At 65.3% G+C, this 55,798-nt stretch carries 53 protein-coding genes and 1 pseudogene (2 of these 54 only partly in view); 22 read left to right on the forward strand and 32 right to left on the reverse strand.

The annotated features are described in order from the left end of the window. The 3 genes from ACTXG5_RS13070 to ACTXG5_RS13080 all read right to left on the reverse strand — a co-directional run. A protein-coding gene (locus ACTXG5_RS13070) for a diguanylate cyclase domain-containing protein (RefSeq protein ID WP_445164038.1) crosses the window boundary here: on the reverse strand, positions 1–2,418 show its 5' portion. The gene continues 1,575 nt to the left of window position 1, outside the view; the window shows 2,418 of its 3,993 coding nt (coding positions 1–2,418); its start codon is at positions 2,416–2,418; the stop codon falls past the left edge of the window. 109 nt (positions 2,419–2,527) lie between these two features. Beyond that, complete coding sequence (locus tag ACTXG5_RS13075; RefSeq protein ID WP_445164039.1) at positions 2,528–2,977, reverse strand: nitroreductase family deazaflavin-dependent oxidoreductase; 450 nt, start codon at positions 2,975–2,977, stop codon at positions 2,528–2,530. A gap of 10 nt (positions 2,978–2,987) precedes the next feature. After that, positions 2,988–3,416, reverse strand: a complete 429-nt coding sequence (locus ACTXG5_RS13080) for an HIT family protein (RefSeq protein WP_445164040.1) — start codon at positions 3,414–3,416, stop codon at positions 2,988–2,990. Positions 3,417–3,548: 132 nt separating this feature from the next. On the opposite strand from ACTXG5_RS13080, the gene ACTXG5_RS13085 reads away from it, so the two are divergent. After that, complete coding sequence (locus ACTXG5_RS13085) at positions 3,549–4,937, forward strand: amidase (RefSeq protein WP_445164041.1); 1,389 nt, start codon at positions 3,549–3,551, stop codon at positions 4,935–4,937. Here ACTXG5_RS13085 and ACTXG5_RS13090 read toward each other — a convergent pair. Next, a complete protein-coding gene (locus tag ACTXG5_RS13090) occupies positions 4,932–5,426 on the reverse strand; it encodes a DNA-deoxyinosine glycosylase (protein WP_445164042.1) in 495 nt (164 codons plus the stop codon). The genes ACTXG5_RS13085 and ACTXG5_RS13090 overlap by 6 nt on opposite strands. Positions 5,427–5,451: 25 nt before the next feature. Here ACTXG5_RS13090 and ACTXG5_RS13095 point away from each other — a divergent pair, with 25 nt between their 5' ends. After that, positions 5,452–6,600 carry an adenylate/guanylate cyclase domain-containing protein gene (locus tag ACTXG5_RS13095; RefSeq protein WP_445164043.1) on the forward strand — a complete coding sequence of 383 codons (1,149 nt, stop codon included), beginning with the start codon at positions 5,452–5,454 and terminating at the stop codon, positions 6,598–6,600. 286 nt (positions 6,601–6,886) lie between these two features. Beyond that, entirely contained in the window at positions 6,887–7,462 is a 576-nt protein-coding gene (locus ACTXG5_RS13100) for a hypothetical protein (protein WP_445164044.1), read from the forward strand. A gap of 57 nt (positions 7,463–7,519) precedes the next feature. Here the strand turns inward: ACTXG5_RS13100 and ACTXG5_RS13105 are convergent, their stop codons facing one another. Next, positions 7,520–9,424, reverse strand: a complete 1,905-nt coding sequence (locus ACTXG5_RS13105) for a serine/threonine-protein kinase PknH/PknJ (RefSeq protein ID WP_445164045.1) — start codon at positions 9,422–9,424, stop codon at positions 7,520–7,522. A gap of 224 nt (positions 9,425–9,648) precedes the next feature. Here ACTXG5_RS13105 and ACTXG5_RS13110 point away from each other — a divergent pair, with 224 nt between their 5' ends. Next, positions 9,649–9,858, forward strand: a complete 210-nt coding sequence (locus ACTXG5_RS13110) for a hypothetical protein (RefSeq protein WP_445164046.1) — start codon at positions 9,649–9,651, stop codon at positions 9,856–9,858. 6 nt (positions 9,859–9,864) lie between these two features. Here the strand turns inward: ACTXG5_RS13110 and ACTXG5_RS13115 are convergent, their stop codons facing one another. The 9 genes from ACTXG5_RS13115 to ACTXG5_RS13155 all read right to left on the reverse strand — a co-directional run bounded on the left by ACTXG5_RS13115 (position 9,865) and on the right by ACTXG5_RS13155 (position 22,390). Continuing rightward, positions 9,865–12,234, reverse strand: coding sequence for an FHA domain-containing protein (locus ACTXG5_RS13115; RefSeq protein WP_445164047.1), 2,370 nt, complete (start codon positions 12,232–12,234; stop codon positions 9,865–9,867). Between the two features lie 89 nt (positions 12,235–12,323). Continuing rightward, positions 12,324–14,135: a serine/threonine-protein kinase gene (locus ACTXG5_RS13120; RefSeq protein WP_445164048.1), complete on the reverse strand. Its 1,812-nt coding sequence runs from the start codon at positions 14,133–14,135 to the stop codon at positions 12,324–12,326. A gap of 295 nt (positions 14,136–14,430) precedes the next feature. Further along, positions 14,431–15,582 carry an ATPase/transcriptional regulator EmbR gene (gene embR / locus ACTXG5_RS13125; protein ID WP_445164049.1) on the reverse strand — a complete coding sequence of 384 codons (1,152 nt, stop codon included), beginning with the start codon at positions 15,580–15,582 and terminating at the stop codon, positions 14,431–14,433. 293 nt (positions 15,583–15,875) lie between these two features. Further along, positions 15,876–16,574 (reverse strand): C39 family peptidase, encoded by a 699-nt coding sequence (locus ACTXG5_RS13130; protein WP_445164050.1) that lies wholly within the window; start codon positions 16,572–16,574, stop codon positions 15,876–15,878. Positions 16,575–16,698: 124 nt separating this feature from the next. Continuing rightward, on the reverse strand, positions 16,699–17,067 hold the full coding sequence (locus tag ACTXG5_RS13135; RefSeq protein ID WP_445164051.1) for a DUF4189 domain-containing protein: 369 nt from the start codon (positions 17,065–17,067) through the stop codon (positions 16,699–16,701). Between the two features lie 80 nt (positions 17,068–17,147). After that, positions 17,148–17,882 carry an LppX_LprAFG lipoprotein gene (locus tag ACTXG5_RS13140; RefSeq protein WP_445164052.1) on the reverse strand — a complete coding sequence of 245 codons (735 nt, stop codon included), beginning with the start codon at positions 17,880–17,882 and terminating at the stop codon, positions 17,148–17,150. A 357-nt stretch (positions 17,883–18,239) separates the two neighbouring features. Further along, positions 18,240–18,575 carry a DUF732 domain-containing protein gene (locus ACTXG5_RS13145; RefSeq protein WP_445164053.1) on the reverse strand — a complete coding sequence of 112 codons (336 nt, stop codon included), beginning with the start codon at positions 18,573–18,575 and terminating at the stop codon, positions 18,240–18,242. Between the two features lie 156 nt (positions 18,576–18,731). Further along, positions 18,732–20,636 (reverse strand): ABC transporter ATP-binding protein, encoded by a 1,905-nt coding sequence (locus ACTXG5_RS13150; protein ID WP_445164054.1) that lies wholly within the window; start codon positions 20,634–20,636, stop codon positions 18,732–18,734. Continuing rightward, entirely contained in the window at positions 20,633–22,390 is a 1,758-nt protein-coding gene (locus ACTXG5_RS13155; RefSeq protein WP_445164055.1) for an ABC transporter ATP-binding protein, read from the reverse strand. The genes ACTXG5_RS13150 and ACTXG5_RS13155 overlap by 4 nt, the downstream gene beginning before the upstream one ends. Before the next feature lie 185 nt (positions 22,391–22,575). On the opposite strand from ACTXG5_RS13155, the gene ACTXG5_RS13160 reads away from it, so the two are divergent. Together ACTXG5_RS13160 and ACTXG5_RS13165 are read left to right on the forward strand one after the other, a co-directional pair. Next, positions 22,576–23,127: a DUF3558 domain-containing protein gene (locus ACTXG5_RS13160; protein ID WP_445164056.1), complete on the forward strand. Its 552-nt coding sequence runs from the start codon at positions 22,576–22,578 to the stop codon at positions 23,125–23,127. Next, positions 23,124–23,699, forward strand: coding sequence for a DUF3558 domain-containing protein (locus tag ACTXG5_RS13165; protein ID WP_445164057.1), 576 nt, complete (start codon positions 23,124–23,126; stop codon positions 23,697–23,699). Before ACTXG5_RS13160 ends, ACTXG5_RS13165 begins: the two co-directional genes overlap by 4 nt. Before the next feature lie 6 nt (positions 23,700–23,705). On the opposite strand, the gene ACTXG5_RS13170 is transcribed toward ACTXG5_RS13165, so the two are convergent. Beyond that, positions 23,706–24,182 (reverse strand): SixA phosphatase family protein, encoded by a 477-nt coding sequence (locus ACTXG5_RS13170; RefSeq protein WP_445164402.1) that lies wholly within the window; start codon positions 24,180–24,182, stop codon positions 23,706–23,708. A gap of 64 nt (positions 24,183–24,246) precedes the next feature. After that, on the reverse strand, positions 24,247–25,620 hold the full coding sequence (locus ACTXG5_RS13175; RefSeq protein ID WP_445164058.1) for an HNH endonuclease signature motif containing protein: 1,374 nt from the start codon (positions 25,618–25,620) through the stop codon (positions 24,247–24,249). A 239-nt stretch (positions 25,621–25,859) separates the two neighbouring features. Here ACTXG5_RS13175 and ACTXG5_RS13180 point away from each other — a divergent pair, with 239 nt between their 5' ends. The 4 genes from ACTXG5_RS13180 to ACTXG5_RS13195 all read left to right on the forward strand — a co-directional run bounded on the left by ACTXG5_RS13180 (position 25,860) and on the right by ACTXG5_RS13195 (position 32,581). Next, positions 25,860–27,002, forward strand: coding sequence for a metallophosphoesterase family protein (locus ACTXG5_RS13180; protein WP_445164059.1), 1,143 nt, complete (start codon positions 25,860–25,862; stop codon positions 27,000–27,002). After that, positions 26,999–29,620 (forward strand): AAA family ATPase, encoded by a 2,622-nt coding sequence (locus tag ACTXG5_RS13185; protein WP_445164060.1) that lies wholly within the window; start codon positions 26,999–27,001, stop codon positions 29,618–29,620. Before ACTXG5_RS13180 ends, ACTXG5_RS13185 begins: the two co-directional genes overlap by 4 nt. A gap of 45 nt (positions 29,621–29,665) precedes the next feature. After that, entirely contained in the window at positions 29,666–31,252 is a 1,587-nt protein-coding gene (locus ACTXG5_RS13190) for a GMC family oxidoreductase (RefSeq protein WP_445164061.1), read from the forward strand. A 78-nt stretch (positions 31,253–31,330) separates the two neighbouring features. Further along, positions 31,331–32,581: an alpha/beta fold hydrolase gene (locus ACTXG5_RS13195; protein WP_445164403.1), complete on the forward strand. Its 1,251-nt coding sequence runs from the start codon at positions 31,331–31,333 to the stop codon at positions 32,579–32,581. On the opposite strand, the gene ACTXG5_RS13200 is transcribed toward ACTXG5_RS13195, so the two are convergent. Genes ACTXG5_RS13200 through ACTXG5_RS13215 form a run of 4 tightly spaced genes read right to left on the reverse strand, consistent with a single transcriptional unit; the run spans position 32,568 to position 38,011 of the window. Continuing rightward, positions 32,568–34,268, reverse strand: coding sequence for an ABC transporter family substrate-binding protein (locus tag ACTXG5_RS13200; protein WP_445164062.1), 1,701 nt, complete (start codon positions 34,266–34,268; stop codon positions 32,568–32,570). The two genes, ACTXG5_RS13195 and ACTXG5_RS13200, sit on opposite strands and share 14 nt — an antisense overlap. Further along, positions 34,252–36,102, reverse strand: a complete 1,851-nt coding sequence (locus ACTXG5_RS13205) for a dipeptide ABC transporter ATP-binding protein (RefSeq protein WP_445164063.1) — start codon at positions 36,100–36,102, stop codon at positions 34,252–34,254. Before ACTXG5_RS13205 ends, ACTXG5_RS13200 begins: the two co-directional genes overlap by 17 nt. Continuing rightward, a complete protein-coding gene (locus ACTXG5_RS13210; RefSeq protein ID WP_445164064.1) occupies positions 36,099–37,037 on the reverse strand; it encodes an ABC transporter permease in 939 nt (312 codons plus the stop codon). Before ACTXG5_RS13210 ends, ACTXG5_RS13205 begins: the two co-directional genes overlap by 4 nt. Next, positions 37,034–38,011, reverse strand: a complete 978-nt coding sequence (locus ACTXG5_RS13215) for an ABC transporter permease (protein ID WP_445164404.1) — start codon at positions 38,009–38,011, stop codon at positions 37,034–37,036. Before ACTXG5_RS13215 ends, ACTXG5_RS13210 begins: the two co-directional genes overlap by 4 nt. 168 nt (positions 38,012–38,179) lie before the next feature. Between ACTXG5_RS13215 and ACTXG5_RS13220 the strand changes: the two genes are divergently transcribed. Next, positions 38,180–38,671 (forward strand): beta-class carbonic anhydrase, encoded by a 492-nt coding sequence (locus ACTXG5_RS13220; protein WP_445164065.1) that lies wholly within the window; start codon positions 38,180–38,182, stop codon positions 38,669–38,671. A 21-nt stretch (positions 38,672–38,692) separates the two neighbouring features. On the opposite strand, the gene ACTXG5_RS13225 is transcribed toward ACTXG5_RS13220, so the two are convergent. Continuing rightward, positions 38,693–39,082, reverse strand: coding sequence for a PaaI family thioesterase (locus ACTXG5_RS13225; RefSeq protein ID WP_445164405.1), 390 nt, complete (start codon positions 39,080–39,082; stop codon positions 38,693–38,695). An 86-nt stretch (positions 39,083–39,168) separates the two neighbouring features. Here ACTXG5_RS13225 and cysD point away from each other — a divergent pair. From cysD to ACTXG5_RS13240, 3 genes and pseudogenes are all read left to right on the forward strand, one after another. Then, positions 39,169–40,168 (forward strand): annotated as a pseudogene (gene cysD / locus ACTXG5_RS13230) (sulfate adenylyltransferase subunit CysD). Continuing rightward, positions 40,168–42,012, forward strand: coding sequence for an adenylyl-sulfate kinase (gene cysC / locus ACTXG5_RS13235; protein WP_445164066.1), 1,845 nt, complete (start codon positions 40,168–40,170; stop codon positions 42,010–42,012). Before cysD ends, cysC begins: the two are co-directional and overlap by 1 nt. A gap of 56 nt (positions 42,013–42,068) precedes the next feature. Then, positions 42,069–42,551, forward strand: coding sequence for an Rrf2 family transcriptional regulator (locus tag ACTXG5_RS13240; RefSeq protein ID WP_445164067.1), 483 nt, complete (start codon positions 42,069–42,071; stop codon positions 42,549–42,551). Positions 42,552–42,560: 9 nt separating this feature from the next. Here ACTXG5_RS13240 and ACTXG5_RS13245 read toward each other — a convergent pair whose 3' ends face one another. After that, positions 42,561–42,950 (reverse strand): VOC family protein, encoded by a 390-nt coding sequence (locus ACTXG5_RS13245; protein ID WP_445164068.1) that lies wholly within the window; start codon positions 42,948–42,950, stop codon positions 42,561–42,563. Between the two features lie 51 nt (positions 42,951–43,001). After that, entirely contained in the window at positions 43,002–43,415 is a 414-nt protein-coding gene (locus tag ACTXG5_RS13250) for a VOC family protein (RefSeq protein WP_445164069.1), read from the reverse strand. A gap of 69 nt (positions 43,416–43,484) precedes the next feature. Here ACTXG5_RS13250 and ACTXG5_RS13255 point away from each other — a divergent pair, with 69 nt between their 5' ends. Next, on the forward strand, positions 43,485–44,363 hold the full coding sequence (locus ACTXG5_RS13255; protein ID WP_445164406.1) for an LLM class flavin-dependent oxidoreductase: 879 nt from the start codon (positions 43,485–43,487) through the stop codon (positions 44,361–44,363). On the opposite strand, the gene ACTXG5_RS13260 is transcribed toward ACTXG5_RS13255, so the two are convergent. After that, on the reverse strand, positions 44,360–46,093 hold the full coding sequence (locus ACTXG5_RS13260; RefSeq protein WP_445164070.1) for an NAD-binding protein: 1,734 nt from the start codon (positions 46,091–46,093) through the stop codon (positions 44,360–44,362). The two genes, ACTXG5_RS13255 and ACTXG5_RS13260, sit on opposite strands and share 4 nt — an antisense overlap. Before the next feature lie 53 nt (positions 46,094–46,146). Next, positions 46,147–46,518, reverse strand: coding sequence for a nuclear transport factor 2 family protein (locus ACTXG5_RS13265; protein WP_445164071.1), 372 nt, complete (start codon positions 46,516–46,518; stop codon positions 46,147–46,149). 56 nt (positions 46,519–46,574) lie between these two features. Between ACTXG5_RS13265 and ACTXG5_RS13270 the strand changes: the two genes are divergently transcribed. The 3 genes from ACTXG5_RS13270 (at position 46,575) to ACTXG5_RS13280 (ending at position 48,278) form a co-directional block, all read left to right on the forward strand. Then, entirely contained in the window at positions 46,575–47,120 is a 546-nt protein-coding gene (locus ACTXG5_RS13270; RefSeq protein WP_445164072.1) for an NUDIX domain-containing protein, read from the forward strand. Between the two features lie 30 nt (positions 47,121–47,150). Beyond that, a complete protein-coding gene (locus ACTXG5_RS13275) occupies positions 47,151–47,681 on the forward strand; it encodes a pyridoxamine 5'-phosphate oxidase family protein (RefSeq protein ID WP_445164073.1) in 531 nt (176 codons plus the stop codon). Between the two features lie 63 nt (positions 47,682–47,744). After that, positions 47,745–48,278: a hypothetical protein gene (locus ACTXG5_RS13280; RefSeq protein WP_445164074.1), complete on the forward strand. Its 534-nt coding sequence runs from the start codon at positions 47,745–47,747 to the stop codon at positions 48,276–48,278. A gap of 112 nt (positions 48,279–48,390) precedes the next feature. Here the strand turns inward: ACTXG5_RS13280 and ACTXG5_RS13285 are convergent, their stop codons facing one another. After that, positions 48,391–48,597, reverse strand: a complete 207-nt coding sequence (locus tag ACTXG5_RS13285) for a DUF732 domain-containing protein (RefSeq protein WP_445164075.1) — start codon at positions 48,595–48,597, stop codon at positions 48,391–48,393. Between the two features lie 266 nt (positions 48,598–48,863). On the opposite strand from ACTXG5_RS13285, the gene ACTXG5_RS13290 reads away from it, so the two are divergent. Continuing rightward, positions 48,864–49,505: a DUF1345 domain-containing protein gene (locus tag ACTXG5_RS13290; RefSeq protein WP_445164407.1), complete on the forward strand. Its 642-nt coding sequence runs from the start codon at positions 48,864–48,866 to the stop codon at positions 49,503–49,505. 110 nt (positions 49,506–49,615) lie between these two features. On the opposite strand, the gene ACTXG5_RS13295 is transcribed toward ACTXG5_RS13290, so the two are convergent. Together ACTXG5_RS13295 and ACTXG5_RS13300 are read right to left on the reverse strand one after the other, a co-directional pair. After that, entirely contained in the window at positions 49,616–50,047 is a 432-nt protein-coding gene (locus ACTXG5_RS13295; protein ID WP_445164076.1) for a hypothetical protein, read from the reverse strand. A gap of 342 nt (positions 50,048–50,389) precedes the next feature. After that, positions 50,390–50,761, reverse strand: a complete 372-nt coding sequence (locus tag ACTXG5_RS13300; RefSeq protein WP_445164077.1) for a hypothetical protein — start codon at positions 50,759–50,761, stop codon at positions 50,390–50,392. Between the two features lie 320 nt (positions 50,762–51,081). Here ACTXG5_RS13300 and ACTXG5_RS13305 point away from each other — a divergent pair, with 320 nt between their 5' ends. Next, positions 51,082–51,855, forward strand: a complete 774-nt coding sequence (locus tag ACTXG5_RS13305; RefSeq protein ID WP_445164078.1) for a class I SAM-dependent methyltransferase — start codon at positions 51,082–51,084, stop codon at positions 51,853–51,855. A gap of 134 nt (positions 51,856–51,989) precedes the next feature. After that, complete coding sequence (locus ACTXG5_RS13310; RefSeq protein WP_445164079.1) at positions 51,990–52,583, forward strand: helix-turn-helix domain-containing protein; 594 nt, start codon at positions 51,990–51,992, stop codon at positions 52,581–52,583. A gap of 7 nt (positions 52,584–52,590) precedes the next feature. Here the strand turns inward: ACTXG5_RS13310 and ACTXG5_RS13315 are convergent, their stop codons facing one another. The 3 genes from ACTXG5_RS13315 to ACTXG5_RS13325 all read right to left on the reverse strand — a co-directional run bounded on the left by ACTXG5_RS13315 (position 52,591) and on the right by ACTXG5_RS13325 (position 54,597). Beyond that, the gene (locus ACTXG5_RS13315) at positions 52,591–52,911 is read right to left on the reverse strand and encodes a DUF732 domain-containing protein (protein ID WP_445164080.1); all 321 of its coding nucleotides are present in this window, start codon (positions 52,909–52,911) and stop codon (positions 52,591–52,593) included. A 115-nt stretch (positions 52,912–53,026) separates the two neighbouring features. Further along, positions 53,027–53,596, reverse strand: a complete 570-nt coding sequence (locus tag ACTXG5_RS13320; RefSeq protein WP_445164081.1) for a TetR/AcrR family transcriptional regulator — start codon at positions 53,594–53,596, stop codon at positions 53,027–53,029. An 11-nt stretch (positions 53,597–53,607) separates the two neighbouring features. Further along, positions 53,608–54,597 carry an NAD-dependent epimerase/dehydratase family protein gene (locus ACTXG5_RS13325; RefSeq protein WP_445164082.1) on the reverse strand — a complete coding sequence of 330 codons (990 nt, stop codon included), beginning with the start codon at positions 54,595–54,597 and terminating at the stop codon, positions 53,608–53,610. Positions 54,598–54,690: 93 nt separating this feature from the next. Between ACTXG5_RS13325 and ACTXG5_RS13330 the strand changes: the two genes are divergently transcribed. Next, the gene (locus ACTXG5_RS13330) at positions 54,691–55,503 is read left to right on the forward strand and encodes an SDR family NAD(P)-dependent oxidoreductase (protein ID WP_445164083.1); all 813 of its coding nucleotides are present in this window, start codon (positions 54,691–54,693) and stop codon (positions 55,501–55,503) included. 71 nt (positions 55,504–55,574) lie between these two features. Here the strand turns inward: ACTXG5_RS13330 and ACTXG5_RS13335 are convergent, their stop codons facing one another. Then, positions 55,575–55,798 carry the 3' end of an SDR family NAD(P)-dependent oxidoreductase gene (locus tag ACTXG5_RS13335; RefSeq protein ID WP_445164084.1) on the reverse strand. It continues 565 nt past the right edge of the window, so only the last 224 of its 789 coding nucleotides appear in the window; its start codon lies beyond the right edge, outside the window — the gene reads right to left on this strand; the stop codon is at positions 55,575–55,577.

Here is a 55,798-nt window from a genome sequence, read left to right on the forward strand (position 1 = left end):
CAGTAGCGACGACGCGGGCCAGAAGGCGTCGAGTGTGGTGCCAACCCGGTACGAGTCCGCAGCGGTCTCGAAAAGGTACACGGTGTCCGCGACCGCAAACCCCATCAACCCCGCAGCAAGCAGGGCCCACTGGAATTCGTTGCGCCAGAGAATTGTTGGCAACATTCCTGCAGCCATGGCCAACAAGACCAGATCGCCCCACGGGTAGAGCAGGCCGACCAGAACGGTTTGTGGTGCGCGATCCGCGGCCGCGTGGAGGGGTCCCGCCTGCAGCGCCACGGCCAGCCCGGCCATGGCCAGACCGCATACCAGGGGGTCGAGGCGGATCGGAATCGGTACCGATGCCAGGCGTGCCCGCATCAGCAACAGCAGCCCGAGATAGACGAACGGATAGAAAGCGAGGTACTCCGGGTCGGCGGCCGACGGGGACTGTCCGTCGGGTACCCATCCCTGGTAGACGACGTCACCTATCGCCGAGAACGTCATGCCGACCGCGATCAGAAGCCAGGCCCAACGGTCGGTCGCCACACGGTAAGCGCGCAGGGCAATCAGCGCGGCTGCCAACAGATTCAACGCTGAGTACAACGTTTCGCTGAAAAATGCATCGCGGTTGGCATGTGGACCCAAAACGCTTGTCGCGGTGAAGACGATCACGCCGATCGCCAACAGCGCCAAGGCAATCCGGATTGGCTTCGGCGGCCATCGTACGCCGTCGGGCGAACCCCGCGGTTTGTCATGTGTCGGCGCCGCAATTTTCGTCTTCGTCCGCACAGTGCGTGCCGAGCCAGATCGCCCCGCAGCGGCTGGGTGGACCGACGCAGCTGCCGAAATGGGCGCCCAGCCCGCCAGTCTGTCCGGAAAGGTCGATGCCAACGAGTCGGTCGACCGCGGGAATGTGTAGGAGAACGGAATATCCGGCACAAAGCTGCGGACACATTGGCCGCCTTCGCGTTTGGCGGTATACATGGCCAGGTCGGCGTGCCGGAGGAGCTGATCGACGGTGCATGCCGTGCCGGCGGTGGCCACTGTGAAGCCGATGCTCGGTCGAATCGCGACCGGAACGCCGTCGATCACGATCGGGGCGCTGAACGCCTCGAGGACATCCTGCGCCGCCGCTTGGGATTCTTCGACGGAACTCTCGAGCAGTACCGCGAATTCGTCACCCCCGAGGCGGGCAATGAGGCCGTTTTCGTGTAGCGCAGCGGTGAGCCGTCCGGCGACCCGGATAAGAAGTTCGTCGCCCGCGGGGTGCCCCAACCCGTCGTTGACCGCTTTGAAGTTGTCCAGATCAAGGCACAACACCGCAATCGGCGCGCTGTCGTGACTTCGGCGAGCCACGGCTTCGTCCAATCGATGGAGGAAGTGGGCGCGATTGGGCAGCCCGGTCAGGCTGTCCCGAAATGCTTCCCAGGCCACCTCAGTCAACAACTTCTGATTTTCGACGAGCACCAGGAATTGCCGGGCGAGCACCGCGCCGGCGAGAATCCCGAGCGCGATGAGCATCGGCCCGTGTGCCATCAGGTTGACTGCGTGGCCCAGTCCGACCGCCGCGGCCAGCAGCAACGGTACGTAGGGCAACGTCAGCAGGGCGCGCGATAGCGCCACATTCCGCGCCGCCGCCGTCGCGGTGGGGGGCTCGTTCACGCTGGACACGGCGCCCAGCGCGATCATTCCCAGTCCGACCACTCGGCCCAGGCTGCCGAGATCGGTGACCTGGTAGCTGCCTATCCCGGTATCGAACACCGTCGCGATGTCGGCAACACTGATCGTCGCGGTTCCGCAGGCCACCAGGCTCCTGGAAGGCCGCTCACCGGGCTGGCCCCGCGACAGCATCAAGATCGCCGTCGTCAAGAGCGCGACATCGTTGAAAATCTCAGCGACCGTCGCGAGCTGCGAGCCCCTGCCTTCGCGCAGCTGTTGACCCAGGACGAATACCCAGGAGACCACGAACAGAGACGTGGCCAGGATGAGACCGTCAAGCATCAGTCGCCGTTGGCTGTGCCGATTCAGGTGGGATAACAGCAGCAACGACGCCATGGCTCCGACCGGCCAGACGAGCAGGACGAACTCCGCCGCGGCCGGGTGGGTGGCGTGATCGAGGTCCGGACGCACGTCATAGACCGCCCAGATGACCTCGCCTGCCGCCCAGCCCAGCAGGGCGGCCACCATCGCCAGCCATGCGATTCTGCGGCGGGCGACGGCGAAGCGGGCGGCGTAGCCGGCAGCTGCCGCCGCGAGCAGCAGACATGCCAGCGTCGCACCTTCGTCGACCGGCCGAGTCCCGTCGGCGCCCTTCCATCCCCGGAGCCACGAGAGTGCGACCAGCGCCGTCGCCACCGCGTATGCGCCGACGACGATCCACCCCACCCGAGGCGACAGCCCGAGCCGCTGCCACGGATTTCCCGCCCAGCGATTCATAGCTGCTCCACCCGATCGGCGCGTGGTGAACGCGTCAAGGCTTCACCACTGCTAGGGCAGGATAAACGTCTATTTGTGCAAGTTGGTGCTTTTGTGCGGCTTGGTGCGATTAGGCAGGCGTCAACGCGACGATCGGGATGGGGCGCGACGTCCGGGTCTGGTAGCCGTCGTACCGGTTGCTGTTGTTCTTGTTGACGAGCTCCCACAGCCGCGCATAGTCGGCATCGTCGGGGGTGATGCTGCGTGCGGTGACCGGAAATCGTTTGGGGCCGACGTTGATTTCGCACTCCGGACGCTTGCGCAGGTTGTGATACCACCCGGGGGCTTTATCGCTACCGCCGTAGGACGCCACGATCAGGTACGAGTTGCCGTCCTTGACGTAGGTCAATGTTGAGGAGCGCTGCTGGCCGGTCTTCGCCCCGATCGTGTGCAACAGCAAACTATCCGGCATCCCGGGTACGTGGTGCCCGATCCGCCCGTCGGTTTTCCGGTAGAGCGTGTCGTGGATTTGCAGCAGGGGGGCGAGGAACAGCCGCTCCAGCAGGGTGAGATTGCTCATGCGTCCAGTCTTACTGACTGGCGTCGATGCGTGCCAGCGCGTCGCGCAAGATTTGCCCGGTGGCTTCCCGATCCGGGTCCCGGCGCAGCAACATTCCCTTGGCCACCGAAAGCTTGTCGCCGTTGCGGCGGGGCAGCACGTGCAGGTGGATGTGGAACACCGTCTGGAAAGCCGCGCTGCCGTCGTTGATGCCGATGTTTGTTGCGTCGGCCAATTCCGTCGCCCGGGCAGCACGGGCGATCCGCTGGCCGATGGTGATCATCTCGGCCAGCGTCTGCGCCGGGGTATCGGTCAAATCCACGCTGTGCTGTTTCGGGATCACCAGGGTGTGGCCGCGCGTGAACGGGCGGACGTCAAGGATCGCCAGGTAGTCGTCGTCTTCGCAGATCCGGATTGCCGGAGCTTCCCCGGCGACGATCGCACAGAACACGCAGGACATGTCGCCACCGTACTGGTTTGCTCGACACGGCCATCTGGCGACCGAGCCGGCATGCGCACCGCTGGAGCCGGTCTGCGCACATGATCAACCGACCCAGACGGCGACCGGCGTCGCGCGGGCTACGCTGCGGCAATGGACGCTCGTGAACTCGCCTTCGCCGGTGCGGGCGCACTGGCGAAGATGCTTGCCGACGGTGAAATCAGCGCGCCGGACCTCCTCGAGGTCTACCTAGACCGGATCGCTCGCCTGGAGAGCGAGCTGCGCTGCTACCGCGTGGTGCTGTCCGACAGCGCGCGCGAAGAGGCGTATGCGGCCCAGGAGCGCCTGGACGCCGGCGAGCGGCTGCCGCTGCTCGGCGTGCCGATCGCGATCAAGGATGACGTCGACGTCGCCGGCGAGGTGACGGCGTGCGGCAGCGGCGGCCACGGTCCGCCGGTGACCTCCGACGCGGAGGCGGTCCGCCGGTTGCGGGCGGCCGGCGCGGTGATCATCGGCAAGACCAATGTGCCCGAGCTGATGATCTTCCCGTTCACCGAGTCACTGACGTTCGGCGCGACCCGCAACCCGTGGAACCCGCAGCGCAGTCCGGGCGGAAGCAGCGGCGGGAGCGGTGCTGCGGTCGCCGCCGGACTGGCCCCGCTGGCGCTGGGATCCGACGGCGGCGGCTCGATTCGCATTCCGTCCAGCTGGTGTGGCCTGTTCGGCCTGAAACCACAGCGCGATCGCGTCTCCCTGGAACCGCACGACGACGCGTGGTACGGGCTGAGCGTCAACGGTCCGATCGCACGATCGGTGCGGGACGCAGCGCTGTTTCTCGATGCCACCAACACGATCGCCGGCCCCGAGGGCGAGTTCGTTGGCGCGGCCACCCGCGATCCCGGCAAACTGCGAATTGCGTTGAGCACCAAGCTCCCCACGCTCCCGCAGCGAGTCGGTCGCGAAGAGTTGGCGGCCGTCGACCAGGCCGGTGCGTTGCTCCGCGATCTGGGGCATGAGGTCATCACGGCCGACCCTTCGTATCCGTTGGTCTCGCTCTATGCCAACTTCCTGCCCCGCTATCTGCGCGGCATCAACGACGATGCCGAATCGCAGGCTCACCCGGAACGGCTCGAAGCACGCACCCGCAACATCGCACGCATGGGCTCGTTCTTCTCGGACCGAAGGATGACAGCCGTGCGGGCCGTCGAGGAGCGCGTGAGCGCCAAGATCCAGTCGATCTTCGATGAGGTCGACGTCGTCATCACGCCGGGTACCGCGGACGGCCCGTCGCGCATCGGTGCCTACCGGCGCCGCGGGGCCGTGTCGACGCTGCTGCTGGTCGCCCAGAAGGTTCCCTACTTCACGCCCTGGAACGTGACGGGTCAGCCCGCCGCGGTGGTGCCGTGGGACTTCGACGGCGACGGCCTGCCGTTGTCGGTACAACTGGTCGGCCGGCCGTACGACGAAGCGACGCTGTTGTCGCTGTCTGCGCAGATCGAGGCGGCCCGACCGTGGGCCCACCGCCGACCGCCGGTGTCATAGCTGCAAAGTCTCCCGCCAGGCCGCCAGCTTGACGCCCGGCCGCGTGGCATGGGCGGGACTGGTCGACGGTAGCCGGTGGAAGTGGAGTCGCTGATCCGCCCGTGCCAGCCTGCGATACAGCTCGGCGGCTTTGGCGCCGTTGAAGTAAACCCGCGTGATGGTGGGGTAGTTGGCGAACAACTCGGCAAAGTCGTTGACCACCAAGCTTTTCGGGTCGATCGCGGAATCCGCGCTGCCGGCCCGGCGGCAGGTGCGTAGCACGTCCCATAGGGCGACTCCGTGCGATCGCAGCGCCGCCAGCCGGGACTCGTATGGCGCGTTCTCGTCGAAACCGAAGAGCTCAGCGGTGATGGGCCAGAACGCATTTCGTGGATTGGCGTAATACTGTCGTGCCACCAGCGACTGGGCGCTCGGAAACGAGCCCAGGATCAGTATCCCGGCGCGGTCGTCGACGACGGGCGGGAACCCATGCAGAAGCGGCGCGGTCATCACAACACATCATGGCCCGTCGGCGTTGTACGTTGACCACGTGGACGACGGGGTCGACCAGAACATCGACGATCTGCTCGACGGAGTCGAGGGCACCGCGCGTGCGGAACGCGCCGAGCTCGTGCAGTGGCTGCTGGAACAGGGCATCACCACCGACGAGATCCGCGCCACCAACCCGCCGCTGCTGCTGGCCAGCCGCCGCCTGATCGGCGACGACGGTACCTACGTGTCGGCGCGCGAGATCAGCGAGCGGTACGGCATTGACCTGATGCTGCTGCAGCGCGTGCAGCGCGCCATCGGGCTGGCCCGCGTGGACGATCCCGACGCGGTGGTCCACATGCGCGCCGACGGTGAAGCTGCGGCATATGCCCAGCGGTTCGTGGAGCTGGGCTTGGAGCCCGATCAAGTGGTCCTCGTCGTGCGGGTCCTCGCCGAAGGTCTGTCACATGCCGCCGAAGTCATGCGTTATGCGGCGCTGGCGGCGATCATGCGCCCGGGCGCCGCCGAGCTCGAGGTCGCCCAGGCGTCGAAGGCGCTGGTGAGTCAGATTGCCCCGCAGCTTGGGCCGATGATCGAGCAAATGCTGTTCATGCAGCTGCGCCACATGATGGAGACCGAAGCGGTCAATGCCGCGGAGCGGGCCGCGGGCAAACCATTGCCGGGAGCGCGCGAGGTCACCGTTGCCTTCGCCGACCTCGTCGGATTCACCCGGCTGGGCGAAGTGGTGTCACCCGAGGAGCTGGGTCAGCTCGCCAGCAGGTTGGCGGGCCTGGCTCGCGACGTGACGGCCCCGCCGGTCCGGTTCATCAAAACCATCGGGGACGCGGTGATGTTCGTCTGCCCGGAGCCTGCGCCGTTGCTCGACGTCGTGTTGAAGCTCGTCGAGGCCGTCGACACCGACAACGACTTTCCCCGGCTGCGAGCGGGCGTCTCCTCAGGAATGGCGGTGAGCCGGGCCGGCGACTGGTTCGGCAGCCCGGTCAACGTGGCAAGCCGAGTCACCGGGGTGGCGCGCGCCGGCACCGTGCTGGTCGCCGATTCCGTGTGGGAGGCGGTCGGTGAATCCGGGGAGTTTTCCGGATCTTTTGCGGGTGCACGTCGCCTCAAGGGCGTCAAGAACGAAGTCAAGCTTTTCCGGGTCCGCCGGGGCGGTTACTCCGGCGACAACGACTGACCGGCCAAGTCGGGGCGCTGACTTTTGTCCTGAATCGGTGAACGTTTAGGCAGGCCCGGGCGGCTCTGGGGGGCGTCTGACACGGTCCGACGCGGCCGGCTCCTTCCCCTCTGCCGGTTCTTTGACTCGGCCGCTTCCGGGCCTGCTTCGCTCCCAAAAATACGCCGTTGAGCGGGCCATTTCAACGGTTTTGCGATTCCGCAATCGCGAACTTTCGCGACCATCTGACGTTCGCTGCGGGCGAAGCCGCTACGCATTGCACATGTAACGGTGTAATCATGTAATTATGAAATCACATCACACCTCAAGGCGACACGGTCGCCCGGGGGGCTGGCAGCAAGCGCAGCAACCCGACGCCAGCGGCGCGGCGGAATGGTTCGCCGGACGCCTACCCGAATCCTGGTTCGACGGCGACCCGACGGTCGTCGTCGACCGCGAAGAGATCACGGTGGTCGGCAAGCTTGCCGACAGCGCCGGGGAGGACGAGAGCGGGGCGCGCGCCGAGGGCCGGGCCTCGCGGTTCCGTGAGGAGACGCGTTCCGAGCGAATGAGCATCGCCGACGAAGCTCAGGATCGCTACGGACGCAAGGTTTCCTGGGGCTTGGAGATTGTCTCTAAAGAGGGCACCGAGCGAATTCTGTTCACGCACATCGCAGTTCCTGTGATGACGCGCTTGAAGCAACCGGAACGCCAGGTGCTTGACACGTTGGTAGACGCCGGTGTCGCACGGTCCCGCGCCGATGCACTGGCGTGGTCGGTCAAGCTTGTCGGTGAACACACCGAGGAATGGCTGGCCAAGCTGCGCAACGCCATGTCGGCGGTCGACGATGTACGCGCGCAGGGGCCAGACCTGGAAGCTTGAGCCAATGCCGCAGTGCCGCTTCGGCATTGGTGGTACTTCGGTGTCGAATGACCGTCGCTAGACGCTGTTGACCTTGTCGATGATCTTGTCAGTGATCTGGCCGGCCTGATCGCTGATGTGGTACCCGCACGCGTTGGTGTCGATGATCACGTTGTTCGCCACACCCATCGCGTGCTCGCACTCCCAGCCGTCGGCGCCCTCCTGAGTCTGCAGCACCGATACCTTCGGTGGGCTGCCCTGGATTGGGGCAAAAGTCCACCGATAGGTCTTGCTCGAACTGTTCGTGACCGTCACGGTCTGGCCGGCGCAGTTCTTCCATTTGTCTAGCGAGGTCTGCAGGAACGCCTTGGCCTTGTCGGCGGTCGGAAACGCCACCACGGCCTGGTTGACCCAATGGTCGTTGTTGTCTCCCGGCTCTTGGGATACCAGTCCGTTGATGCCGGTGAAGCCGCTGCCGGCGTACACCGGATCCTGAGTCGTGTAGAGCGCTCCCTGGCAGTCCGGTACCGACACCGTCATCGTCGACGTGCCCATCGACGTGATCGGTTTCCCGGGCTGGATGTTCGTTGCGCCCATGATGGAGTTGATATCCGAGGAACTCAGTAGCAGCGAGTTGAGACGCGTGGCCGCTATCGGATCGGGCGGTGGCTTCGGGCCGGGAATGATCAGCCAAATCGCCACGGCGCCCACGACGACGACGAGCACAACCGCGACCGCGGCGATGATCGGCCAGGGGTTGCGTTTGGGCTTGGGCGGGGGTTGCTGTCCCAGGCCCCACGGCGTGGGGCTGACGGGTTGCGCGGGCGGGAGGCCGCCCGGTGGCGGGCTGCCCCAGTTGCCGCTGCTGCCTTGGTAATACTGCGGGCCGGGGGCGGGCTGGCTGGGGGTGGGGACGGGGCCGCTCTGGGGTGCCCAGGGGCGAGGGGTCTGCGCGGGCGGTGGCACCGGACCCGAACCCGGGCCCGGGCGGGGGTACGGCGTCGGTGTCGGCGACGGGGGCGGGGGCGGTGTGCTGGCCCGCTGCACCGGAGGCGCGATCGCGGTGGCCGCGATCGTCGGTGGCTGCACGCCCGGCAGGGTGGCTTCTTGGCTGCGCCGCAGGATGTTGTCGGCGTGGTCTTGATCCGGAGTGCTGAGTGCCTCGTGGGCAGCCAGCGCCATATCGCCCGCACTGGCGTAGCGGTCCTCGGGCTTTTTGGCCATGCCGCGGGCGATCACCGAGTCGAAGGCCTTGGGGATGCCGGAACGCACCGCGCTGGGCTGCGGGATCGGGTCGCTCATGTGGGCTTTGACCAGTACGCCGGCGCTGTCCGCGCGATACGGCGGGGCCCCGGTCAGGCATTCGTGCAGCACGCAGGCCAACGCGTAGATGTCGGCGCGGTAGGTGACTTCGTCACCGGTGAATCGCTCCGGGGCCATGTATTTCCAGGTGCCTACCGCCGTGCCGAGTTGGGTGAGTTTCTCGTCGGTGGTGGCACTGGCGATGCCGAAGTCGACCAGGTAGGCGAAATCGTCCCGGGTGACCAGGATGTTGGGCGGTTTAACGTCGCGGTGCATGACCCCCGCGGCGTGGGCGGCGTCGAGAGCCGAGGCGATCTGGGTGATGATGGCCACCGAGCGCGGCGGCGTCAGCGGGCCGTACCGCTTGAGCAAGCTGTCCAAGTCGGTGCCCTCGACGAGGCGCATCTCCATGAACATTTTTCCGTCGATTTCGCCGTAGTCGTGGATGGGCACCACGTGCGGCTCCTGCAAACGGCCCGCGGTGCGCGCTTCGCGCTTCATCCGCTCGCGAAAGACCGGGTCCTGGCTGAACTGGTCCGACATCAGCTTGACCGCGACCGTCCACTCTTTGACGGTGTGCTCGGCCTCGTAGACCTCGCCCATCCCGCCCCGGCCCAGCAGCCGTTTCAGGTGGTAGGGCCCGAACGTCGACCCCGCCCGTGAGCCCTGCTCCTCGCTCATCGCTGATCCTCCAAACCAACCGCGAACCCGCCGACCATATCAACAATTTCCCGGCAGACCCGTCGGCCGCAACCCCCCGGTGAGCACTCATGACCGTATGCGTCGCCCTGGTCGGGCGCTCGATAACGGCAAACATCGACGGGGCGTGCCGCGGCCCTCAAATGTGCGCTGCGTTCCAAGGATTCATCAAGGATCTCCGCAGTACGTCGGTAGACCCTTGCTCCATGGCCACCGGGACCGACTTCAAGGCTCACCTCGCCGTCATGGCTGCCTTGATCGGTGTCGCGGCGATGTTGCCGCTGCAATGGCGCGCCAGCGTCCAGCGGGCCTGGTCATACGGCGTGTATTACGTCGGGTACCGGCTGCTGTCGGTTCAATTGACCTGCGGCTCTTTGGCTGTCAGCGCGCTCCCGCTGGTGGCCAAGCACGCATAGGCAGTGTCACTTGCCTGCTTTGCGTTGCGGGTCAAGCTGTCTGAGTCGCACCGCGAGCAGGATCACCAGCACGATCGCCTGGACGGCGCATGCGCCGACGGCTATCCACCAGCTACTGGCGGCGTAATCCCACATCGGGTCTTCGTCGCCGGCCGCGGTCCGGCGCAGATCGTTGAGATCGATGGTCGAGGCGGCCATCGCGTAAGCCCACCGGGACGGCGATAGCCAGGCCAACTGCTCCAGCGGGATGCGCCCTCGCACCCCAAACATCCCGCCGCACAGCACGAGTTCGGCCATCACCACGAGCACCAGCAGCGGCATGCCTCGGTCGGCGTTGCCGATTATCGCTGAAATCAGCAGACCGATCAGCATCGAGACCACGGTGACGGCGACCACCGCTACGGCCACTTCGACCCTGGGCCACGGCAGGACGACGGCCTGGTCCGGCGGGGGTAGACCCACGACTCCGAGGAAACCGAGAATCAGCCCTTGCAGCGTGGTCAACGCGGTCAGGACCACCACCTTGGAGGCCAGATAGGCGCCGCGTGACAACCCGATGCCGTGTTCGCGTTGATAGATGGCCCGTTCCTTGACGATTTCGCGGATCGAGGCGGCGCAGCCCATCAGCGCGCCACCGATGATCAGCAACACCAGCAATTGAGAGGGCTGGGTGGACTTCGTCTCGATGGCCTTGGTCAGCGACAACCCGGCCTTGCCCGGGACGGCGTGCGCGAACAGACTCAGCAGCAGCGGCAGGATCAGCAGGGTCACCGAATACTGGCGATCGGCGCCGATGACCGCCAGATACCGCCGGCACAGGGTGGTGAACTGGGCGAACGCGCTCTGCTGGGCGACCGGCTTCGCGGCCCGCGTTGCCGGTTTTGCGGCTTTGAGGACGGCGTGTGGCCCGGTCAGGGCTCCATGAATGGGCGACGCGACGTACCGGCCGGTCCAGTCGGTCGTGGTGTCGTGTTCGAGAAGGTTGAACAGGTCGGCGAAGTCGCTGCAACCGAAGTAGCTCAGCGCTTGTTGCGGCGGACCGAAATAGGCCAGCCGCCCGCCCGGCGCCAAGATGAGCAGCCGGTCGCACAGATTCAGCTGCGCGGTGTTATGGGTGACCACCACTACGGACCGGCCGTCGTCGGCCAGCGCGCGCAGGGTCTGCATGACGGATTTCTCGTACCCCGGGTCAAGGCCCGACGTGGGCTCGTCGAGGAACAGCAGCGATGGTTTGGTCAGCAGCTCCAGCGCCACGCTGGTTCGTTTGCGCTGACCGCCGGACAAACTGTCGATCCGTTGATTGGCATGCGCTGCCAGTCCGAGCTCGTTGAGGACTTCGTCGATGCGCTGCTTTCGTTCCTTGGCGGAGACGTCGTGCGGAAATCGTAGTCGTGCAGCATAATTCAGCGCACGGCGCACGGTCAGCGGTGTGTGCAGGATGTCGTCCTGCGGTACGAAGCCAATCCGGTGTCGGAGCTCGGCGTAGTTCTGGTAGAGGTCTCGATTGTCGTATCGGACCTCGCCGCTGCCGGCGGGGCGGAACCCGGTCAATGCGCCCAACAGCGTGGATTTCCCTGCGCCGCTTGGCCCCACCACCGCCATGAAGCACCGTTGCGGCAGGGCGAAACTGATATTGGCCAGCAACACCTTGCCCTTGTTGGTGGAGACCCGCAGGTTCGACGCCTCATACGACACATCGCCGATGTCGACGTGTTCCACGAGCCGGTCACCGGACAGGTGCAGCAGCGTGTGGCCGATGCCGACCATGTCGTCCGGTCCGATGATCGCGCGATTAATCCGGTTGCCGTTGACGTAGGTTCCGTTGGCGCTGTTGCTGTCTACGAGTTCCCACTGATTGCCGGAGCGTCGCAACACCGCATGGTGGCGGGAGACCAGCAAGTCGTCGAGCACGACGGTGTTATCGGTGGCGCGGCCAATCCCGATGAGTACCTGGTCCATTGTGTGCACCGCGGTCGGTGGCCGGGCAACCGTGGTCTCGCCGACCGGTCGTGTCGGCGGTGCAACGGGTTGTGTCCCGGGGGGGCTGGGCCGTTGGGCAACGGGGCAGACCTCCAGCGCCTGCCCGGAGGACGCCGACCCCAGCACGACGGTGATCGGCTGGCTTATCGTCAGACTCTCCACTCGCTGCCCGTTAACGAACATCCCGTTGCTGCTGCGGTTGACCAGGACCCACCCCGCGGGTGTCGGTTGCAGCACCGCATGGTGGCGCGACACTCTCGGGTTCTCCAGCTGGATGTCGGCTTCGTATGCGCGGCCAATGCTCCAGGACCGGCCACCGGTGGCCTGCCAGGTACGTCCACCGGCCCGCAGTTCCAACCTGGGGATGGTGGTGACCATATCGGTCCTGTCGTCCACGCATAGCCTCCGCTGTATTAGCTAGCCAATGTTGTTGGGCCGGATGATCTTTGGTGTCTTGGTGATACGCGCACGACACGGATTGCGGCTCAGCCGCCGAACTTGGTCCACCACGTGTGCAGATCCTCGATGGACGGGGGGTCCCCAAGGACATCACACAGCAACAGCTTGACCTGGTTGCTCCAGACCATGTTCGGGTGGTTGTTGTAGGTGCCGCATGCGACCATGCCGACGTCCACGTTCGGGGCGTTCGGGTGCTGCCATGATTCCGGGTTCTTTGTTCCTGCAGGGCAGGTGGCCATCTGCAGAAGTTTGATGTCGGCGTCGAACGCGTCTTTCAGGACGTTCGGATTCGCGAAAAGTCCGTAGACCGCTCGAGACGGCCCGCCCGGGTTGGTGTTCTGCTCGCAGTCGACCATGGCGAGCGCATCCGCCCAGATGGTGTTCGGCTTGGGAGTCGTCGCGGTGCACACGCCACTCGGGTAACCCAGGGGCACCAGACCCAGCAGCTGACCGTCGAGGTCACCGGCCGGGGTGGTCGTGGTGGTCTTGGGTGAGGTCCTGGTCGTCGTCGGGGTTGGGGTGCTGCTCGCGGTGGGGTGCGGCTGCGGGTTGTCCTCGTCCTGCGTGGCGACGTAGATGCCGACAGCGGCGAGCACGAGCACCACGACCAGGGCGGAGGCCCCGACGACGATCGGCCAGGGGCTGCGTTTGGGCTTGGGCGGGGGCTGCTGTCCCAGGCTCCACGGAGTGGGGCCGCCCGGCGGCGGGGTGCCGGGCGGCGCGCCCGCCCAGTTGCCGCTGCTGCCTTGGTAATACTGCGGGCCGGAGACGGGCTGGCCGGGGGTGGGGACGGGGCCGCTCTCGGGTGCCCAGGGCCGGGGCGTCTGCGCGGGCGGTGGCACCGGACCCGAACTCGGCCCCGGGCGTGGATACGGTGTCGGCGGTGTGTTGACCTGTGGTTGTGCCGTGGCCGGAGCGGTCGGGGGAGGGTCGACCTTGATGTCGCTGGCCAGGGTGGCTTCTTGGCTGCGTCGCAGGATGTTGTCGGCGTGGTCTTGATCGGGGTTGCTGAGTGCCTCGTGGGCAGCCAGGGCCAGGTCGCCCGCACTGGCGTAACGGTCCTCGGGCTTTTTGGCCATGCCCCGGGCGACCACCGAGTCGAAGGCCTTGGGGATGCCCGAGCGCACCGCGCTGGCTTGTGGGATCGGGTCGCTCGTGTGAGCTCTGACCAGCTCGCCGGCAGTGCCGGCACGATAGGGCGGGGTGCCGGTCAGGCATTCGTGGAGCACGCAGGCCAACGCGTAGATGTCGGCGCGGTAGGTCACCTCGCCGTTGGAAAACCGTTCGGGCGCCATGTATTTCCAGGTGCCCACCGCGGTGCCGAGTTGGGTGAGTTTCTCGTCGGTGGTGGCACTGGCGATGCCGAAGTCGACCAGGTAGGTGAAATCATCGCGGGTGACCAGGATGTTGGGCGGTTTGATGTCGCGGTGCATGACCCCGGCCGCGTGCGCGGCGTCGAGAGCTGAAGCGACCTGGGTGATGATGGCCACGGCCCGCGGTGCGGTCAGCGGGCCAAATCGGTTGAGCATGCTGTCCAAGTCGGTGCCCTCGATGAGGTGCATCTCCATGAACATCTGCCCATCGATTTCGCCGTAGTCGTGGATGGGCACCACATGGGGTTCCTGCAAACGGCCCGCGGTGCGCGCCTCGCGCCTCATCCGCTCGCGAAAGACGGGGTCCCTGCTGAACTCCGCGGTCATCACCTTGACCGCCACCGTCCACTCTTTGACGGTGTGCTCGGCCTCGTAGACCTCGCCCATCCCGCCCCGGCCCAGCAGCCGTTTTAGGTGGTAGGGCCCAAACATCGACCCCGCGCGTGAGGCCTGCTCCTCGCTCATCGTTGATCCTCCACATCAACCGCAGACCCGCCGACCATATCAACAATCACGGGCCGATCCGTGCCCGTAACCTCCGCGACCAGCAACCATCACGGTAGGCGGTTGCTGATCCGGACGCGCGACAAACGCGAGAACTCCTCGGCCGGTCGGTGCCGACGGGTCGCGCGCGGCCACCCACGCGGTGCCGCGAAATGTCTTGCGGCGATTGGTCATGCCGTTGTCGGGCAAGCCGACTGCCCACCGCGAGTGCATCGGCACCACGAGAAACCTTGCACAGCAAGGGTTTTCTATTGCTTCAGGGCGATCCCTCGCCGCTGTTGCCCCGAGGGATCTCAAACGTGAATTCGTGATCGCAGATACGGACGTGGTCGCCGTCCTTCAGTGTGGCCGCAGAACGGATCCGCTCGTGTTGGACATGCACACCATTCGAGGACCGCAGGTCGTTGATGATGTAGCTGGTGCCGGTGTCGACGATGACGGCGTGATGGCGGCTGACATTGGCGCTGGCCAGGATGATGTCGTTGTCGCTGAGCCGTCCGATCCGGGTCTCTGCCGAACGCAGGGGGTAGCTGCGACCTGACACTTCGTGCAGGTAGGCGATGGCCTTCCCCGGGACCTTGGTGCGCTGGTCCAGCAGGGTGATGGTGCCGACTGCCGTGGTCCTGGCCGATTTCTTGGCGTCCAGCGGTTCCTGGCGCAAGATCCGTTCATTGAGGTCACGCAGCGTCTGGCCGGGGTCGATCCCGAGCTCGTCGGCGAGCGTCGTCTTCACCCGGCGGTACGCGGCAAGGGCGTCGGATTGACGGTCGGTGAGGTAGTAGGCCGTGATCAGCTGGGCCCACAGCGGCTCGCGGTAGGGGTGCTCCGCGGTGAGGACTTCGAGGTCGATGATCACGGCCGCGGCGCGTCCGCAAGCGATTTCGGCCTCCGCCTTCGCGGTGTGGACCAGAATCTTTTCCTCCACGAGCGAGGTGGCAAAGGTGTCGACGAACTGAAAGTCGCGCAGGTCCTCGAGCACCGGTCCCCGCCATTGCGCCAATGCCGCCGACAGGTGCTGGCTAGCCTGCTCGAACCGGCTGGACGCCGCCGCGTGCACGCCGGCGGTCTTCTCGGTGATGAACCGCCCGAGATCGCAACTGTTTTCGGCGACGCTGAGCCGGTAACCCGGCGGCGCCGCGGCCAGCACGACTCGTGGGTCGATACCGACGCCGGTGAGGAGCTTGCGCAGATTGGACACGTAGGAGTGGATGCTGGCCCGCGCGCCCGACGGAGGCTCGTCTTCCCACAGGGCGGTGATGAGCCGCTCGACGCCGACCGGGCTGTTGCGGTTCATCAGCAGCATGGCGAGCACCGCCCGCTGTTTGGGGGTGCCCAACGGCACCAGGGTGCCATCGACAGTCATCTCCAACGGTCCGAGCAGACCGAATTCGAGACTTTTGTCTACCATCGTCGCTTACCAGCCCTTCCGGGTTCTCTGCGCGGCGTCATGCCAATACCGGGTCATTACTTGTCATTGTGATACCAACCCCTCGAATTCGGGAAAAACCTCCGAAGATTGGCGTGCCGTCACGACCGTGACCACGGGTGATCGCCGAGGGCTGAATTGTGTTCCCCGCCAGGGTGATCATCGACGGCTCGCGCGAATCAGATTGGGGTTCATCGAAAACGCGTATGGCGGGCAGCCGACGCGGTGCGATTGCACCGTGTGACTGCCCGCCGCGACGTGCACGCGGTCGCGGGTTAGGTGGTGACGACCATCAGCTGCTTGCTGGCGTCCCATGCTTGCAGGAACAGCGCCATGGGGATCTGTTCGTCGCGGCCATCGGGGGTGCCGCTGTCGTTGAGGTGCACCACGTTATTGGCGGTATCGACACCGATCACCACCACGGCGTGGTCGCCCCGCGGGTTTCCGTTCTCGTCCTTGGTTTTGACGGGCCGGTGCCAGAGGAGTTCTCCGTTGACGCTGACGATGACTTTGTGGCCCGCGCCCAATTGTTGCTCGATGCCCTCCATGCCGCCGCGGATGCCGTCTTTGGCAGCGTGCGCCTTGTTGGTCATCACGGCGCCGATCTTGTACTGCGCCAGCAATGTCGGGACATCCGCAAAGCTGGTGCCCATCCCCGAATTTGGGTTCTTGGTGTTAGCCGGCGTGGTGTAGATCGAGCCGGGGTGCACGACGCTCGGTGTGGCTTGCGCCTTTGTGATGATGGTGCGCTCCGAGGGCTCCTTGCCGGTCACCTGACCGATCACGTCGGCGGCCGACATCAGGACGCAGTCGTCGTATTTCTGGTAGCGCCAGTACTTGGCGGCGGCCGCGGGGTCGCCGTACATGGTGCCCGCCGCTGCCTCGGCCGGGGCGGCCAATCCCAGCGTGATGGCACCCGCGACGACTGCGAAGGCGGCGGTCTTGGCGATCGCGGCAATTCTGCTGGTCTTCATCAGTTGTCCTTTTCTCATTCCGCTGTGCTGCGGGGTGGTTGAGAAAAGGATCCGATCGTGGCCTATTTGTTATCTCCACGAATTCTTGGAGTGACCTCGCGCTGCGCCGGTAGGCGATCGACGCCTAGTTGCAGGCCCACGTGTCGATGGAACCGCCACCCAGTTTGGTCAGCGCGTCCTTCATCGCGACGGCCAGGGTGGGACCCACACCGCCCTGGAAGGCCCTGCCGTTGGTCGCGACGGCGCCGCAGTCGGTGAAGCTGGTGAGCACCTTGCAGTCCGAATACGCGCAGTTTTTGACCGAGGTGGCCTCGGCGGCCGGGCGAGTTGGGTAGTCCCAGGCGCGGCCCCAGGAACCGTTGCCGGAGTACGCGATCGCGCCGTATTGATCGGCGGCACCGGCCGCGGGAGCCAGCGCGATGCTGATCGCGGCGGCGGCGGACATGCCTGCGACGGCCACGGTGAACCGCCGTCGACGAGTAATCATCCTCATTGGTGATTCCTTTTCCGAATGCCGGCGGTCCGGCGGTTTCCACGGGTTGCGGTGCACGGCTGTGACGCCCACGTCGATGGCTAGACGGGCTTGGTCGCGGTGACTGTCTTGCCCCAGTCCGACAAGGTCAGCGTCACCGATGTGTCATTCGTCGGATGGATCTGAACCTGGACGAGGTGTGAGGAGCCGTCCGAGGCGATCCAGACCGTGGTGGGCACCGTTGTCACGCTCTCGGCGGTCAACTTCGAGCCGGCCAGCGTCGCGACGTCGTCGGCGGACGAGTTCCCGGTGATCTTCGTGGTCGCGACGCCGTTGACCTGCTCGGTGCCTGCCACCGACCCGCCCTGCAGTTTCGACACCAGGTTGGCCAGCCCCTTGTTGGGGTCGAGGAGCACCGACACGTTGTAGATCGAGGCGCCGTTGCCGAAGTCGGTGTAGGTGCCGGGTTGTCCGAGATCCGAATAGAGATGACCGTCGACGTAGACGAACTTCGCATCCTGGGGCGATTTGCCCACGAGCAGCGTCGCGGTGCCGGTGGCAACCGTCTGCGGAGTGTTGGAGACGTCGCCGTCGAGCTTGGTCACCCGCAGGTTGGGCACGTCGCCCTGCACCGTCAGGCCGACATGCAACCCGGTGACCTTGCTCATCGCGTCGGCGGCCTGCTTGAGCAGGGTGGCCGCTTCGCCGCTGGAGGTGGTGGCGGTGGTCCCGGGTGGTTTGCCGGTGTTCGAATTGTTGGAGCAGCCACCAATGGCGAGTACGAGGGCGAGCGCGGCGGCAGCGGCGGCCGTAACGGTACGAGGCGAGAGCTTCATCGACGTCTCCTTCTGTGTTGGCCACAGCTGCTTACTGCATAGCAATCGCCGCGCAGCAAATCAACAGCCGAACACAGAGCTTAGTGAGCCCGGTGTCCGCTTCGGAAGGTTTAAACCAGATCTCACCTAAGAAGGATCTCGGTGCTCCGTCACGAGCGGGACGCCGACGAGTCGAATTTTGTTGATTGACAGGATGTTCAAATGCTTCCCCGATTTCGGCCCGGTGCTCGGATCTGCGGCGTGTCGACGAATACGACGAGTGACCGCGGCGATGGGGAGCCCGAAACGGGAGCCGGAAACGGCGAATGGGGGGATCTCGGTTACCGAGATCCCCCCATTCGGAGTGGGTGGGTGCGATTAGGTGAGCTGAGGGGCGAGTTGCGGGCAGTAGGCCTTGGTCGCGTCGACGACGAAGTAGGCCGCTTGATGACTCGTCAGGTCCGTCTGCTTGAGGACCTCGGTGGCGACGTCCGTTCCGCTTTTGCCGGCGGCCAGCTCCCGGCACACCTGGTGGCCTTCCTTGACGGCCTCGGCAGGTGAGCTGAAGGTGATGCCCAGGGTGTTCATCTGGGCGATGAACGCCTCGTCGATTGTGCTGGCCGCCGCAGTGCTGGCGGTGGCGAGGGCGACGAGCCCGATGGCGGCGGCGCCGATCGCGGTGCTGGCAATTGTGCTGATGCGGTGAGAGAACATTGCTGTGATCCTTTTCAGGTGTGCGGTTGGGGTGCTGATGGAACTAGCGTCGGGCCCGCTCCTAAATGGATCCTCAATAACTTCTTGGCGTCGTTTCAGTAACGCCTCAGGTTGGCCCGGAGGGGGCCGGGGACGCGGTCGGTCGGGCGGGGGAGCTCAGGCCCGGGTCATCGCGTAGTAGGCGCCCCGGCGGGCCATGAGTTCGGCGTGGTTGCCCTGCTCGACGATGCGCCCGGACTCGACCACCACGATGCGGTCGGCATCGTGGATTGTCGAAAGCCGATGCGCAATAACGAAACTCGTGCGGTCCCGCCGAAGTTCGTGCATGGCCCGCTGAATCAGGGTTTCGGTGCGGGTGTCCACCGAGCTGGTCGCCTCGTCGAGGATCAACAGCTGCGGACGGGCGAGAAACGCGCGTGCGATCGTGATGAGCTGTTTCTCGCCGGCGCTGATGTTGGCGCCGTCGCCGCTGACCCGGGTCTGGTAACCGGCCGGCAAGGTGTGGACAAACCGGTCGACGTGGGCCGCCTTGGCGGCTTCGATCACCTCATCTGCGCTGGCCTCGGGCCGCCCGTAGGCAATGTTCTCCGCGATCGTCCCGTCGAACAGCCAGGTGTCTTGCAGCACCATGCCGATTCGCGACCGCAGTGTTTGTCTGCTCACCGTGGTGATGTCGACGTCGTCGACCAGGATTCGGCCGGAATCGACGTCGTAGAACCGCATCAGCAGGTTGACCAGCGTGGTTTTGCCCGCTCCGGTCGGGCCGACGATCGCCACGGTGCTGCCCGGCTCCACCGTCATCGACAGGTCTTCGATCACCGGCGTGCCCGGGTGGTAAGCAAAGCTCACGTGCTGAAATTCGACACGTCCGCGCGGCTGCGAGGTCTGGCCGTCGGGGCGCGCGGGCGCCGGGTCCGGTGCTTCCTCGGGCTCGTCGAGCAGATCGAACACCCGCTCCGCGCTGGCCACCCCGGATTGCAGGGTGTTGTACATCCCGGCCACCTGGCTCAGCGGCGTGTTGAACTGCCGGACGTATTGGATGAACGCCTGGATGCTGCCAAGGGTGATGTGTCCGGTCGCCACCTGTAGGCCGCCGAGCACCGCGACCGCGACGTATCCGAGGTTGCCGATGAACGTGGTGGCCGGTGCCACCAGGCCGGAGAAGAACTGGGAACCGAAGCTTGCGTCGTAGACGTCGTCGTTGAAGTTGCGGAATTGTTCGCGTGCCGCGTCCCGGTGACCGAAAGTCTTGACCACCGTGAACCCGCTGTACGTCTCTTCGATGTGGGCGTTGAGTCGCCCGATGCTTCTCCACTGCGCCACGAACAGACGTTGCGAGCGGCGCGCGATCGCACGGGTCGCCAGCAGCGACAGCGGCACGGTCAGCACGGTGATCAGAGTCAACAGCGGCGAGATCGACATCATCATCGCCAGCACCGCGACGACGGTCAGAATTGAGGTCAGCAGCTGGCTGATCGTCATCGACAGCGACGATTGGACGTTGTCGATGTCGTTGGTCACCCGGCTCAGCAACTCGCCGCGCAGCCGTCCGTCGAAGAAGGACAGTGGCAGCCGGTGGATCTTGTCCTCGACTGCGGACCGCAGCGCGACCATGGTGCGCTGCAGGGTCAGGTTGAGCAGCCGGGATTGCGCCCAAAGCAATAGCGCGGCAACGACATACAGGGTCAAGGCAACGGTCAGTGTTCTTGCCACCGCGCCGAAGTCCACACCGGCGCCGGGCACCACATTCATCCCGGACAGCAAGTCGGCGAACGTCCTGTCGCCGCGCGCCCGGGCCTGAGCGACGGCTTGTGCCTTGCTGATACCTGCCGGCAACTCTCGCCCGATCACGCCGTTGAAGAGCAGATCGGTGGCGTGGCCGAGGATTCGCGGAACGACGACGCCGATCACCGTGCCGGTGAGGCCCAGGGCGATCACCGAGATACTCAGCGCTCGTTGTGGCGCAAGGCGTTTCACCAGCCGAGCCGCCGTGCCCCAGAAGTCGCGGGATCGGGTGCTGGGAGCGGCGCCACGGGCGGGCAGGTTTGTCGCCTTGGTCACGACGCGCCCCCGACTTGACCCGGTCGCAAGGCGCCCACCGACTGCGAATCGGCGAATTCCGCGTAGGTGGCGCAGTCGGCCAGCAGCGATTCATGCGTGCCCGAGCCCACCAGTTTCCCGTTGTCCACGACGATGATCTGGTCAGCCTGTGCGGCTGTCGAAATGCGTTGTGTGACGACGATTATCGTGGCGTCACCGGAGATCTCGCGCAGAGCGGCACGAACGTGTGCATCGGTGTGCACATCCAGCGCGGAGAACGCGTCGTCGAACACATAGATCGCCGGGCGGCGGATGACTGCCCGGGCGATCGCCAACCGTTGTCGTTGTCCACCCGAGAAGTTCATTCCGGCCTGGGCGACCCGCATGTGTAGCCCGTCGGCGTGCGCCCGTACGAAATCGTCGGCGGCGGCCACCCGCAACGCTTCCCACATCTCCTCGTCGGAGGCGTCGGCCTTACCGAAGCGCAGGTTCTCCGCCACGGTGCCGGAGAAGAGATACCCGCGTTGGGGCACCAGGCCGATCGCCGACCACAGCCGCTCGGTGTCGTACTCGCGGACGTCGAGGTCGTCGAGCAGGACAGCGCCGGCGGTCACGTCGTAGAGCCGGCAGATCAGCGACACCAGCGTCGACTTGCCCGAGCCGGTGCTGCCGACGACCGCGGTGGTGGTGCCGGGCCGCGCGGTCAACGAGATATTTTGCAGCACTGGGCGATCCGCGCCAGGATAGGTGAAGGTCGCGCCGTCCAAACGCACTACGCCGGTGATTCCCTCTTTGGGGAGCTTGGGGTGTTGCGGGCTGTCGACGACTGCACGAGTGGACAGCACCTCGGTGATCCGCTCAGCGCACACCGACGCTCGCGGCAGCACCACCAGCGTCATCGTCGCCATCAGCACGGCCATCAGGATCTGCGTGAAGTAGGCCAAGAAGGCGGTCAGCGAGCCGACCTGCATCTGGCCGCGATCGATGCGCAGCCCGCCAAACCAGATCAGCGCGACGCTGGAGACATTGATGGTCAGCGTGGTCACCGGCAGCATCAGCGCTTGCCAGTTACCCGCCGTCAAGGACGCATTCGACAGCGCGGCATTGGCGCGAGAAAACCGGTCACGCTCAAAGCCTTCGCGGGTAAACGCCCGGACCACCCGCACCCCGGACAGCTGGTCGCGCATCACCCGATTGATGCCGTCGATCAGGGCTTGCATGCTGCGGAACAGCGGCAGCATGTGCGACATGATCCAGTAATTGGCCACAGCCAAAATCGGGACGCTGACCAGCAACAACCACGTCAGCGCGGCCTCTTGGTGGATGGCCATGAAGATTCCGCCGATGCACATGATCGGCGCGGTGACCAGCACCGTGCCCATCATCTGCACCAGGTACTGGATCTGCCGAACATCGTTGGTGCTGCGGGTGAGTAGCGTCGGCGCGCCGAAGCGGGCGGTCTCGCGCTCGGAGAAGGTGGTGACGTGTTCGAACATCGCCAGGCGCAAATCGCGCCCGAACCCCATCCCGGTCCGCGAGCCGAAGTACGTGGCCCCGACCGAGCACAACACCTGCAAGCCGGTGGCTCCCAGCATCACCATGCCGAGCTTGACGATCGTCGCGCTGTCGCCTTTAGCGACGCCCTCATCGATGATCGCGGCGTTGACGGTCGGCAGGTACAGCGTCGCCAGGGTGCTGATCAGTTGAAGCACCATCAGCACCGCCACCAGCCGGCGGTACGGCCGGATGTACTGGCGCAGCAGGGCCAGAAGCATTTGGTAACTGTCGCATATGGCAGGCGGTGCAGCGCTGAGCACCGCCGGGCGGCTGCGTGCTCGCGCCGCATCCGGCAAATGCGCAGAAATGCCTGCTCAGGTGGCGCGTCGGTGGTTGACCCGCGGGGCTGCCGCTACAGTGCATCGTGTGGACCAGCAGCAGGCCGAGCAGAGGCAGGGTAGCGGTGCGTCGTAACCTCACGGCGCTAGCCCTCGCGGCCATCACGATCTTGATCCCCGCGGTCGCGGGCTGCTCCAGTTCCGGCGACAACAAACCGGGTGGGACGACATCGTCGGCCCCGGGGAACGCCGAGGGCCACCACGGACCGATGTTTCCGCAATGCGGCGGCGTCAGCGATCAGGCGGTCGCCGAACTGACCAAGATGAGCGGGCTGACCAACACGGCTCGCAACTCCGTGGGGTGCCAGTGGCTGGCGGGCGGCGGCATCCTGGGTCCGCACTTCTCGTTTTCCTGGTACCGCGGCAGCCCGATCGGACGTGAACGCAAGACCGAGGAGCTGTCGCGTGCCAGCGTCGACGACATCAATATCAACGGCCACAGCGGCTTCATCGCCGTCGGCAACGAGCCCAACCTGGGTGACTCGCTCTGCGAAGTCGGCATTCAGTTCCAGGACGACTTCATCGAGTGGTCGATCAGCTTCAGCCAAAAGCCATTCCCGCCGCCGTGTGACATAGCCAAAGAATTGGCCCGTCAATCGATTGCGAACTCGAAATGACCGACTCGAAGGGTCCTCGCTTCCGGGGCGGCAGGGGCGTCCTCGCCTGTGCGGCCGTTGTGATCGCCGCGCTGGTGATCGTGACGGGTTGTTCGAGGTCGATCGGGGGTAACGCCGTCAAGGCGGGTTCCGGCGGTGTCCCGCGCAACAACAATTCTCAACAGCAGTACCCGAACCTGCTCAAGGAATGCGAGGTACTGACCAGCGACATCCTGGCCAAGACCGTGGGTGCCGACCCGCTCGACATTCAGAGCACGTTCGTCGGCGCGATCTGCCGGTGGCAGGCGGCCAACCCGGCCGGACTGATCGACATCACCCGGTTCTGGTTCGAGCAGGGCAGTCTGAGCGAAGAGCGTAAGGTCGCCGAGTTCCTCAAGTACAAGGTGGAAAGCAAGGCGATCGCGGGCGTCAATTCGATTGTGATGCGCCCGGACGACGCGAACGGTGCGTGTGGGGTGGCCAGCGACGCGGCGGGAGTGGTCGGCTGGTGGGTCAACCCGCAGGCCCCCGGTATCGACGCCTGCGGCCAGGCCCTCAAGCTGATGGAGCTGACGCTCTCGACGAACTCCTAGCGGTGTTCAGCGCGGAACGTGGAAGCCGATCAGCGCGGCTTGCTCTAGTTGCAGGTCCTTCCAGTCGCCGTTCACCCTCAGCACCGCGATCGCCGATGTCGGGAACTTCTCCGAAATGCGTTGCAGCGCAGCCTCGTCGGTATCCTCAACGGCCGCCAGACCGATCGCCAGGTAAGACATGGTTGGTTCGTGCCCGACGACCAGCAGAGTGTCCACGGTGTCGGCAACCTCGTTGATCTCGTCGATGATCGTCCCCGGGGTGGCGTCGTAAAGGCGTTCGCGGTATTGGACGGGGGCCTCGATGCCGGTGTTGGCCAGGGTTTGCCGCGTGCGGGTAGCCGTGGAGCACAGCACGACGTCGATGCTGGGGTGGTTGGCGCGCAGCCAGTCACCGCCGAGCCCTGCCTCCCGGATGCCGCGGGGCGCCAAGGGCCGGTCGTGGTCCGCGACGTCGGGCGGGTATCCAGATTTCGCATGTCGCATCAGCAACAGGGTGCGATGGCGTTCGCTCACCCGACACACGCTAATCAGTCCGCAAGCACTGTGGCTACGCCATCTCGTCGTTGTCTTGGTCGAGGAGGAGCTTTTCGGGGTGGTGGTAGGTGTTGGTGCGGGGTTGGCCGCGGTTGAGGTGCGGGGGTGGGATCCATTGGGTGTCGCCGTTGGCGTGTTTTCGGGTGGTCCAGCCGCGGGGTCGCAGGAGTCGGTGGTGGGTGCCGCAGGTCAGGGTGAGGTTGTCGATGTCGGTGGTGTGGCATTGTGCGTAGTCGGTGATGTGGTGGACTTCGCAGTAGTAGCCGCCGACGTCGCATCCGGGTGCTGAACAACCAATATCTTTGGCGTAGAGCACGATTCGTTGGCCGGCCGACGCGAGGCGTTTGGTGTGATACAGCGCGACGGGTTTGGCGTTGTCGAAGACAGCCAGGTAGTGGTGGGCGTGGCGGGCCAGGCGGATCACATCGGACATGGGTAGCCGGGTGCCGCCGCCGGTGATGCCGTGCCTGGCTGCTGCCTCGAGTTCGGTCAGGGTGGTGGACACGATGATCGAGGCCGGCAGCCCATTGTGTTGACCGAGGTCTCCGGACGCCAACACGCTGCGCAGGGCGGCGTTGAGCCCGTCGTGCTGGCGTTGGGCTGGGCTGCGGGGGTCACCGTCGATCGCTTGTTGGGTGGGTGCGCCGTCGGTGCACGGGGTGTGGTCGTGGGGGTTGCACATTCCCGGAGCAGCCAGCTTGGCCAACACCGCTTCCAGCGTGGCGCGCAGTTCGGGGGTGATCCAGCCGCTCAGCGCTGACATGCCGTCGGCTTGCTGCTTGCCCAGGGTCAGGCCGCGGCGGTGGGCGCGGTCGTCATCGGTGTAGGTGCCGTCGGGGTTGAGGCAGTCGGCGAGGCGGTCGGCCAGTGCGGCGAGTTGGTCAGGCCGGTACTGCGAAGCCAGGCGGGCCAGATCGGCTTCGGCCTGGGTGCGGGTGTCGGCGTCGATCCAGCCGGGCAGCTGGTGGTAGAAGCGCCGGATCACCGCGACGTGCTCGGTTCCGAGCTTTCCCGCTCGCTGAGCCTTCGCGGTGGCCGCAAGGACGGGCGCCACCGGTTCGCCGGTCAGTCCGCGCCGCTCGCCCAGGTCAGCGGCGTCGCGGACGCGGCGGGCGGCTTCGGCGCGGCTGACCAGGGTCCAGTCGGCGATCGCGTGCGAAAGTTTGCCGCCCAATTCTTCGGGGGTGGCCTCCTGCTGGAGTTGATTGATCAGCGGATGTTCACCGGCGCACAGCCGCCGTCGCACCGTCTCGTAGCGTTCCAGCAAGGCGAGCCGCTCCTGGGTGCACAGCATCGCGCTATCCACCCCGATGACGTCCTCGAGTGCGGTGTCCAACGCGTCGCACTTCGCGGTGAACCCTTCTCGATCAAGAACGGCCGAACTCATACCTCGAAACTAAACCCACCCACCGACAAAAAACCCCGCTCAGAGACCACTGAAACCAATGTTGCACACGAGATTTCACCAGTGTGCGCTGGCGGCGATTGTCGCGCGGAGGTGGGCAAAACGACACAGGGTTCAGTACTGCGTCGAGGCATGCCGGTGCGCGTCCCCAGAGTTGTCGGTGAACCGACCTAGACTCGCGGTGCCTTGATAGCCACGCCATTTCCGAAGGGGGCGCCGGGATGCGATTCCTGCATACCGCCGACTGGCAGCTGGGCATGACCCGACACTTCCTGGCCGGGGACGCCCAGCCGCGGTATTCGGCCGCCCGGCGCGACGCGGTGGCCGGTCTGGGCGCCTTGGCGGCCGAGGTGGGCGCCGAGTTCGTCGTGGTCGCCGGCGACGTCTTCGAACACAATCAGCTCGCCCCGCAGGTGATCGGGCAGTCCCTGGAAGCCATGCGCGCCATCGGTATTCCGGTCTATCTGCTGCCCGGCAACCACGATCCGCTCGACGCGTCATCGGTCTTCACCAGTGCGCTGTTCACCGCCGAATGCCCGGACAACGTCGTGGTGCTCGATCGCGCCGGTATCCATCAGGTTCGGCCGGGCCTCGAGATCGTCGCGGCGCCATGGCGGTCGAAGGCCCCAACCACCGACCTGGTCGCCGACGTGCTCGAGGACCTCGAGGCGGGCCCGGTCACCCGGGTGCTCGTCGCCCACGGCGGCGTCGACGTGCTCGATCCCGACCGGGATAAGCCGTCGTTGATTCGGCTGGACCGGCTCGAAGAGGCGCTGGCCCGCGGCGCGGTCCACTATGCGGCGCTGGGGGATAAGCATTCGCTGACCCAGGTCGGCGATAGCGGCCGGGTGTGGTACTCCGGATCGCCCGAAGTCACGAACTTCGATGACGTCGAATCCGACCCGGGTCATGTCCTGGTGGTCGACATCGACGAAACCAATGCGGTTTCGGTGACGGCCCGCCACGTGGGGCACTGGCGGTTTGTCACCTTGCACCGCGAGGTCGACACCAGCCGCGACATCGCCGACCTCGATGTGAATCTCGATCTGATGACCGAGAAGGACCGCACGGTGGTGCGGCTGGCGCTGACGGGTTCGTTGACGGTCACCGACCGGGCCGCGCTGGACGCCTGCCTGGACCGCTACGCACGGCTCTTCGCGTGGCTGGGCCTGTGGGAACGCCACACCGACGTGGCGGTGATACCCGCCGACGGCGAGTTCACCGATCTCGGCATCGGGGGATTCGCCGCTGCGGCTGTCGAAGAGCTGGTGGCCGCGGCGCGCGGGGACGATACCGACTCGGCCGGCGACGCCCAGGCCGCGCTGGCGCTCTTGCTCCGGCTCACCGATCGGGGCGCGGCATGAAGCTGCATCGGTTGGTCCTGACGAACTACCGCGGAATCCGGCACCGGGAGGTCGATTTCCCCGACCACGGCGTGGTTGTGGTGTGCGGCGCCAACGAGATTGGCAAGTCGTCGATGATCGAGGCGCTGGATCTGCTGCTGGAATCCAGGGACCGCTCGACGAAGAAGGAAGTCAAGCAGGTCAAGCCCACCCACAGCGATGTCGGCTCCGAAGTGACCGCTGAAATCAGCAGCGGCACTTACCGTTTCATCTATCGCAAGCGCTTCCACAAGAAGTGTGAGACGGAGTTGACCGTGCTGGCGCCGCGCCGCGAGCAGCTGACCGGCGATGAAGCCCACGAACGGGTTCGGGCGATGCTCGCCGAGACGGTGGACAACGACCTGTGGCATGCCCAGCGGGTGCTGCAGTCCGCATCGACGGCGGCGGTGGATCTGTCCGGCTGTGACGCGCTCTCGCGTGCACTCGATGTCGCGGCCGGTGACCAGGCGGCGCTGTCCGGCAACGAGCCGTTGCTCATCGACCGGATCGACGCCGAGTACGCGCGCTACTTCACCCCCACCGGACGTGCCACCGCGGAGTGGGCCGCGGCCATCTCTCGGCTGTCTGACGCCGACACCGCGGTCGCGGAGTGCACGGCGGCGGTCGCGGAGGTCGACGATCGGGTGCGTCGCCATGCCGTGCTGACCGAGCAAGTGGCCGAGCTCTCGCAACTGCGACTCTCGGCGGGTCCGCGGTTGGCCGTCGCGCAGGCCGCGGCCGACAAGACCGCGGAACTCACTCGCCAAGCACGTGAAGCCGAACTGGTCGCCGCCGCCGCCACAGCGACCAGCGCCGCCGCGTCCGCCGCGCACAGCGGCCGGTTGCGATTGGTTACCGAGATCGAAACCCGCACAGCGGCTGTCGTGGCCGCTGAGGCAGCTGCGCGGCAAGCCGTCGATGCGCAGACGGCGGCGCGCACCGACGCCGACGCGGCGGGCACCGCGATGCAGGAGGCCACTCAGGTTCTGACGGACCTGCAACGCCGTGCCGAATCCGTCCGTCGCACCGTCGACCAGCTCGCCGACCGCGAGGAGATCGACCGGCTGAGCGCGCGCCTGGCCAAGGTCGACGAGATCGCGCGTGAACTCGACCGGATCGGTACAGCGCTTTCCGGGGTCGTCCTCACCGAGGAGCTACTACGGCGAATCGAAAGCGCCGCGGCCGCGGTCGATCGCGCCGGCGACCAGCTGGCGATGATCTCGGCAGCCATCGAGTTCACCGCCGTGGCCGACATCGAACTCGCGGTCGGGCAGCAGCGGGTGTCGTTGTCGGCGGGGCAAAGCTGGTCGACGACGGCAACCGGCCCCACCGAGGTCGAGGTTGCCGGTGTGCTCACCGCACGGTTAACTCCCGGTGCGGCCGCCCTCGATGTTCAGGCGAAATATGCCGCGGCACAGGATGATCTGACCGCAGCTCTAGCGGCCGGTGAGGTCCCTGACCTTACCGCGGCACGCTCGGCCGACCGGTACTGCCGCGAATTGCACAGCAGCCGCGACCAATTGAGTGCGACGCTGTCCGGCTTATGCGGCGACGAAGACGTCGACCAAATGCAGGTCCGGCTGGCACAGTTACGCGCCGGTCAACCGGCCGAGCCCGACCTCATCGCGACGGATATCGTGGCCGCTCGCGCCGAACACGCCGCGGCACAGGCCGCTCGCGTGACCGCGGAAGCCGAATACGAGACCCGTCGATGCAGCGCGGCCGCAGCCGACTCCCGGCTCACCGAGACCTCTACCCGGGCAACGCTTTTACTCAACGAAGTGACGACCCAACGAGCCGAGCTCGATCGAGCCACCGACCAGCTGGCTCAGGAGCGCGCCTCGGTGAGCGACGAGGACCTGGCGTCGTCGGCGGATGCCGGTCAGCAGGCCGCGGCAACCGCCGGGCAACAGGCTGTCGAACTCGGCGAAGAACTGGCCGCCGCGGCGCCGCACGCAGTAACAGCCGAACTGGCCGCAGCCACTCAGGCAGCCGAGTCGTTGGGCGTTCGCTACGAAGATGCCGCTCGTGCACTGCGCGAGCTCACCATCGAACTCTCGGTCTTTGGCAGCGAGGGCCGCCAGGGCAAGCTCGACGCCGCGGAGATCGAGCGTGAGCATGCCGCGAGTCAGCACACCCGGATCGGCAGCCGGGCCCGCGCGGCACAGCTGCTGCGGTCGGTGATGGCCCGCCATCGCGACACCACCCGACTGGGCTATGTCGCGCCCTACCGCACGGAATTGCAGCGGCTCGGCCGTCCGGTGTTCGGGCCCACGTTCGAGGTCGACATCGACACGGACTTGTGCATCCGCAGCCGGACCGTGGATGGCGTCACGGTGCCCTACGACTCCCTGTCGGGTGGGGCTAAGGAGCAGCTCGGGATCCTGGCGCGGTTTGCCGGTGCTGCGCTGGTGGCCAAGGAGGACGCGGTTCCGGTCGTGGTCGACGACGCGCTGGGATTCACCGATCCCGATCGGCTGGCCAAGATGGGAGAGGTGTTCGACACCGTGGGTGCACACGGGCAGGTGATCGTGTTGACGTGTAGTCCAGATCGGTACGACGGTGTGAAGGGTGCGCACCGTATCGATCTCAATGTGTAGGACCCGCTCGTCCCGTCTTACACTCACCCCGAAACGGGGTGCAACATGGACGTTCAGTGCGATTACCTGGTAATAGGCACCGGCTCCGCCGGCTCTGTCGTGGCGAGTCGACTCAGCGCCGATCCGGCGACTTCCGTGCTCGCGCTCGAGGCGGGTCCGCCCGATAAGAATCGGTTCATCCGGATACCGGCGGCCTTCTCCCGGCTGTTCCGCAGTGATATCGACTGGGATTATCTGACCGAACCGCAGGAAGAACTGGGCGGCCGCGAGATCTATTGGCCCAGAGGCAAGGTGCTGGGCGGCTCATCGTCGATCAACGCGATGATGTGGGTACGTGGATTTGATGCCGACTACGACGAGTGGGCGAAGCGAGCCGACCCGCAATGGTCCTTCGCTGAGGTGCTTGGCTATTTCCGTCGCATCGAGAACGTCACCGACGCGTGGCATTTCGTCAGCGGTGACGACAGCGGAGTGACCGGCCCGGTGCACATCTCCAGGCAGCGTAGTCCGCGGCCCTCGACGGCAGCCTGGCTGGCCGCGACGCGGGAGTGCGGGTTTCCTGCCGCGCAGCCGAATTCGGCACGGCCGGAGGGCTTTTGCGAGGGCCTCGTCACGCAGCGACGCGGCGCCCGGTGCAGTAGCGCCGACGCCTATCTGAAACCGGTGATGCGCCGCAAAAACCTCACGGTGCTCACCGGTGCCACCGCTACCCGGATCCTGATCGACGGAACCCGGGCAGTCGGTGTGGAATTCGAGCAGGACGGCCAGCTATGCGTCGCCCACGCGCGGCGCGAGGTGGTGCTTTGCGGCGGCGCCGTCAACAGCCCTCAGCTGCTGATGCTGTCCGGCATCGGCGATCGTGATCATCTCGCCGAGCACGAGATCGACCTCGTCTCTCACTCACCCGAGGTGGGGCAGAACCTGGTCGACCACCTCGCCACACCGCTGGGTTTCACCGTGGACGGCGGCAGCCTGTTCGCCGGCGAAAAGCCGACCCAATTGATCAACTACCTGCTGCGGCGCCGCGGCATGCTCACCTCGTGCGTCGCGGAGGCGTACGGATTCGTCCGCAGCCGGCCCGAACTGGACCTACCCGATCTCGAGCTGCTCTTCGCCCCAGCGCCCTTCTACGACGAGGGAATCGGTGAGCCGGAAGGGCACGGGGTGGTTCTCGGGCCCGTCTTGGTCGTACCGGAAAGCCGCGGCCAGATCACGCTGCGGTCCGCCGACCCGCACGACAAGGCGGTGATCGACCCGCGCTACCTGTCCGATCCGGGCGGCGTTGACCGCGCCGCGATGATGGAAGGGCTGCGGATATGCGCGCGGATCGCCGCAGCTCCCGCGTTAGCAGGCCTGCTCGGTCCGATCGCGCGACCGCGTGGCTGCACCGAGCTGAACGAGGCCACGCTGGAATCCGCGCTCAACACTTGCTCGCAAACCTTGTATCACCCGCTGGGCACCTGCCGGATGGGCAGCGACGAGTCGAGCGTGGTGGATCCACAGCTGCGGGTACGTGGGGTCGACGGGCTTCGGGTGGCCGACGCCTCGGTGATGCCCAGCACCGTCCGGGGCCACACCCACGCGCCGTCGTTGCTGATCGGGGAGAAGGCTGCCGACCTGATCAGCGACTGACCCGGTGCCCCGGGCGCGCTGCCGCGCTGCTGATCGTGAGCGAGCTAGGCAGAATGGGCCCATGGCGGACCGACATTGATCACCATGAACGCGAAACGGCGCCGGGTGCACGAAAAGCTCGCGGGAATGCCCGGCGTCCGGCCGGTGCGCAGGCCGATATCCCCGGGCGGCGCTGACGAGTTCGATCTCTACTACGTGCGAACCGGCCGCAAGTCCGCCCACCCGCTGGTCATCATCCCGGGAGGCCCGGGCGTGGCGTCGCTGCAGGTCTACAAGGGGTTGCGGCGCCGCGCCGCCCTCGCCGGTCTGGACGTCATCATGATCGAGCACCGCGGGGTCGGAATGTCGCGTCGCGACGACTCCGGCACCGACCTGCCGCCGGAAGCGATCACCGTCGATCAGGTGGTCGACGACGTCGCCGCGGTGCTCGACGACGCCCATGTGGACTCCGCGGTCATCTATGGCACGTCGTACGGCACCTATATCGCGGCCGGCTTCGGCGTACGCCATCCCGGCCGGGTGCAGGCGATGATTCTCGATTCCCCGCTGCTGTCCCGGCACGACATTGCGCTCGTTCGCGACGCTATTCGCGGCTTGCTGGTCTACGGCGATACTCCGGACACCGCCGCATTGGCGCCGAAAGTCCGCAAGCTGATCGACAGTGGGCTGATGACCGGGTCGGCGGGGGAGATCGCCACCACCATTTACGCCTACGGTGGGGCCACGCTGCTGGATCGCGAACTCGACTTATTACTCAGCGGCCGAAAGACGTTGTGGCGACTGCTGTCCCACTTCACCGTCGTCGTCAGCCTCAATGTGGCATACCGCCACGAAGTCGATTTAGTGAGTCGCATCGCGTTTCGCGAGCTCGACTACGCCGCTCAACCCGACGGCCTGCCGCTGGATCCCGCCGTGGCGATACGCGAAATCATGAGCGAGACGGCTGCTTTCGAGGCTGAGCCGTACGACCTGGTTGCCGAGATGCCCAAGTTCAACTGGCCCACGGTGGTGATTTCCGGAGGGCGTGATCTGGTGACGCCCCGGGCGGTGGCGGAGCGGGTGGCATCGCTGGTGCCGAACGCGCTGCTGCTGGCTTTGCCGACGACGGCGCACAGCGCGGTGGACTTTCGAGAGCCCGCCGCGCTGGCTATCGCTGGGGCGGTGTGCCGCGGCGAGATCGACAAGCTGGTCGGTCAAGGATCGGCGCTGGATGCGCTGCCCGCCCGTCCCGCCATGCGCTTGCTGTGGAAGGCGGTGGACCTGGCCGCTAAAGCGGAGGGTGCGCTGCCAGCCGTGCCACCGCGGTGGCGGCGGCTCAGCTCCGCATGAACCCGATCGTGGTGTAGTCCACGTCGGCCAGCCCGGCGGCACCGTAATTGGCCAAATCATGTCGTACCGCCCTGTTCCCGGGCGACTGGAACAGCGGCAGGTTGAAGGCCTCCTGCCAGATCATCGTGTCAACCTGGTTGGCGAGAACACGCGCCTTGTCCTGATCCAGCTCCGACAGCGTCTCGGCGATCTTCGCGTCGATCGCAGCGTTGCCGATCCTGCCGAAATTGCTGTCACCATCCGAGGTGTAGATCTGGGGCAGCGCAGACAACGGGAAAGCATTGCCCTCCCAACCAAATTGAGCGATGTCGAAATCGCCGACTCCGATGTATTGGCTGAAGAAGCCATTGCCGGGTTTGAGGTCGAGCACCAGCTTCACGCCGATTTGCGCCAGGCTGTTCTGCGCGACCATGGCAATCTGCCGGTTGGACGGTGCATCGAAAAGCACGTCGCGAACGACGAGCTGCCTGCCGTCCTTCTCCCGTACCGACCCGTTGAGCTTCCACCCCATCGCATCCAAGTCCCTGCGGGCCTGATCCGGGTTGTAATTGCCTGGTGCGCTGTTGTTTTGGTAGCCAACCTGCCCGGCCACATAGACGTGGTTGTTCAGCGGCGTGGGATGAGTGGTCAGGCCGTGCTCAACGACATCGACGATGGCCTGGCGATCGATGCCCTGGCACACCGCGAGCCGCAGCCGCTCGTCGGCCATGATGGACCCCTCGGCGCCGTTGAAGGTGAAGTGGAACCAGGTCGGCGCCGGGGCGCGGCGGATCACGATGCCGGGCGTGCGTTGCGCGGTGACCATATCGTCGAGGGTGGTGATGCCGGCGGCATCGATTGCGTTGTTCTGCAACGCCGGGACGATGGCAGAGACGTCGAGCACCAGGAACGTGATCGAATCCAATCGCGGCTTCCTGCCCCACCATTGGGGATTGCGAGTCAGCACGATGCGCTGTGCGGTCCGGTCAATCGTCGACACGATGAACGGTCCGGCCGAAGGACCAGGGCTTTCGAGCTGGCCCTTGTTGAAGACCTCCGGGTTGGCCGTCATGCTCCGAGGTTGTATCCCGCCGGCGAACATCCCCCGCCATTCGGCGTACGGATCCGAGAAGGTGACCACGGCTTGCCGGTCGTCAACGCCTCTGGTCACCGATTTCACGCGTTCGAACCCGGCCCGGCTGGCGATCAGGTACTTCTTGTCGCGGCCGCTGCAGGCGTCAACCTCAGATTTGAGGTCTTCCCACGTGATTGGATTGCCGTCGCTCCATGTTGCTTTCGGGTTGATCGTGTATGTGACGGTCTGGGGGTTGGTCCCGGTCAGCTCGGCACCGGTGAAGTAGTCGGTATTGAGATTCAGCGTCCCGTCGGCCCGCGTCATGAATGCCCCTGGCAGCGTGGAGGCCAGAATCCCGGCGGTGTCGGAGGTATTGCCGTCGATGTTCAACTGATTGAAGTTGTCCGGGAATGCGGTCAGCGGGAGTCGCAGGTTGCCGCCGTCCCGCAGCGTGGCGGGGTCCTGCGGGTTCATGTCGCTGGTAGCTCCGACCTGAGCGGCCCGCGTCTCAGGCAGGTCCTGATAGCCACTTGAACATCCGGTGACCGCCAGCACGAGCGCCAATGCCAGCGCTGCGAGCTTGCGGGCCGTCGGTGGGTGCGTCACCCCGACGATGCTAACTGGCTGCGGCATCGGGATGCGCCCGCGGAACGGCGTCGAGCAGTCGCCGGGTGTATTCGTGCTGTGGGTTGGTGAAGATCTCATCGCCGTCGCCCTGCTCAACGATGGCGCCCCGGTACAGCACCACCACTTGATGCGCCAGGTGTTTGACAACGGAAAGATCATGCGAGACAAACAAATACGACAGACTGAATCGATCTTGCAGGTCGAGCAGCAGGTTGATGATCCCGGCCTGGATCGAGACATCCAGCGCCGACACCGGCTCGTCGAGCGCCAATATCTTGGGCTGCAACGCCAGCGCCCGCGCGATGCCGATGCGCTGCTTTTGCCCACCGGAGAACTCGGCCGGATAGCGAGTCGCGTCCGCACGGCGCAAACCGACGATGTCGAGCAGCTCCGCGACTCGCGCATCGATGTCACGCTTGCGAAACCCGTCCGCCTGCAAAGGTTCAGCTATGACCTCGGAAACCGGTAGCCGGGGGTCTAGCGAGGCTACCGGGTCTTGAAACACGACCTGAATGTCGCGCCGCAGCGCACGCCGTCTCTCCCGATTCAACTGAGCGACGTCTTCGCCAAGAACCTCGATGGAACCCGCTTGCGGTGCGGAAAGTTCCAATATCTGTTGCAGGGTAGTCGATTTGCCCGAGCCGGATTCCCCGACGATCGCCAGCGTGCGACCCCGCTCCAAAGCGAAGCTGATACCGTCGACCGCTCGCACCTCACCCACCCGCCTGCGCAGCACGACGCCCTTGGTCAGCGGATAGGTCTTGCTGAGATCGACGACCCGCAGCACGGTTGCGCTTTCGTCCGCCGCGCTGTCGATAGCCGATGGCGTAGTGGTCACGTCGAAGATTTCAGCGGCAGTGTGGCCCGCGACATCGTCGGTACGGATGCAGGCCGCCCGATGGCCGTCCCGAACTGTGACCAGATCTGGTTCAGCCGACCGACATTCGTCGATCACCAACGGACAGCGGGGAGCGAACGGACAAACGTCGGGCTCCAGCGTCGACAGGTTGGGCGGTGCCCCTGGAATCGGAATCAGTCGAGTGCCCTGCGGGGCGTCCAGCCGCGGCACCGAACCAAGCAACCCGACCGTGTAGGGCATGCGGCGGTCCCGATACAGATCGTCCACGGTCGCGATCTCGACTTCGCGTCCGGCGTACATGACCATTGCCCGGTCGGCGAACTCCGAGACCACCCCCAGGTCATGGGTGATGATCAGCACGCCCGCGCCGGTGACGTCGCGCGCTGTCCTGAGGACATCGAGAATTTGGGCCTGGACGGTGACGTCCAGCGCGGTGGTGGGCTCGTCACAGATGAGCAGGTCCGGATCGTTGGCGATCGCGATCGCGATCACCACCCGTTGGCGCTCGCCGCCGGACAGCTCGTGGGGGAACGCCTTTGCCCGGCGCTGTGGCTGCGCGATACCGACCAGTTCGAGCAGCTCCGTGGCTCGCTTGCGGGCATCTGCCCGGCCGACGTCACGGTGGTGAACCCTGATGGCTTCAGCGATCTGGTCCCCGACGGTATAGACGGGAGTCAGGGCCGACATCGGGTCCTGGAACACCGTGCCGATCGTCTTTCCGCGGATCCGTGACATCGCCTCGTCAGGCAGCCCGAGCAACTCCTGCCCGTGTAACCGCACCGAACCCGACACCTCACCGTATTCGGGTAGCAGCCCAACCACGGCCATGGCGGCGGTGCTCTTACCGGAGCCCGATTCTCCGACGATGGCGAGCACTTCGCCCGGATCGATGTGGTAGGTCGCCCCGCGCACCGCGGGCACCCGCGCATCACCGGTGTCGAAGGTAACGCTGAGGTCGGTCACCTCCAACAGCGCCGTCACCCTGGCCGCCCAACTGGCTTCCGCTTTTTGCGGCGTGCTGGCTTCGTGCTCGGATCGAGGGCGTCGCGCAGTCCGTCCCCGGCGAGATTCGCGCACAACACAATCAAAATCAACGCCCCGCCCGGGAACAGGAAGACCCAGGGGAAGGTGGTCACCGAAGGGGTGCCTTCCGCAATCAGCGTGCCCAGCGAAACGTCTGGTGGCTGAACACCGAATCCCAAGAAACTCAGCCCGGTTTCGGCCAGGATCGCGAAACCTACGTTCAGCGTTGCGTCGATGATCAGGATCGAGGCGACGTTCGGCACGATGTGATGGGTGATCACCCGCCGACTCGACACTCCCATATATCTTGCGGCGCGGACGAATTCACGTTCTCGCAAGCTCATCGTCAAGCCGCGCACCATCCGTGAGCTGACCATCCAGCCGAACGCCGCGAGAAGCACGACCAGCCACAGAACGCTGTTCGAATGTTTGGTGCGCGGAGTGACGATGGCAATGAGCAGGAAACTGGGCACGACCAACAGCAGATCCACTAGCCACATCAGCATTCGGTCGCGCCAGCCACCGAAATATCCTGCGATCGTTCCAACGGCGGCGGCGATGGTGGTCGAGATCAGTGCCACGCAAAAGCCGATCAGTAGCGACTTCTGCATGCCGCACAGGGTCCGGGCCAGTAGGTCCTGACCCAACGCGTTGGTGCCGAACCAGTGTTTGTACGACGGTGGCTGCAGCAGCGCGTGCAGGTCCAGATCGGTGTAGCTGTAGGGCAGTAGTGGCGGTAGTGCGTAGCAGCCGATGAATGCCAGCGCCAGCAGGATCAGCGCAGTCGCGGCGGGCTTATTGCGAACGAAGCGGCGAATCAACAGGTTTCGTCGCGATGTGAACGTGGCGACCGGGTGGATGCCAGACAGCACCGACGTGCTCTCAGCAGTCATGAAACCCGCACCCTCGGATCCAGCGCCGCGTAGATGATGTCGGACAACAGTCCCGCTAACAGAACGGCAGCTCCGGAGAAAAGCGTGATCGCCGCAACGACGTTAGCGTCCTGGGTCGCGATTCCTGACACAACCCACTCGCCCATGCCGTGCCAGCCGAAGATTTTCTCGACGAACACCGCGCCGACAAGCAGGCCGCTGACGCCATAGGCGAACAAGGTGGCCATCGGAATGAGAGCGGTGCGCAAACCGTGTTTGAACAGCGCGCGGCGTCGGGTCAGGCCCTTGGCGCGCGCGGTCCGGATGAAGTCCTCGCCGAGCACGTCCAGCATCGCATTCCGTTGGTAGCGGCTGAAACCCGCGATTGCACCGAGTGCCAGGGTGAGAGTGGGCAGCACCATGTGCTGCAAGCGTTCGATGAGTGCGTCGACGGTTCCATTGGGCGGCAGGGGCGAGGTCTCGCCGGTGTACTGGAAGATTCCCACTCCGGCGAACATGTTGACCCGCAGCGCGCCGAGAATGAGCAAGCTGGCCAGCACGAAAGACGGGATGCTCAAGACGATCAGGGACAGCACAGTGACCACACGATCGCTGAGACGGTACTGCCGGACCGCGCCCCATGCGCCCACGATGACGCCAATCAGCGTGCCCAGCACCGACCCGGTCACCACCAGTCGCAGGCTCACCCCGACGCGGCGCCAAAGCTCCTGGGAGACCGGGTGACCGCTCACCGTCGTCCCGAAGTCACCGTGGACCACCCCGGAAATCCATTTCGCGTACCGGATGGGCACCGGTTTATCCAGGCCCAGCTGAACAGCTTTGGCGTGAATGGCCTCCGCTGGCGGCGTCGGGTGGCGCTGCACAAAACTATCGAGCGGATGAAACGTCTGAGAGGTCAGCAGGAAGGTCAGGAAAGACGCCAGCGCCAGCAGGACGACGTAATTGAGGAACCGCCGGGCAAGGTACCGGATCATGCCCGGTCGCCCAGCCTGCATCGCATTGGGACAGGTTAGCGAGATACCGCGAACGCCGTCGCGGCCGAGCTTGTATTCCAGCTGATTTGTACCCGTGAAATTCAGGTAGCTGATTGTTAAGGTCCGTCGCGGCGGCGATCCGCGCAGCAAATTCCCGAGGAGACTGGCATGACGGTTACCGATGACTACCTGGCCCACAACGCCGGATACGCGAGTGCCTTCACAGGACCGCTGCCGATGCCGCCAAGCAAACACGTCGCGGTCGTCGCGTGTATGGATGCCCGGCTCGACGTCTATCGCATACTCGGCCTCAACGAGGGGGAGGCCCACGTCATCCGCAACGCCGGCGGCGTCGTTACCGATGACGTCGTTCGCTCACTGGCCATCAGCCAGCGGTTGCTGGGGACTCAGGAGATCATCCTGATTCACCACACCGACTGCGGCATGCTCACCTTCACCGATGACGACTTCAAGCGCAGCATCCAAGAGGAGACGGGTGTCAAACCGCCGTGGTCGGCCGAGGCCTTCCCCGATCTAGCGGAAGACATCCGGCAGTCGCTGCGCCGCATCGAAAACAGCCCGTTCGTCACCAAGCACGTGTCGCTACGCGGCTTCATCTTCGATGTCGCCACCGGCAAGCTCGAAGAGATAACTCTCTAGCGACCGCCGCACCGACGGTCCTCAGCCCACTTTGTAAGTAGCGAGGGCTTTGGCGATCAGCCTGCCCTCCGGGTCGACGATCTCGGCCTCGCAATTGGTCAGCGACCGGCCCCGCCGCAGCACCCGGCCCACCCCGATCACGTCGGTGGCCCGCGCCGGCGCCATGAAGTCCAGGGCCATCGACACCGTCACGCCGCGCAGGTCGGGGGGTGCTGGCACACCGCACCATGCCGCCGCCATGACGGTGATATCGGCGAGGGTTGCGATGGCACCGCCGTGAACCATGTCGCCGACGGTGACGTTGGAGGGGTCCCACGGCAGTCGCAGCCGTACTTCCTCGTCGTCGAGCCGATCGGCGACGATTCCCAGCTTGGCGACGAACGGCGATTGCGGGAGAAACTGCGCGATCACGTCGCGGCCGCTCGCGGGGGCAGAAGAGGTGGTCATTCGTCCATGTTCCTCCCCATTGACACCGCCGGGGCGGGCTGGTTCTATAGGTGGCAATGACCGTAAACATGGTCAGTTCTACCAACTTTATCCGGATATGCGGTTTGCGGTAAGGAAGCCATGACCAGTGGTGTAGCGGCGGGGCCTTCGGCCGGCCAGTACGAATTGAGCCATTTGCGCTCGTTGGAGGCGGAGGCCATCCACATCATCCGAGAGGTCGCTGCGGAGTTCGAGCGGCCGGTGCTGCTGTTCTCCGGCGGCAAGGACTCCATCGTGATGCTCCACCTGGCACTTAAGGCGTTCCGTCCCGGACGGCTGCCGTTCCCGGTGATGCACGTCGACACCGGCCACAACTTCGACGAGGTGATCGCGGCCCGCGACGAACTCGTCGAACAGTTCGGGGTGCGCTTGGTGGTGGCGTCGGTGCAGGAAGACATCGATGCCGGCCGAGTCGTCGAGACCATCCCGTCACGCAACCCGATACAGACCGTGACGCTGCTGCGCGCCATCCGGGAGAACAAGTTTGATGCCGCGTTCGGCGGGGCGCGCCGCGACGAAGAAAAGGCGCGCGCCAAGGAGCGGGTGTTCAGCTTCCGCGACGAGTTCGGTCAATGGGATCCGAAGGTGCAGCGCCCCGAGTTGTGGAACCTGTATAACGGGCGCCATCACAAGGGCGAGCACATCCGGGTCTTCCCGTTGTCCAACTGGACCGAGTTCGACATCTGGTCCTATATCGGGGCCGAGAAGATCAAGCTGCCTTCGATCTACTTCGCGCACCGGCGCAAGGTGTTCAGCCGCGACGGGATGTTGCTCGCGGTGGACCGGCACCTGCAGCCCCGCGCCGACGAGCCGGTGTTCGAAGCTACGGTGCGTTTCCGCACCGTTGGGGACGTCACCTGCACCGGATGTGTGAAGTCCGAGGCCGCGACCGTATCGGAGGTCATTGCCGAGACGGCGGTGTCGCGGCTGACCGAGCGTGGCGCCACCAGGGCTGACGACCGCATCTCAGAGGCTGGCATGGAAGACCGGAAACGGCAGGGTTACTTCTGATGGCAACGTTATTGAGGCTGGCTACCGCAGGCTCCGTCGACGACGGCAAGTCCACCCTGATCGGGCGGCTGCTCTACGACTCCAAGGCCGTGATGGAAGACCAGTGGGCGTCGGTGGAACGGGCCTCGGAGGAGCGCGGCCACGAGTACACCGACCTGTCGCTGGTCACTGATGGCTTGCGGGCCGAACGTGAACAAGGCATCACCATCGATGTCGCCTACCGCTACTTCGCCACTCCCAAGCGGAAATTCATCATCGCCGACACCCCGGGCCACATTCAGTACACCCGCAATATGGTGACCGGCGCTTCGACCGCCCAGTTGGTGATCGTGCTCGTCGACGCCCGACTGGGCCTGCTCGAGCAGTCCCGCCGGCACGCCTTTTTGGCGTCGTTGTTGGGCATCCAGCACATCGTGCTCGCGGTCAACAAAATGGATCTGATCGACTGGGACAGAGAGAAGTTCGAAGCGATTCGGGATGAATTCCACGCTTTCGCAGCACGTTTGGACGTGCAGGACGTGGCCACCATCCCGATTTCCGCGCTGCACGGCGACAACGTGGTGACCAAATCGGAACGGGCGCCCTGGTATGAGGGTCCGGCGTTGCTCTCGCACCTCGAGGAGGTGTACATCGCCGGTGACCGCAACCTGGTTGACGTGCGGTTCCCGGTGCAGTACGTGATCCGGCCTCAGAGCCACGAGCATCGAGACCACCGCAGCTACGCCGGAACGGTGGCCAGCGGGGTGATGCGCCCCGGCGACGAGGTGGTGGTGCTGCCGGTCGGCAAGACCAGCCGGATTGCCTCGATCGAAGGCACGAATGGTCCTGTGGAAGAGGCATTTCCGCCGATGGCCGTCTCGGTGAGCCTGGCCGACGATATCGATATTTCGCGGGGTGACATGATCGCCCGCACCAACAACCAGCCCAGGGTCACGCAGGAATTCGATGCGACCGTGTGCTGGATGGCCGATGGCGCGGCGCTCGAGCCGGGCCGTGACTACGTCATCAAGCACACCACCCGAACCACGCGCGCGCGAGTCACTGCGCTGGACTACCGGCTCGATGTCAACACCCTGCATCGCGACAAGAGCGCTACGGCGTTGAAGCTCAACGAACTTGGTCGTATTTCGCTGCGCACGCAGGTGCCCCTGCTGCTCGACGAGTACACCCGCAACGCCAGCACCGGTTCGTTCATCCTCATCGACCCGAACACCAACGGCACGGTCGCGGCGGGCATGATCTTGCGCGACGTCGCGGCGCAGAAGGCAAGCCCGAACACCGTGCGTCACGAGTCGCTGGTGACGACCGAAGACCGGGCGGCTCGCGGCCGGACGGTGTGGCTCACCGGTCTGTCGGGTGCGGGCAAATCGTCGGTGGCCATGCTGGTCGAGCAGAAGCTGCTCGAAAAGGGTCTTCCTGCTTATGTTCTCGATGGTGACAACCTGCGGCACGGCCTGAATGCCGACCTGGGCTTTTCCATGGCCGACCGTGCGGAGAACCTGCGCCGATTGGCTCATGTCGCGACGCTGCTCGCCGATTCCGGCCAGACCGTGCTGGTACCCGCGATCAGCCCGCTGGACGAACACCGGGAGATGGCCCGTAAAGTGCACGCCGACGCCGGATTTGAGTTCCTCGAAGTGTTCTGCGATACCCCGCTCGCGGAGTGTGAGAAGCGTGATCCCAAGGGCCTGTATGCCAAAGCCCGCGCGGGCGAAATCACGCATTTCACCGGTATCGACAGTCCGTACCAGCGGCCCAAGAATCCGGATTTGCGGCTGATTCCGGATCGCTCGCTCGAGGAAATGGCGCAGAGTGTTCTCGACCTGCTGGAGTTGCGGGGCTAGACGCCGGCACCCGAGCGTCCGCGTCGCCATCGGGCGCGGGTGGCACAATCCTCAGGGTGCGGATGTCAGCAAAAGCGGAGTACGCGGTGCGGGCGATGATCCAGCTCGCCACTGTCGACAGCGGCACGCTGGTCAAGACCGACGACTTGGCCCAGGCGCAGGGCATACCGCCGCAATTTCTCGTCGACATCCTGACCAACCTGCGCACCGACCGCTTGGTGCGCAGTCACCGCGGCCGCGATGGGGGCTACGAGCTGGCCCGTCCGGGCAGCGAGATCAGCATTGCCGACGTGCTGCGCTGTATTGACGGGCCGCTGGCCAGCGTCCGTGACATCGGGCTCGGGGACCTGCCGTACTCGGGGCCCACGGCGTCACTGACCGACGTCTGGCGTGCGCTGCGCGCCAGCATGCGGTCGGTCCTGGAGGAGACGACCTTGGCGGATGTGGCGTCCGGCGCCTTGCCCAAGCACGTCGCAAAGTTTGCCGACGACTACCGGGGTCAGGAGAGCACCCGGCATGGCGCCCCGCGCGTCGATTAGGCCGGAAAGCTAGCCGGCTGATCCGTAGGGCTGAGTCAGAATTTCCATGGCGTGCCCGGAGGGATCCAGGAAGTAGACGCCGCGCCCGCCGTGACTGTGGTTGATCTCGCCGGGCCGGCTTTGGCGCGGATCAGCCCAATGCTGCAGGCCGCGCGATTGGATCTTGCCGTAGATCGTGTCGAATTCCGGCTCGGAGACGAGGAAGGCGTAGTGCTGCCGCCGGATTTCCTCGCCCTCGGGGGCGTTCGCGAAATCGAGGTTCACGCCGTGTTCGAGTGCGACAACCATGAAGTTGCCAAACGGTTTCGGGCTGGGCAGGTCGAAGAGCTCGGTGAGAAATTCCGCGGACTCGCGGTTGTCGCGTGCGGCGACGATGGTGTGGTTGAAATTGATGGACATAGTTCTTTCCAGTGAACCACTGTCGCCGCGAGGCGACAACGCGCGAAGTGTCTACTTGGGCGCGGTCAGCTCCAAGGCGATGTTGTCGGGGTCGCGGAACTCCAGAATGTAGGACGGCCCGATGTCTTTGACCGGCTCGTGCTCGACGCCGACTTCATCGAGATGCGCTGCTGCGGTGTCCAATTCGTCCTTGCTGCCAAGCCGGAACGCGATGTGGTCGAGACCGCAGCGGTCTTCGTGGAAGCGGTCCGTGGCGACCGGCCGCAGCCCGAGGAGCGTGCCGCCGAGGTCGTAGATGACGCCGCCGTACAAGAAGCCGAACTGGTGGCGGGTGACCTCGTCCGCATTCTCGGGAACTTCCAGCAACACCGGCCAATCGAACACGCTCTCGTAGAACTGCCGGGATCGCTCGATATCGGTGACGGTGAGGCGGACGTGTGCGATGGATGTACTGGTTAATGCCACCGGTCCCATGCTGCCACTCCGGGAACCACATGTTGAGGGCATGTCACAATCGCCGTCGTGCGGATAGCAATGACGATGCCGGTGATGGAACCGGACTTGGATGCGACGGTTCTGCAGACCTGGGCGCGCGCGATCGACGAAGGCCCGTTCTCGTCGTTGTGCTGGGGGGAGCGCATCGCGTTCGGAAACCCGGACAACCTCACGCTGCTCGGTGCGCTCGCGGCCTGGACCAAACGGGTGCGGCTGATGACGACGGTGATCGTGCCGCAGCTGCACGATCCGGTCATGTTGGCCAAGGGTTTGGCGACGGGCGACATGCTGTGCGGCGGGCGGTTGACCGTCGGCGTCGGTGTGGGCGGCAGGCACGAGGACTACCACGCGGTCGGCGCCGACCCGGCGACACAGACCATGCGCGACATGGCCGAGCGGGTCGCGGTGATGAAGCGGGTGTGGGCCGGGGAAAAGATCACCGAGTCGGTGCTGCCGGTCGGGCCCGCACCGGTACAACCCGGCGGCCCTCCGCTGTTCGTCGGCAGCATCGGACCGAAAACCATTCGCAGCGCGGCGGCCTGGGCCGACGGGCTGGCCGGCACCACCCTGGACCTCGATGTCGACAAGCAGAATGAGCTCTTCGACGTCGCGCGGGCAGCGTGGGCGCAGGCGGGCAAGCCCAAACCCCATCTGGTGACGTCGTTCTGGTTCGCCTTCGGCACGCCCGAGCAGTCCCGCGCCCAGGTGCATCGTCATCTGCGGCGTTATATGAACTGGATACCGGCGGAGTACGTCGACGCGATGGCCCCGATGACCGGCTGGGCCGGCAGTGAAGACGAGCTAGCCGCGGTGCTGCGCACGTTCGAGGAGATCGGCACCGACGAGGTGCAGCTGATTCCGACCAGTTCGGACCTCGATCAGGTGCAGCGCGCCGCCGACGTGGCCGGGCGGTTCTAGGCCGGGAGGCGCTCGCGGCCAATATCGGGTTGCTGCGGAGGTTGCCCTTTTTGCAGCGTGGCCACCAGCTCGCGGTAGGGGCCGACGACGTAGACGGTGTCGCCGGCGCGCAGCCGGGCGTCACGCCGTGGATGTAGCTGAACTGGGGTGTCGTCTCGGGTGATCGCGATGACGCGGGTCTGCGTGGACAGTTCGAACATCCGCAGCCCGTCGAGCTCGCTGCCCGCTGCCACGTGCATACCGCCGACCATGAAGTAGCGCTGCCCGACCGAGAACGTCCCCAGCACCTGGAGGCCCATCGCGGCGCCGATAAACCACGGCGCGGCCAGTTCCACGGTCGAGCGCACGGTGTCGAAACCGAATCGCTCCGCCACCGCTCCACCCAGCGCACGGTCATAGATGCGCAGCACGATCGGAACATCGGGCCGGATCACTTTCGGCATCACCCGTGGACCCAACATCTCGCGCAGCACGATCCCGGTCTCGATGTTGGTCATGTCATCGTGGGTGAGCACCGCCACCGCGCGAGCCGTGTCAACGCGGGCCGCCGCCAGGGTCTGGCGCAGGGTCGCGTCCCCGAAGATCACCGGCACTTCCAATTCGGCGGCGGTCGACAAGTAGCGGTTGTTCTCGTCGAGCTCGATCACCGCGACGTCGTATCCGGCAGCGGTCAGATCGGCGGTGACCCGGCTGCCGAATGAGCCAAGCCCGACGACGACGACATGATTGCGCAGGTGGCGCGCCCGCCGGCGGCCGGCCGTGTGGACGAAGCGGCGCGAGATCAGCAGGTCGGCGATGAATGCGACAAGAACGGCGGTGGTGGTCAAGCCACCGAACATCAACATGATGCTGAACAGTCGCAGCCAGGTGGGTTGGGAGAGGAAGCTGAAGTCGCCGTAGCCCACCGTCGCGATCGTCTCGGTGCTGAAGTACAACGCGTCGACCCAGGTCATTTTCGCGTGGGGCTGGTAGCAATAGCGCAACAACACCGTTGAACCGATCAGCACGGCCAACACCGCGGTCACCGCGCGTAAGAACATGGGGTTGACGTCGTTGCGCAAGCCGCGCACGGCGCTGACAGTCCGCCGCAGCCGGCGCTGGCGGGTGCGTGTCGTATTCGGCCGCGGGGGCCTGATGCCGCGCTCCGCCAGCTCTTCGACGGTGCCGATCATCGCCGCCCAGTCACCGGCGTGGACCTTCAGGTCGCGGCCCGGACAGGTCTCCAACAGGCCGGGCGCCGGCGAGTTCTTGCCGTGCACCACCGCGACCGGGGCCAGGTCGGCGTAAATCTCGCGCAGTGTCGCGTCATAGGGCGCCTCGGCGCCCGAGACGAGGAACTTGATGCCAGCCGCTTCGAAGGGGTGCGCGGTGTGCGCCAGACACGCCTCGACGACCGATGGCGCCGCCAGGTCGGCGACATCGAGGATCGCGCCGGGGCCGTTGTCATCGGCAACCGCTTCGCGCAGCACATCATTGGCCAGCCGGGCAACCACGCGCACATTCGGGTTGGCTTTCCTTGCCAGCAATGCGATTTCGAGATTTCGCGCATCGTCATTCCCCGCGCAGATCACGGCGAGCGCGCGGGTGACCCCGGCGTCGGCGAGTCCGGTGTCGTCGGTCAGCATGACGACGCGGGCACCCGCATTCTTCAACTCGTCGACGATGGTTGTCGCGAGCGCGTCGTCACCGCTGACGATGATGTGACGTTGCATGCTCAGCCGCTCGACCATGGTCCTGGGCCGTCTCGCATAGACCCACTATCGGCCACTGTGCCGTCTTTGCGCTACAGGACGCGGACGTCGGAAGGCGACCAGAAAGCCCGCATCGACGTGATCTTGGCGTCCTCGTCGAACGTCATCAGCGAGATGGGCGAGATCCGGGTGCGAGTGTCGCCGGCGTGGAGTGTGAGGTGCCAGAAAAACGCCGCTTCGCTGCCGCCGACTCGTATTTCCGCTAGTTCGGTGTCTTTCTTGGCGTCTTGGAACGCCGCGTAGAACTCGCGGATCGCATCCTGGCCGCGCCGCACGTCCGATCCGGCTGGATCCTCGATGGTGGCGTCGGCGGCGTACAGGGTCACTATCTCGTCAGTGGCGCCGTTGGCGACGAGCGAGAGATAGCTGTTGACGGTCTGCGTGATGGCTTCTTGGGACGGCATGGCTTGGGACGCTACCTCGTTGCCATAGCGGTCGCTTTGGGTTGGTCGCATTCATAATGGGCGACGTGCCTTTCATCGAACGCCTTGCGTCCCGCGAGATCTATCGGAACCCGTGGCTGATCTTCCGGGAGGACGACATCCGTCGCCCGGACGGCAGCCCGGGCGTCTACGCCGTGGTGGACAAGCCGACCTACGCGCTGGTGATGCCTTACGACGGGGCCCGTTTTCGGCTGGTTGAACAGTTCCGTTATCCGCTCGGCGCGCGCCGCTGGGAGTTTCCGCAGGGCACGGCACCCGATTTAGCCGACGCCGAACCCCCCGAGCTGGCCGCGCGTGAGCTGCGCGAGGAAACCGGGTTGAGCGCGACGTCGTTCGAGGAACTCGGTCTGCTCGATGTCGCTCCCGGAATGACCAGTCAGCGCGGCTGGGTGTTCTTGGCCACCGGAATCTCCGAGGGAGAAGCGGATCGCGAGCACGAGGAGCAGGACATGCGCAGCGAGTGGTTCCCCCGCGAAGATGTCGAGGAGATGATGCGTTCCGGGGTGATTGTCGACTCGCAGTCCATTGCGGCCTACGGTCTGTTCCTGCTGCACGGGCGATGAGTTTCGGGGCTGGCATCGGTCAACACTGCTATGACGATCAGAGCACACAATCTCGACGGGTACGGCGCGCCGACGATTGAATGGGCCCGTGTCAAAACGGTGCTGGACGGCCAGCTGACGCAGGCGCCGGACAGCGGCGGTCCGCAACGCCATACGGCATGGCTTACGACGATCAACCCCGATGACAGCCCGCATGTGCGGCCCGTGGGGGTGATTGAGTACCGCGGCAGCTGGTATTTCACGTCCGGACCCGCGACCCGGAAGTCACGTAACTTGGCTCGCGACCGAAGATGCGTGGTCAGCGTAGCCACCGATCAGTTCGACCTGGTCCTCGAGGGCGTCGCCGAACGTATCAGCGAAGCTGGCGAATTAGCCACCGTCGCAGCGGCTTTCGTGCGTTCCGGATGGCCTGCGGAGGTCGCCGGCGACGCGATCACGGCCGAGTACAGCGCGCCGTCGGCGGGCCCGCCGCCCTGGTATGTGTACCGTGCAAGCTCGTCGACCGTATTCGCGATGGGCACATCGGAACCGTTCGGCGCCACGAAGTTTGAGGTGGACTGAGACCGCTCATTACGGCGTGATCGTGTCCGGCCCGATATCGCATTGCGTCATCGAGTCCGCACCATGGACATGGTGCGTTCGCGTTGGAGGTTTGGCCGGCACCTAGCGGTGGTGCTCGGCGTCATCGCGAATTTCGGTGCCCCTGCGGTTTTGGTGCACGCAGCGACGCCAGTGTGGAATGGCAAGTACTCGTTGGTGAGATACGCCGTGAACAAGAGCGGCACCAGTGTCGCGGCCGGTCAAGCCGAACCCACCTTCAGCGCTGACTACGTCTTCGCCACTTCGTGCTCGTCGGGCAAGTGCGTCGCGACAGCCACCAACGGACCGGCCCCCAAGAATCCGACGCTGCCCCAGCCGTCGCACTACACCTGGGACGGAACCCGGTGGGTCGAGCACTTCGATTTTCAGTGGGATTGCTATATGGGCGAAGGAATTCCGAAAGTCTGGGCACCCGCAAAGTCGTGGGCGTTCTACACGCCGCAGCCGGACGGGTCGCTGCGCGGTACCTGGCACACCGACATCAACGGCGGCCCGTGCCGTGGAACCGTGGAAATGCCGGTGGCGGCGTTTTCTTCGCCGTCAATGGGCTCGCAGTGACGGCGGCCCAATCGAACTGTTAGGGGCAGTAGTTGGATTCCGCGGCGCTCACGACGCCGGTCGCGTCACTGAGGCTGATCCCCGGGTTTTTGCTCTGCACCACCTGGGCCAGCTAGTCTGGGGTCTCGCCGGCGCTGCGGTCCGCACAGATGAGGTGCCCGAGTTGGATCAGCGCATCCTTGTCCCCGCTCAGGCCGATCTTGTGAATCTGAGCGAGGTAGGAGTCGTCGTCAGCGACCGCGACCCCGGTGCCCACGGTCAAGGCGGCGGCAACAATCGCGGGGGCGCTCAATAAGTAGAGTTTGCGAGGAGAGATCACGGTCGGCTCCTTGTCTGGGAGTGGCGGTACAACGGCATCATTATGCGGTTCGCGATGCTCGCGCGCGTGGCAAATTGACGAAGCGGGCAAAGTGGTTCTCGACAAAGGGCGCGCCGGCAGCAAATGGCCAGGCTGCGACGTCAAATGCGCCTTTTTCCAATACGCGCGAAATAGTGACCGGCGGCCATCATGTCATTTTCGGAGTCTTACCCGAGTGTCGCTGTGGGACGCCGTGCGCTGATGGTTAGGTTCCGATGGTGACGTCCATGGTGAAGTTGTTCCGCGACACCGTCGCGGTTCGTATAGCGGTTGTCGTAGTACTCGGCGTTATCGTCGCCATCACGGTGGGAAATGCCTTCGGCGGGCGCTACGCGCTCGTCGGTTGGATCACCGCCGCGGGCGTGTATGTGCTGTGGACGCAACTCATCCTGCGCGGAATGGATGCCGAGCAAACGCGGATATGGGCGACGCGAGAGGACCCGACCCGGTGGCTCGCCGACGTCGTCATTCTGACCGCAAGCGTTGCGAGCCTGGGCGGGGTCGGATATGTCGTGGCCGCCGGGTCGCGCTCCGGCGCCGAGGCGCTCCACGCCGCCATCGTCGGCATTCTGAGCGTCGCGGCGTCCTGGGTCGCCGTGCACACGCTGTACACCGTGCACTACGCGCGGCTCTACTACTCCGACGATCCGGGCGGGATCGATTTCCATGACCCGGAACCGCCGCGATTTCGGGACTTCGCGTATATCGCGTTCACCGTCGGCATGACCTACCAGGTGTCAGACACGGAGATCAACTTGACGTCCATCAGAGCGACGGTGTTGCGACATGCGTTGGTGTCCTACCTCCTGGGCGCGGTTGTCCTCGCGGTCACGATCAACTTGATCGCGGGGCTGGGCTCCAAGGTGTGATCGACGTTGGGCGCCTGGCCGACGATTGTTCTCGGTACCCAGTCGTCGATCACACCGGTCAGATCAGCACCAGGTGGCCCCGAGTTCCGCGGTGCCGATATCGACTGTCGCTAGCCGACTTTGGTCAGCGTGAATATGTCACGGCTGTCTTCGAGACCACAGGGCGCCGACGTCGTCAAGAAGTCCACTTCGCCGCTAAGCGTCACCGGGTCCCACGATTGGGTCACGTCGATCGGGTGCTGGCTGTTATCCGGACATATCGCGCCCTCGGGGATCGACCGACTGACCGTGTACCTGCCCTCGACCAGCGGGGCATCAAACCCGCCTTCCATCGAGGTTGAGACGTGAGCGACGCAGCCCGGCGTGCACGTGGTGCGGACGATCCATGTCCCGTGACCGCCGTCCTCGTCCGCGTAGTGATAGACGCCATTCATCTTCGTGTCATCGGCCGCAGTCGGAGGCGCGGCCGAGGCCAGTGGCGCTGGCAACGCTACCGCGCCAGCAAAAATTGCAGTCGCCGCGATGAATGTGCTGATCCTCATCTTTTCCGCCCTTTTTCGTGTCGTTGCGCCGGTTTGACAACGTGACGAGAGAATATCAACGAAAGGCCAGGTAAAAGCGGGTATTGGGGCGCATTCATAGACGACTCCTATGTCCCGCGAAAGTGCATACAAAAACCATGAGATCTCGTCAAAAGTGGCGGTTGTACAGCAAACTCATGTGACGCTGACCCACACGCTGCCGAAACTTGCGATCGGCGCGGAAAGTCGCGAATATCTCTGGTAATAACCAGGTTTCGCAAGCTGCGGCGTTGCTCCGAAAGTCGTCCGTTTGTGCTATTGGCATCAAAGAGGTTGTAGATCAACATGTTTGACGAAATATCGTTACGACAGCCCTTCGGCTGATGGGTCTCGTTGTTGTCCGGGAGCGGTATCGATCGCACGAGTCTGGTTCGCGACCTGTGGCTGTTGCACTTCGAGCTCGGCGTCGATCACTTTTATCCAGGCTGAGTGCGGAGTGATGTCGACGAGATTTTCCTCGGATTGACCAAATACGCTCATCAAGAGCGCGTGACAGTTGTCGGCATCGTCCCGATGGCAAGGGTGCAGATAGTTGCCCGAGACGCGGCGGTCAATGTGGGCTGGCGCCACATACATCGCGACATTCTCCATCCAGCCGGTCGTGCAATCCTCAACGACCACGGGCATATCGCCCGGTAGGTCGGCGAGTGCGCGACGCAGTTGCTCAACGTTCATCGGTTCGTCCTAGACATCGGAGCGCCAGCGTACGAGCGGCTCGCTGAGAAACCGTTGAGAACGCCGCTGACCTCGATGTTCGCGGCCTGTAGCGCTGCGTTCAGCGCGTGTCGTTCCGAGCACCATCGGGGCCGCAGCCACGAGCTGTTCCGTCAGGCGAGACAGGCGGTTGGGACACCAGAGGTTCGTCGCCTATTCCTGGATGCATCAGTGCGACTCGGAGGGATATCTATGTCAGGACGAAACTCGAACGGCTTCATCATCATTGGTGCGGGCACAGGCAGCATCATCGAAAACCTTTGTCGTGGTGGTGATTTAATATGACTCAACAACCGCGCGACTACCTGTACGGCGGCGACTTCGCGGAGGAGCGAGCCCGACTCGCCGGCATTGAAGCGCTGTGGGACCCGGGTAGTCAGTCACTGCTGGACGAGCTCGGACTCGGCGCGGGATGGCGATGTCTCGAAGTCGGTGCCGGCGGCGGCTCGTTAATCGAGTGGATGAACGGGCGTGGCGCGGCGGTCACCGCGGTCGACATCGACACGCGATTCATCGATCACCTTGCATCGGACACCGTCGACGTTCGGTGCCTGGACATCCGAAGTGACGATCTCCCGCCAGGCGAGTTTGACCTCGTTCACGCGCGCCTCGTGCTGGAGCACCTCTCGGATCGCAGGGACATCCTCCATAAACTCGTGCAGACGCTGCGCCCGGGCGGCTGGATCGTCATCGAGGACTACGAGTACAGCTGCTACAGCTTGGGTGATCAGCCGTACCTCGACGCGACCGTGCGCGCGATCATCGAAGTCATGGAGAAGGCCGGTTACGACCGAACGTACGGGCGCAGGGTTGTGGACGACCTCGTTGAAGCGGGGTTGACCGACGTTCGGGGCGAAGGCCGCACGCGAATAATCGACGCTCATTCTCCGGGTTTCGACTTCTTCAAGCTTTCGTTCGAGAGCATTCGGGGCGCGGTCGTCGCGTCGGGGGCGTTGGCTGCGGCTGATGCCGATGCGGCCGCGGCCCGTTTCGCCGACAACAGCATGCGAATCTTCACGCCGATCGTGATGGCGGGAATCGGCCGCCGCGCCTGATCACACCGTCTCCGACCTGGAATCGAACAGGCTCTCCACGCGTTGTGTGACGCGTGGAGAGCCGCGTCACAGACGAAGGTGCCCCGACGGATGAGCAGTCCGGGCAGGGCAGGTTGGTACGGAGCGCGTTCGCGATGCTGCGTGTCCTGGGCCGGATGCACGGGCCCGTGGGGGTCAGCAGACTTGCTACCGCCGTTGGCATCCCGAAGGCGACGGCGCATCGGCTGCTAGAGCAAATGGCCGGCGAGAACATCGTCGAGCGCCGCGACCGCAAATGGGTGCTCGCAGCGGGCTTTCATGACCTCGACCGCCGGCACAGCGATCTGGGCGGCATCGCTCGGCAGCGGCTGTACGCCATGACGCATGCAACGGGCGCGACGTTGTGCCTCTATCTGCAGTCGGCGGAGAATCTGCGGCCCCTGACCACCACGCATGGACGTCTGGTGGGTCAGGTTATGAGCGCTTTCGAGCAATCCATCGCACCAGAGCACCCGGCGTCGGCGATGTGGCAAGCGATTGAAACCGGGCGACTCTCCGCTGAGCACCGCGTGGTGCATCCGGAGTGCTGTTGTATCGCCACCCCGTTCCCGCTGCCCTCGGGCGACGTCGCGGTTCTTGGGCTAGCGCTGCCCGATCACCGGGGAGTGGAATCGCTCAAACGCCCCCTGGACAAGGTGGCATCGCTGATCCTCGATGATGTGCATCGGCGGGAAGGCCAGCTCGCGTAACGAGCGTTCAGCAGTGGGGGGCCCAGCACCTCTGGTTGGGGCAGTAGGTCGCGTGTGCGATGCCGACCATGGAGCCGACGTCTCCGACCGCAATGCCCCGGGGGTCCAAGTTGGCGTGGACGTCCTGGGCAATCTGGTCCGGCGTCCAGCCCCAGCCGAGGTCGTCGCAAATGAGCTGCCCCATCCCGATCATGGCGGCGTCGTGTCCGGGCGCCCAGGTGAGGCCGGCGGCGCGCAGTTGAGCAAGGTATGCGTCATTGACGGGATCGGCGGCCGCAATCGGCGCGCTGCTCAAGACGGCGGCGCCGACCATTGCGGGGACGGCCATTCTGGCTAACCAGCGAGGCGAGGGCATGAGTCAGTGTGCGGTGCGAAAGCGGCGCAAATGTGACGAACTGACGAATTCCAGGGATAACAGCCGACTGCCCTCTGCACGCCGGCGCTTACGCGCGGCCGGAGAGACCGGCGGCGGCGCGGATCTGCTGGCGAGCTGCGGCACGGTCGGTCTCGGGAAATATGTAGTGGCTCAACGCGGTCCGCGCGATGGCGCCGGCAAGGTCGCGGAGATCCATTGCCGCGGGCAGGGCGCCCTCGCGGGCGCAGCGCTGCAAAACCGTCACCAGCCCTTCGGCGAGCATGGGTAGCGCTGCGGCCATCTGGTCGTGCGCGAAGCTCGGCTCGAGCTCGAGCAGGCGCCCCGGTGGCTGAGCCTCGACGAAGGTCGCGACGACGTCGATCGCGGCTTCCAATCGTGCGACGCCGACGACTTCGTCCATCGCTTCGTCCATTGCGGTGGTGAACCGACGGCGTTCGCGCTTTCCCATCGCGTCGATGAGGTCTTCTTTGGACGCGAAGTAGCGGTAGATGGTGGGCCGCGACACCCCGGCCAGGCTCGCCACGTCCGACAGCGACAACTTGCGGGCGCCCGTCCGGAAGACCAGCCGCTCGGCCGCGTCCAGAATTCGATCGGCCAGATCGCCATGATCTGAGCCGCGCGATTCGGCGATCGACACCGTGGCAGCCCCTACAGCTTGCCGAGTCCGCGCAGCCACGAGATCAACAGCCGCAGCCCGTCGTCGAAGGACATGGGTTGGTAGCCGAGACGACGGGTGGTCAGGTTGTCTTTGCTTCTGGGCTTGCGTTCGCTGTGGGCCATCGCTTTCGCGATCGCCATCAAGGTGGGCCCGAATTCGGCAGTCAACGCGTCGGGATCGGTGCGGTAGTCGAGATCCTCGACACGGTGGTCGATTCCGGCGACCTCGCAGGCGCGGTTGATGCCGCCGGCGGTACTGAAGGTGTCTTCGGGCCGGCCGACCAACAAATAGCGCTCACCGGACACCCCCTGGTCCAGTGCGGCGATCGAGCCCTTGGCGACATCCGCTCCGGCGACCCAGGTCACCGGAAAAGCCAGATAGCGCTTGATCTTTCCGCGCATGCCTGCCAACAGCACCCGGTTGAAACTCGTGCGGTGCAATGCGCGGTCCACGACCAGGCCCGGTCCGTAGATGGCGCCGGGGTGGCAGGTCAACACGTCGTCGCCCGCGGCCGCGCGCTTGTGGGCTTCCAGGAACGCGGCGAGCTTGGTGACGGTGTAGGGGTCCTGTGGCGGGTTCTTGAGAACGGGCGCCTCTTCGAAGTCGACACCGGTGCCGAGATCGAGGAACGTGGCGGTGCTCAGGGCGACGACCCGGCGCATACCGTGGGCATTGCCCGCATCCAGGACGTTCGTCGTGCCGACCAGATTGACGGCTTTGAAGTCGTCGAGGTCCTGACTCGCACCGCCCAGCAGCGCCGCACAGTGGATCGCGGCCTCGGCGCCCTTGGCCGCTCTGAGGACATCGTCGGCGTCGCTGATGTCGCCCTTGACCAATTCGACGCCGATTCCGGCCAGGGCGCCGGCTTCGTCGGGATTGCGAACCAGGGCGCGAACATGGTCGCCACGCTCAATCAGCTGCTCGCAGACGTTGCCGCCGGTCTGGCCGGTCGCGCCGGTGACGAAAATCGTGCTGGCCATCGCGGGCCTCCCTGGGCTTACCGAAGCGTTACATATTGAACATATTTAGTGAGAACTGTAAACCTTGAAGTGGGATTGTTCTATATTCAGTTCATGACACTCGATCCCTCGAGCGTGCTCCTGACCGACCGAGTCGCGGTCGTCACCGGTGGCGGCGCAGGCATCGGTCGCGGCATCGCGGCGGGGCTCACGGCGTTCGGCGCGCGGGTGGCAATCTGGGAACGCCACCCCGACTCGTGTGCGTCGGCCGCCGAGGAGATCGGCGCTCTCGGCATCCCCGTCGACGTCCGGGACAGCACCGCAGTGGACGCCGCGCTGGCACAGACCTCGAGCGAGCTCGGGCCGGTGACGATCCTGGTCAACAATGCCGGCGGAGTCTTCTGGTCAGGGATCCTCGACACCACCGAGAACGGGTGGGACGCCCTCTACAAGTCGAACTTGCGCCACGTCTACCTGTGTACGCAGCGAGTGGCCCGCAACCTCGTCGAGCAGAAACTGCCCGGCAGCATCATCAGCGTCACGTCGATCGAGGGTGTCCGCGCCGCACCCGGGTACGCGACCTACGCGGCGGCCAAGGCGGGCGTCATCAACTACACCAAGACCGCCGCACTCGAACTCGCTCCGCACGGGATTCGGGTCAACGCGCTGGCCCCCGATATCACCCTGACCGAAGGCATCAAGCAGATTGCGCCGCCGGGCTCCGAGCAACGATTTGGACTCACGGTCCCGATGGGGCGAGCGGGCCATGTCGACGAAATGGCCGGAGCAGCAGTGTTTCTCGCGTCCGACATGTCCAGCTACATCACCGGCCAAACGATCCACGTCGACGGCGGCACCCATGCCGCCAGCGGCTGGTACCACCACCCCGAGACCGGCGCATACGCTCTCGGACCGACAACTGAATAAGGCGACGACAAATTCGCTAATTCACATCCGCTGATCGCAATAGCGCTTGTGTCGATAATGGCTGCAAATATCTACTCGCCCGTATTCATCGCGACATGCGCCGACATCCCGCCGTCGATCGAAATCATTTGTCCGGTGATGTAGCGGGACTGCTCGGAAGCCAGAAATACAACGAGTTCTGCAACGTCTTTTGGTTGTCCGACATAGGGCGTCAACGTGGCGCGACCCAGGCCGTCGAGGATGTGCTCGGACAGGTGCGCGCGCACGGCGTCGGTGAGGATCAATCCGGGAACGA

This window comes from Mycobacterium sp. Dal123C01, from assembly GCF_052566995.1.

Bases quoted from the DNA above. Each gene is read 5' to 3' on its own strand.
- ACTXG5_RS13075 (WP_445164039.1), bottom strand. From the start codon at position 2,977: ATGAGCAATCTCACCCTGCTGGAGCGGCTGTTCCTCGCCCCCCTGCTG.
- ACTXG5_RS13080 (WP_445164040.1), bottom strand. From the start codon at position 3,416: ATGTCCTGCGTGTTCTGTGCGATCGTCGCCGGGGAAGCTCCGGCAATC.
- ACTXG5_RS13085 (WP_445164041.1), top strand. From the start codon at position 3,549: ATGGACGCTCGTGAACTCGCCTTCGCCGGTGCGGGCGCACTGGCGAAG.
- ACTXG5_RS13090 (WP_445164042.1), bottom strand. From the start codon at position 5,426: ATGACCGCGCCGCTTCTGCATGGGTTCCCGCCCGTCGTCGACGACCGC.
- ACTXG5_RS13100 (WP_445164044.1), top strand. From the start codon at position 6,887: ATGAAATCACATCACACCTCAAGGCGACACGGTCGCCCGGGGGGCTGG.
- ACTXG5_RS13105 (WP_445164045.1), bottom strand. From the start codon at position 9,424: ATGAGCGAGGAGCAGGGCTCACGGGCGGGGTCGACGTTCGGGCCCTAC.
- ACTXG5_RS13110 (WP_445164046.1), top strand. From the start codon at position 9,649: ATGGCCACCGGGACCGACTTCAAGGCTCACCTCGCCGTCATGGCTGCC.
- ACTXG5_RS13120 (WP_445164048.1), bottom strand. From the start codon at position 14,135: ATGAGCGAGGAGCAGGCCTCACGCGCGGGGTCGATGTTTGGGCCCTAC.
- embR (WP_445164049.1), bottom strand. From the start codon at position 15,582: ATGGTAGACAAAAGTCTCGAATTCGGTCTGCTCGGACCGTTGGAGATG.
- ACTXG5_RS13130 (WP_445164050.1), bottom strand. From the start codon at position 16,574: ATGAAGACCAGCAGAATTGCCGCGATCGCCAAGACCGCCGCCTTCGCA.
- ACTXG5_RS13135 (WP_445164051.1), bottom strand. From the start codon at position 17,067: ATGAGGATGATTACTCGTCGACGGCGGTTCACCGTGGCCGTCGCAGGC.
- ACTXG5_RS13140 (WP_445164052.1), bottom strand. From the start codon at position 17,882: ATGAAGCTCTCGCCTCGTACCGTTACGGCCGCCGCTGCCGCCGCGCTC.
- ACTXG5_RS13145 (WP_445164053.1), bottom strand. From the start codon at position 18,575: ATGTTCTCTCACCGCATCAGCACAATTGCCAGCACCGCGATCGGCGCC.
- ACTXG5_RS13155 (WP_445164055.1), bottom strand. From the start codon at position 22,390: ATGCTTCTGGCCCTGCTGCGCCAGTACATCCGGCCGTACCGCCGGCTG.
- ACTXG5_RS13165 (WP_445164057.1), top strand. From the start codon at position 23,124: ATGACCGACTCGAAGGGTCCTCGCTTCCGGGGCGGCAGGGGCGTCCTC.
- ACTXG5_RS13170 (WP_445164402.1), bottom strand. From the start codon at position 24,182: ATGCGACATGCGAAATCTGGATACCCGCCCGACGTCGCGGACCACGAC.
- ACTXG5_RS13175 (WP_445164058.1), bottom strand. From the start codon at position 25,620: ATGAGTTCGGCCGTTCTTGATCGAGAAGGGTTCACCGCGAAGTGCGAC.
- ACTXG5_RS13180 (WP_445164059.1), top strand. From the start codon at position 25,860: ATGCGATTCCTGCATACCGCCGACTGGCAGCTGGGCATGACCCGACAC.
- ACTXG5_RS13185 (WP_445164060.1), top strand. From the start codon at position 26,999: ATGAAGCTGCATCGGTTGGTCCTGACGAACTACCGCGGAATCCGGCAC.
- ACTXG5_RS13190 (WP_445164061.1), top strand. From the start codon at position 29,666: ATGGACGTTCAGTGCGATTACCTGGTAATAGGCACCGGCTCCGCCGGC.
- ACTXG5_RS13200 (WP_445164062.1), bottom strand. From the start codon at position 34,268: ATGCCGCAGCCAGTTAGCATCGTCGGGGTGACGCACCCACCGACGGCC.
- ACTXG5_RS13210 (WP_445164064.1), bottom strand. From the start codon at position 37,037: ATGACTGCTGAGAGCACGTCGGTGCTGTCTGGCATCCACCCGGTCGCC.
- ACTXG5_RS13215 (WP_445164404.1), bottom strand. From the start codon at position 38,011: ATGATCCGGTACCTTGCCCGGCGGTTCCTCAATTACGTCGTCCTGCTG.
- ACTXG5_RS13220 (WP_445164065.1), top strand. From the start codon at position 38,180: ATGACGGTTACCGATGACTACCTGGCCCACAACGCCGGATACGCGAGT.
- cysC (WP_445164066.1), top strand. From the start codon at position 40,168: ATGGCAACGTTATTGAGGCTGGCTACCGCAGGCTCCGTCGACGACGGC.
- ACTXG5_RS13245 (WP_445164068.1), bottom strand. From the start codon at position 42,950: ATGTCCATCAATTTCAACCACACCATCGTCGCCGCACGCGACAACCGC.
- ACTXG5_RS13255 (WP_445164406.1), top strand. From the start codon at position 43,485: ATGACGATGCCGGTGATGGAACCGGACTTGGATGCGACGGTTCTGCAG.
- ACTXG5_RS13260 (WP_445164070.1), bottom strand. From the start codon at position 46,093: ATGGTCGAGCGGCTGAGCATGCAACGTCACATCATCGTCAGCGGTGAC.
- ACTXG5_RS13265 (WP_445164071.1), bottom strand. From the start codon at position 46,518: ATGCCGTCCCAAGAAGCCATCACGCAGACCGTCAACAGCTATCTCTCG.
- ACTXG5_RS13270 (WP_445164072.1), top strand. From the start codon at position 46,575: ATGGGCGACGTGCCTTTCATCGAACGCCTTGCGTCCCGCGAGATCTAT.
- ACTXG5_RS13275 (WP_445164073.1), top strand. From the start codon at position 47,151: ATGACGATCAGAGCACACAATCTCGACGGGTACGGCGCGCCGACGATT.
- ACTXG5_RS13280 (WP_445164074.1), top strand. From the start codon at position 47,745: ATGGACATGGTGCGTTCGCGTTGGAGGTTTGGCCGGCACCTAGCGGTG.
- ACTXG5_RS13290 (WP_445164407.1), top strand. From the start codon at position 48,864: ATGGTGAAGTTGTTCCGCGACACCGTCGCGGTTCGTATAGCGGTTGTC.
- ACTXG5_RS13295 (WP_445164076.1), bottom strand. From the start codon at position 50,047: ATGAGGATCAGCACATTCATCGCGGCGACTGCAATTTTTGCTGGCGCG.
- ACTXG5_RS13300 (WP_445164077.1), bottom strand. From the start codon at position 50,761: ATGAACGTTGAGCAACTGCGTCGCGCACTCGCCGACCTACCGGGCGAT.
- ACTXG5_RS13305 (WP_445164078.1), top strand. From the start codon at position 51,082: ATGACTCAACAACCGCGCGACTACCTGTACGGCGGCGACTTCGCGGAG.
- ACTXG5_RS13310 (WP_445164079.1), top strand. From the start codon at position 51,990: ATGCTGCGTGTCCTGGGCCGGATGCACGGGCCCGTGGGGGTCAGCAGA.
- ACTXG5_RS13315 (WP_445164080.1), bottom strand. From the start codon at position 52,911: ATGGCCGTCCCCGCAATGGTCGGCGCCGCCGTCTTGAGCAGCGCGCCG.
- ACTXG5_RS13325 (WP_445164082.1), bottom strand. From the start codon at position 54,597: ATGGCCAGCACGATTTTCGTCACCGGCGCGACCGGCCAGACCGGCGGC.
- ACTXG5_RS13330 (WP_445164083.1), top strand. From the start codon at position 54,691: ATGACACTCGATCCCTCGAGCGTGCTCCTGACCGACCGAGTCGCGGTC.